The sequence below is a fragment of the Cupriavidus gilardii genome (assembly GCF_008801915.1).
GTDB classification, from domain to species: domain Bacteria; phylum Pseudomonadota; class Gammaproteobacteria; order Burkholderiales; family Burkholderiaceae; genus Cupriavidus; species Cupriavidus gilardii.
The window spans coordinates 1-50,485 of sequence record NZ_VZOV01000028.1 but is presented as its reverse complement, the minus strand read 5'-3'; the positions used below and the strand labels follow the sequence as shown (position 1 = coordinate 50,485).

Here is a 50,485-nt window from a genome sequence, read left to right as displayed (position 1 = left end):
GCCAGGCGGCCGCCGTAAGCCGGCGCCTCCGCATCGGGCGCCAGCGTGGCCGCGCCGTCGGCGGCAAACCCGCCCGCCATCGCACCGCCCAACCCGCCCCCGATGCCGCCGGACATGGCGGCGGCATCGACCGCCTCGACGCCGCCCTGCGCGTCGCGCTCGGCCGCGCGCGCGACGCCGTAGCCGGCCATGCCGGCCTGCCCGTCCGGTGCGCCGCCGCCGATCATCTCGCGCGGCAGGTCCTTGACTTCGATGGTCTGCGCCGGCGCCATCACGGTCAGCCAGTTGCACAGGTTCTCCAGCTGCCGCACGTTGCCGGGGAACGGCAGCGTGCTGACATAGGCCAGCGCCTCGTCCGACATCCGCTTCGGTTCGACACCCAGCTCCTTGGCGCTCTTCTGCAGGAAATGCCGCGCCAGCAGCGTGATGTCCTCCGGCCGTTCGCGCAGCGGCGGCAGCCGCAGCCGGATCACGTTCAGCCGGTGGAACAGGTCCTCGCGGAACAGCCCTTCCTTGACGCGGGTCTCGAGGTTCTGGTGGGTGGCGGCGATCACGCGCACGTTGGCGCGCAGCGGATTGTGGCCGCCGACCCGATAGAAGTTGCCGTCCGACAGCACGCGCAGCAGCCGCGTCTGCAGGTCGAACGGCATGTCGCCGATTTCGTCGAGGAACAGCGTGCCGCCCTCGGCCTGCTCGAAGCGGCCGCGCCGCATCGTCTGCGCGCCGGTGAAGGCGCCGCGCTCGTGGCCGAACAGTTCCGACTCGAGCAGGTCCTTCGGAATCGCCGCGGTATTGAGCGCGATGAAGGGGCCGTTGGCGCGCGGACTGTGCTTGTGCAGCGCGCGCGCGACCAGCTCCTTGCCGGTGCCGGACTCGCCGGTGATCAGCACCGTCACGTTCGACTGCGACAGCCGGCCGATCGCGCGGAACACGTCCTGCATCGCCGGCGCCTGGCCAAGGATCTCGGGCGCGTCGAGCAGGCGGTCGTCCAACTCCTCCTCGCGCAGGCTTTCCTCCAGCGCGCGGCGGATCAGCTCGACGGCCTTGTCGACGTCGAAGGGCTTGGCCAGGTATTCGAAGGCGCCGCCCTGGAAGGCCGCCACCGCGCTGTCGAGATCCGAGTAGGCGGTCATCACGATCACCGGCAGGCCCGGATGGCGGGCCTTGATCGCCTGCAGCAGATCGAGACCCGAACCGCCGGGCATGCGGATGTCCGAGATCAGGACCTGGGGCTCGTCTTCCTCGAGCGCCGACAGCACGTCGCGCACATTGGTAAAGCTGCGGGACAGCAGGCTCTCCCGGGCCAGGGCCTTTTCCAGGACCCAGCGAATAGATTGATCGTCGTCGACTATCCAGATCGGCTTCATGTGCGTCGCTTGTCTGCTCGGTGTTTCGGAGGTCCGCCTTCGCTGCGCCGTCCGCCCGCCGCCCGGCGTGGGAGGCATCGATCGTGAGCCGATCTCGGGCGATTCAGCGCAGCGGCAGCAGGATGCGGAAATCGGTACAGCCGGGCCGGCTCTCGCATTCGATCAATCCCTCGTGCTGCTGCACGAAGGTCTGCGCCAGTGTCAGACCGAGCCCACTGCCGCCATCCCTGCCCGACACCAGCGGGTAGAAGATGCGTTCGCGAATATCGTCGGGAATGCCCGGACCGTTGTCGATCACATGCAAGTCCAATGCCAGCTTGTACAGCCGCTTGGCGATCGTGACCTGGCGCGCGACCCGCGTGCGCAGCACGATCTGCGCATCGCCGTGCGCGATGCGCTCGGCCAGCGCCTGCGCCGCGTTATGGACGATGTTGAGCACGGCCTGGATCAGCTGCTCGATGTCGCCCGACAGCTCGGGCAGGCTGGCGTCGTAGTCGCGCACGATCTCGAGGCCGTTGGGGAATTCGGCCAGCACCACCGAGCGCACGCGTTCGAGCACCTCGTGGATATTGAGCTCGCGCACGATATGCGGATGCCGGTGCGGCTCTAGCAGCCGGTCGACCAGCGTCTGCAGGCGGTCCGACTCCTTGATGATGACCTGCGTGTATTCGCGCAGGCTGCGCTCGGGCAATTCGAATTCGAGCAGCTGGGCGGCGCCGCGGATGCCGCCCAGCGGGTTCTTGATCTCGTGGGCCAGATTGCGGATCAGCTCCTTGTTGGCCGAGGTCAGGTCGAGGATGCGTTCCTCTCTTTCGCTGCGGACCTTCTGCTCGTTGGGCAGCACCTCGACCAGCGCGGTGCCGGGGCTCGCGTCGATGCCGCCGATCACCACATGCGCGTGCATCGGCTCGCGCAGCGGCGGTTGCAGGACCACGTCCTGGCGCCGCGCATCGACCTGGCGCGCCAGCACCGAATCGATCATCGCGTCGAGCTCGTCGGCGCGCCCGAACAGCGCCGACAGCGACAGCTCGAGCATCGACTTGCGCGAGAGGCCGAAGCTCGCCTCGGCCGCCGGGTTCGCATAGACGATCCGCATGCCGGGCTGCGCGACCAGCAGCACGGGGTTGGGCATCATGTCGAGCCCGGCCGCAAGTCCGCTCAACGCGGCCAACGCGGGCGCCACCGGCGGCGCGGCCGTTGCCGGCGACACGGCGGCGTCGTCGGCCGGCGCGCGTTCGCCGCCGCCGACCTTGCGGGAAACGCTGCGAATCAGGCGGCGCATCGATCGATCCTCAGTCCTTCAGGTTGGCCAGCTCGCGCCGCAGCGCGGCCGCATTGGCCTCGCTGCGGGCGATGTCCTCGCGCAGCGCGGCGGTACGGTCCAGATAGCGCTGGTAGTTGCGCTCGTCGCCCTGCCGCTGCGGCTGGCCCTCGTTGAATTGCGCGCGCAGCGCGGCCAGCCTGGCCTGCTCGCTGCGCAGCTCCTCTTCCAGCACCGCACGTCGTTCGCCGTCGCGGCGGCGCTGCGTGGCGGCGTCGATGCGCGGAAAATTCGCCGCGGTCGCGCCTTCGAGCGGCGCCGCACCACCGCCACCACCGCCACCACCGCCACCACCGCCACCACCGCCGCCGCCGCGCGACGGCTGCCGCGTCACCGGCACGGTCAGCACCTCGGGCAGGTCCAGCCTTCTGCAGCCCTTGCCGCCGTTGCCGTTGCGGTATTCGGGCACGCCCTTCGGGCCGCTGCAGACGTAGATCTCCGAACCGCTCGGCGCGGACTGCGCCGCTGCGGGCAACGCTCCGAGCGGACCGAGCGCCGCCACCACCCCCGCCGCGATGCCCAGCCACAGGGCGGCCGATGCACCGGTCCGGGGTAGTGGCGCCGGTTCGGCACCGGGGCGGTGCGGCAAGCGGAACGAAGACAGGGTCGCGGTCATGGACGGGCGTCGCATCGGCAGGCATCGAGATCGGAGGAAGCCCAATTCTAGCGAGCCAAACAAAAAGGGACAGCCGAGGCCGCCCCTTCCTGGTGCAACAAGCACGGTGTGCTTACAGCGCGTGCTGGCAGCGAGCGCTTACAGCGAGTAATACATCTCGAACTCGAGCGGATGGGTGGTCATGCGGAAGCGGGTCACTTCCTCCATCTTCAGTTCGATGTAGGCGTCGATCATCGTGTTGCTGAACACGCCGCCACGGGTCAGGAACTCGCGGTCCTTGTCGAGGTACTCGAGCGCCTGATCCAGGCTCGCGCACACGGTCGGGATCTTCGCATCCTCTTCCGGCGGCAGGTCGTACAGGTTCTTGTCCGCGGCCTCGCCCGGGTGGATCTTGTTCTGCACGCCGTCCAGGCCGGCCATCATCAGCGCGGAGAAGCCCAGGTACGGGTTCATCAGCGGATCCGGGAAGCGGGTCTCGATGCGGCGGCCCTTCGGGTTCGCCACGTACGGGATGCGGATCGAGGCCGAGCGGTTGCGGGCCGAGTAGGCCAGCTTGACCGGCGCTTCGAAGCCCGGCACCAGACGCTTGTACGAGTTGGTACCCGGGTTGGTGATCGCGTTCAGCGCACGGGCGTGCTTGATGATGCCGCCGATGTAGTACAGCGCGAACTCCGACAGGCCGGCGTAGCCGTTGCCCGCGAACAGGTTCTGGCCGTCCTTCCAGATCGACTGGTGCACGTGCATGCCCGAGCCGTTGTCGCCGACCACCGGCTTCGGCATGAAGGTCGCGGTCTTGCCGTAGGTGTGGGCGACGTTCTGGATCACGTACTTCTGCAGTTGCGTCCAGTCGGCGCGCTGCACCAGCGTGCTGAACTTGGTGCCGATCTCGTTCTGGCCCTGGCCGGCCACTTCGTGGTGGTGGACTTCGACGGGGATGCCCAGCGACTCCAGGATCAGACACATTTCCGAACGCATGTCCTGGAAGGTGTCGATCGGGGCGACCGGGAAGTAGCCGCCCTTCTTGCCCGGACGGTGGCCGCTGTTGCCGTGTTCGAACTCGCGGCCCGACGACCACGGCGCTTCTTCCGAGTGGATCTTGACGAAGCAGCCCTGCATGTCGACGTTCCAGGTCACGCCGTCGAAGATGAAGAACTCGGGCTCCGGACCGAAGTAGGCGGTGTCGCCCAGGCCGGTGCTCTTCAGATAGGCTTCGGCGCGCTTGGCGATCGAACGCGGGTCGCGGTCGTAGCCCTTGCCGTCCGACGGCTCGACCACGTCGCAGGTCAGCACCAGCGTCGGCTCTTCGTAGAACGGGTCGATATGGGCGGTGTTCGGATCCGGCATCAGCAGCATGTCGGAGGCCTCGATACCCTTCCAGCCAGCGATGGACGAGCCGTCGAAAGCATGGCCGCTCTCGAACTTGTCGTCACCGAAGTGCGAGGTCGGCACGGACACGTGCTGCTCCTTGCCCTTGGTGTCGGTGAAACGGAAGTCGACGAACTTGACGTCGTTTTCCTTCACCAGCTTCATCACATCTGCAACGCTCTGCGCCATGCCTATCTCCTGGTAATTCGGCTGAGTTCAGTTGGAGCCATTCACGTGCCGGCCGCCGGGGGCGCATCGCTGCCGCCTGCCGGCGGCGACCGGCCATCAAAAGGACGAAGCATGTTAGCAGAAAGCATGCCAACGTCCGCACGGATTTGGCGCGGGGGTGGCGTTGCCGCCATGCCGTCCCCGCGCCGTTCCCGAAAGCTGTGCATCGGCGCGGGATGGCGCCATCGCACCGCGCTGGCGCAAGGACCGGGACGGATGCCGGACACGCCGCAACAGCGCTCCGCCGGCTCGGCCGCTGCGCCGTCCGACGGGCCGCGCACCCCAAACCGGTGCACCCTCGCCGCCGAATGCACCGCCATGGTGCCATCGGCACCATGCTGGCGCCAGCGCCCGATGTCGAGTCTGCCGCTGGCCTCGCACTGCGGCCGCGCCGCGCCGGCGGAGTAGAATAACGGTCTTTGCAGCAGGTGTGGCCGCGATCGGCGTCACGCCCCTTATCGATCCAAACCGTCCCTTGCAATGACCAACCGAGACGCGCTTCTGCAGGCCGCCAACGCGCGGCAACAACAGGACCAACTGCCCTACTACGGCGCCCTGACGCCGCAGCAGGCCTACGATCTGCTGATGGCCGATCCCGCCGCGGTGCTGGTCGACGTACGCACCCAGGCCGAGCTGGACTGGGTCGGCGGCCCCGATGTGCCGGAGCGCCAGTCGCTGCACGTGGAATGGTCCGGCTATCCGGGCGGCGCGCAGAATCCGCGCTTCGTCGAGGAATTGAAGGCCAAGGTGCCGCAGGACGCGCCGGTGCTGTTCCTGTGCCGCAGCGCGGCGCGCTCCAAGCACGCCGCCCGGGTGGCCACCGAAGCCGGTTACCGCTATGCGATCGACGTGCTGGAAGGCTTCGAAGGCGCGCGCGACGAGCACCATCACCGCAAGACCGTCGAGGGCTGGTGCGTGCGCGGATTGCCTTGGCACGGGGCTTGAGGACCGGACAGCTTCGTCCATCCGCTCGTTTTCTCCCCTCTCCCGCTCTGCGGGTGAGGGGTCGGGGAGAGGGTCCGAGGGAGAGAGAAAGGCGCTCGCCACGGCGACACGCTGGCGCATCACCGCCCCCTCCCCAGCCCCGCGGGAGACGGGAGCAAACCCGCCCCTTTGCGGCGCGATCGCGCAATGCCACCTTACCCCGCGCTGACGCCCGCTCCCGCGTTCTCCACCACCTCGAATCCCATCGCGCGCACGCCGTCGCGCAGCATCGCGTAGGCCGGCTCCACCAGCGCGGGCGCGCCCTTGACGCCCAGGTCGATATGCCGGCGCGCATAGAGCTCGCCGCGCTGCGCGTCGCCGACCGACGGCAGGCTGAACACGCGCACGCCCGCAAACGCCATCTCGACCTGCTCCATCAGCGGCGTCAGCGTCGATTCCGGCGCCTCGAACACCAGGAAGGCCCGCTCGACGTGCTGGACCTGATGGAACAGGTGCGAATACTCGTTGTCCAGCACCCACTCCATCATCGGCCACGCCATCACCGGGAAGCCGGGCATGAAATGGTGGTGGCCGATCGAGAAGCCCGGAATCCGGTTGTAGCTGTTCGGGATGATGCGGGCGCCGCGCGGGAACTCACCCATCTTGAAGCGGTGCTGGTTCTCCGGCAGCGACAGGTCGCCCTTGACCGGATCGCCGCCCGCCGTTTCCGCAATGCGCTGCGCGATCAGCTCCCGCGCCTCCGGATGCAGCTCGAGCGGCACGCCCAGCGCCGCCGCCGCGCACTGGCGCGTGTGGTCGTCCGGCGTGGCGCCGATGCCGCCGGTGCAGAACACCACGTCGGGTCCCGCCAGCGTGCGGCGCAGCGTCGCGGTGATCCGCTCGCGTTCGTCGCCGACATATTCGGCCCATTGCAGCGCCAGGCCGCGCTCGGCCAGCAGCGCGATCGCGCGCCGCATGTGCTTGTCCTCGCGTCGTCCCGACAGAATCTCGTCGCCGATCACGATCAGGCCGAAACCCATGATGCCCCTCTTTTTACGATGATTCGATGCGGCGCACGTCCGACGGCGCCAGTTCAATGACATCCGGCCCGGCCGGGGGCGGCGCCACCGATTGCCGCTCGGCGCGCAGCTGGCCGAGCGCATGCAGGCAGTAGTGGCCGAACCACAGTGCCGAGAAGATGAAGATCAGCGCGTAGAGCCACAGCGCGCCGGCCAGCACGAACGGAAACAGGAAGATGATCGCCGCCGAGGAGACCCACAGCAGCGTCGGCGCCGAGCCCAGCAGGCCGACCACCACGCCGATGATCAGCAGGGGCATCCGGTGGCGCCGCATGATGGCCTTGCGCTCGTCGGCGCTGGCATGGTCGGCCAGCGCGTCGTAGGTCATCACGCGATAGGTCAGCCAGCCCCACAGCAGCGGCGGCACCAGCGCGAAGAACGGCGGCACCAGCCACAGCGGCAGCGAGATCAGCACCAGCAGCAGGAACACGCCGGTGCTCGACAGCGAATGCCAGACGCTGCCCAGCACGCTGCCGCCCTTGCTCTTGGCCAGCTCCGGATAGCTGCGCTCGAGAAAGCGCACCGCCGCCGGCACCGACCACAGGCCGATGAACAGCAGCAGCGAGGCGACCGCCAGCGGAATCGTCAGCGCGACCACGAACAGCGGCGCCACCACCGCGCGCAGCGACGACAGGCCGAACCAGTCGAGCGCGCCGTAGATCCAGCTGGTGAAGATCGAGCTTTCGAGGAAGCCGCGCGCGGCGGTCATCACCGGATCCCAGGTGAAATACAGCAGGCCGCCCCAGAACACGGTGGCCAGCACGAAGGGAATCACGGTCAGCGCCAGCATGCGCGGATGCAGCTGGCTGATCAGCGCGCGGACGAAGGAGCGGACGAGGTCGTTCATGCAATGCGAAGGTCGAAACGGATCGGCGCGGGCGCGGACGGCGCGGGCAGCGCGGCGGCGCGGGGCCGGCCATCGGGGCCGATTCAGGTGGGACAGACTAGCACACGTGCCGGCAACGCATCGTGTCGGCACGGCAGGATCGCCGTGCGCGACGGCCTCAGGCGCGCCGGAACCAGCGCTTGATGCCGTACCACTGCTGCTGCAGCAGGCCGGCACCGTAGTCGCGGCCGCGCCCAGCCGGCGGCGGCAGCTGGTCGCGGATGCCGGTGGCGGGGTAGTCGTCGGCGAAGCGCGCGGTGCCGAACAGCATGTCCCACCAGGGGAACAGCACGCCGTAGTTGCAGCCGCCGAGCCGCGCCGGCTGCCCGTGCGCCTCGTGCCCGATGCCGATCGCATGATGGGTGCGGTGAAAGCGCGGCGATACCAGCAGGCGTTCGCCGACGCGGCCGAAATGCAGCCGCACGTTGGCGTGCTGCAGGCTCTGCATCAGCTGCGACAGCGCGACCAGCAGCAGGAACTGCGACGGTTCGACGCCGATGGCCAGCGCGGTCAGTGCGAACACCAGGCTGCGCAGCAGATCGTCGAGCAGATGGTTGCGGTTGTCGCTCCACAGCGTCATCTGCCGCTGGCTGTGATGGACCGCATGCAGGCACCACCACCAGCGCACCGTGTGGGACAGCCGGTGATACCAGTAGCCGAGCAGGTCGAACAGCAGCAGGTAGACGAGGAAGCTGACCAGCGGCTCGCTGGTGACGCCGGGCCACCAGTCCTCGACATTGATGCGCTGCCAGCCGGCCAGATGCAGCCGCCCTTCGATCGCGTCGACCGCCGGATCGAGCGGGAAGAACAGCACCAGCCGGAACAGGCCGAGCCGGTGGATCATCGTGTAGATCATGTCGGTGCGGATCGCGGCGCGATCGGTGACCGGCTCGACCGGACGCAGCCGCTCCAGCGGCCACAGCAGCGCGACCATCACGGTCAGCTGCAGCAGCCCGACCACCAGCCATTCGGTGCCGGCGAAGGCGTCCTCGGCATAGCCGCCCAGGCCCAGCGCATAGACCACGGGCAGCACCACGTGCTGGAACAGCGCGCCTTCGAGATCGCCGAGCCAGGCGTCCAAGGTCTGCAGCATCAGTTGGCCCCTCCCGTATGGCGTGCCGCGGCGCCGGCCGGTTTGGCCTGGCGGTAGTCCGGATGCTCGCGCAGCGTGGCGAAGCAGAAGCCCTTGCGGCGCAGGCCCTCGATCAGCGGCTCGAGCACGGCCGGCGCCCACGGATCGCGCCGCGACCAGATGCCCAGATGCGCCATCGCGATGTCGCCGTCGCGCAGGTCGCGCAGCGCCCGCGTCAGCAGCGCGGTGTTCGGATAGCGGTCCGAATCGAGTTCGTCACCGAGGAAGCCCGCCTGCGCCCAGCCGACATGGCGATAGCCGCATTGGCGCGCCCAGGCCAGCGTCTGCGGCGCGGTGCGGCCGCCCGGGGCCCGCCACAGCGGATCCATCTTCACCCCGGCGAGCCGCTGCAGCGCCGCGGCGCTGCGATCCAGTTCGGCGCAGAACGCGGCCTGGTCCATCGCGATGTCCTGGCCGGCCTTCGGGCCGAACTGCGGCCGCATCACGACCTTGCCGCCGCGCGTGCTGCGCAGGTACACGTGGTCGAAGGTATGCGAGCCGAATACGTGGCCGTCGGCCGCCAGCGCCTTCCAGTACGGCGCCCAGCCGGGATCGAGCGAATGGTCGCCGCGCACGGTCGGCTCGTTGGCCAGGAAGAAGGTCGCGCGCACGCGCTGGCGGCGCAGCACGTCGGCGATCAGCTGCGCTTGGCTCATGCTGCCGGTATCGAAGGTCAGGTACAGCGTGCCGGCGCGGCAGTCGTCGGGGGCGGCATCGGCGGCGGGCGACATGACGGGCGCCAGACCGAACAGCGCGGCCGCCCAGGCCCGCGCCAGCCACCCACGCCCGCGCGACCGCTTCCCCGCTCCCACCCCGCTCCCGCCGGGCCGGAGCGGGGAGAGAAACGCGAGCATCGATGCCGGCAGCAGGTTGCCAAGGCTCATACCACCCCCGTCAATACAGCGGCGCCCGCGTGCGGAAATAGATGCCGTGCGGCGAGCGTCCGACGCGGATCGTCTTGATCAGCTTGCGGCTCGGCACGTCGATCACGCCGACCGAGCGGGCCCAGCGGAAGGTCACCCACAGCGTCTTGCCGTCGGCAGCCAGTTCCATGTCGTCCGGGCCCGGCGGCAGGCCGGTGATGTCGCCGACCTTGGTCAGCGTCTGCTGGTCCAGGATGCTGATGGTGCCGGAAACGCGGTTGGTCAGCAGCAGATGCCGCTTGTCGCCGAGCGCGCGGAAGTTGTGCGCGCCCTTGCCGGTCTGGATCTGCTTGACCACCGCACGCGTGCGCCAGTCGATCACGGCGACATAATCGGCGCCGGTCATGCCGACCAGCAGGTAGCGCTGGTCCGGCGTCACCCAGATGCCGGCCGGCGCCGAGCCGGCCTCCATGCGCCACAGCAGCGTCTGCGTCGGCAGATCGATCGCGGCCACCTCGTTCGAGTCCTGCAGCGTCACGAAGGCGATGCGGCTGTCCGCGGTGAAGGCGATATGGCTGGGGGTGCGGCCCAGCGGCAACTGCCTGGCCGCCTTCAGCGCGCGGCCGTCCCAGCGGTACAGGTCGACGCGGTCGAGCCGGTTGCCGGTCACGACAAACCATTTCTGGTCCGGCGAAAAGCCGATGTGATACGGGTCGTCGATGTCCGGCACGCGCTGCTGGACCCGCCCGCTGACCGGGTCTAGAAAGACCAGGTCGTTGCCGACCGCGTTGGCGACGATCAGGGAGCGGTCGTCGGGCGTCGCGATCAGGTGGTGGGGCTCCTTGCCGACCGGGAAGGTCTCCAGCACCTTGTGGCTGTCGCGGTCGATCAGAGTAACGCTTGCGTCACCCGAATTGAGCACCACGACCACTTCGGCATGGGCCGACCGGGCTGGCAGGGCCGCCGCGCCAAGACAGGTCCAGGATAAACAGGCAGCAACGACACGGCGAAAGGCGGGCATAGACACGGCGAACGGAACGGTTGGCGGACCGTTCGGGACGGTCGGCGGCAGGGATCGAACAAGGAAACGGAACGGACGGAACGTGGAACCGGCGGCGGAACACGCAAGCGCCGGACCGTCCGTCCAGGCGGTCCAGGCGGCCGCAAACATGCGACCGCCAAGGCCCACGCATTCTAACGTCGAGCCCCCTCGTTTCGATGACCGGATGCGCCAAAATCGTGCGCCGGCCGCCCTACCGTTGCATCGACTCCCACACCTTCTGCAGGCGCTTGACAGACATCGGCACCGGGGTTCGCAATTCCTGCGCGAACAGCGCGATGCGCAGCTCCTCCAGCATCCAGCGGAATTCCTCCATCCGCGCGTCCTCGCCGCCCCTGGCCTGCCGCCGCTGCCTGTCGGCGCGCTGCCACTGCTGCAGCAGCGGCGCCATTTCCTGCTGCCGCTGCGCATCCCGGGCCGGATCGCCCTTGAGCTTGTCGATCCGCATCGCGATGCCCTTCAGATAGCGCGGGAAATGCACCAGCCTGTCGTACGGGGTCTCGGCCAGGAAATGCTTGCCCATCAACTGCGACAGCTGCGCCTGCATGTCGGCATGGGCGGCGGCGAAGGGCTTGGCCTGCAGCAGCTTGCGCGGCAGCGCCGCGTACTCGGCCAGGATGGTGCCGGCCAGCCGGGCGATCTCCTGCGCCAGCAGGCCGAGCCGCCCGCGGCCCTCCTCCTTGCGCGCGGCGAACTCGGCCTCGTTGCGCGGCAGCGGCGCCTGCATGCAGGCACGCTCCAGCGCCAGCGTCACGATCTGGTCGCGCAGCATGTCCTGCGTGCCCAGCGTCATGTACTGCATCGCCATCTGCGACAGCCCGGGGATGTTCTTCTGCACGAACTTGACCTGCTCGCGCAGCTGCAGCGCGAACAGCCGCCGCAGCCCGGCGTGGTGCAGGCGCTCGGCCTCCTGCGGGTCGTCGAACACCTCGACGTCGCAGTGGGTGTCGCGGTCGACCAGCGCCGGATAGCCGAACAGCGTGCGGTTGCCCTTGCGGATTTCCAGCAGCTCGGGCAGCTCGCCGAAGGTCCACCCGGTCAGCCCCTCATACTGCGCGGCCTCGGCCACCGGCGCCTCGCGCGCGACCAGGCTCTGGAACGACTGCTGCGCCTGCCCGCCCAGTTCCGCGCGCAGCTGCGCCAGGTTGCGGCCCATGTCGAGCTGGCGGCCGTGCTCGTCGACCACCTTGAAGTTCATGAAGTGGTGGGCCGGCAGCGTCTCCAGCTTGAAGTCCGCGCGCCGGATCATCGTGCCGGTCTGCTCGCGGATATCGGCGATCAGCACGTCGATCAGCTCGCCCTCGCCAAACGGCCGGCGCTCGACGAAGCCCGCCGCATAGTCGGGCAGCGGCACGCAATGGCGGCGCAGCTTCTGCGGCAGCGACTTGAGCAGCAGGTGCACCTTCTCCTTGATCATGCCGGGCACCAGCCAGTCGGCGCGCTCGGGCCGGACCTGGTTCAGCGCGTACAGCGGCACCGTCAGCGTGACGCCGTCGCGATGGCTGCCGGGCTCGAAGTGGTAGCTCAAACCCATGTCGACGCCGGCGACGTTCAGCGTCTTCGGGAACAGGTCGGTGGTGATGCCGGCCGCCTCGTGCCGCATCAGCTCTTCGCGGTTCAGGTACAGCAGCTTGCGGTCGCGCGCGCTCTCCTTCTGGTACCACTGCTCGAACTGGGTCTGCTGATGGATGTCGGCCGGGATATGGCGATCGTAGAAGGCGTAGATCAGCTCGTCGTCGACCAGCACGTCCTGCCGGCGCGCCTTGTGCTCGAGGTTCTCGATCTCGCGCACCAGCCGCTGGTTGTGCGCGTAGAACGGCAGCCGCGTATCGAATTCGCCTTCGACCAGCGCGCGGCGGATGAACAGCTCGCGCGCTTCCCGGGGGTTCATCGGGCCGTAGTGCACGCGCCGGTGCTGGTAGACCGTCAGGCCATACAGCGTGGCGCGCTCCATCGCCAGCACCTGGCCGGCCTTCTTCTCCCAGTGCGGATCGCTCCAGCTGACCTTCAGCAGATGGCGGCCGACCTGCTCGAGCCAGTCAGGCTCGATGCGCGCCAGCGTGCGGGCAAACAGCCGGCTGGTCTCGACCAGCTCGGCGGCCATCAGCCAGCGGCCCATCTTGCGCGCCACCAGCGAGCCGGGCCACAGATGGAACTTGATGCCGCGCGCGCCCAGGTACTCGCGGCCGCGGCCGTCGGCCTCGTCCAGCTTCTGGCCGATATTGCCGAGCAGACCGGTCAGCAGCGCCTTGTGGACCTGCTCGTAGGTCGGCTCGCTGTCATTGAGCTTCCAGCCCTGCTCGGCGACCGTGGTCAGCAGCTGCGAATGGACGTCGCGCCATTCGCGCAGCCGCAGATGCGACAGGAAGTTGGCGCGGCACTGGTCCTGCAGCTGGCGATTGCTCTTCTTGTGCGCGACCGCGTCCTCGAACCACTTCCACAGCTTGACCCAGCCGAGGAATTCCGAGCGTTCGTCCATGAACTTGCGGTGCGCCTGGTCGGCGGCCTCCTGCGCCTCCTGCGGACGGTCGCGCGGATCCTGCACGGACAGCGCGCTGGCGATGATCAGCACCTCGCGCAGGCAATGCTGGTCGCGCGCGGCCAGGATCATCCGGGCCACGCGCGGGTCCAGCGGCAGGCGCGCCAGCTGCTTGCCCAGCGGCGTCAGCGCATTGGCCTCGTCGACGGCGCCCAGCTCCTGCAGCAGCTGATAGCCGTCGGCGATCGCGCGGCCCAGCGGCGGCTCGATGAACGGGAAGGACTCGATCGCCCCGAGGCGCAGCGCCTTCATCCGCAGGATCACCGCGGCCAGCGACGAGCGCAGGATCTCGGGATCGGTGAAGCGCGGGCGCGCGGCGAAATCGGCCTCGTCGTACAGGCGGATGCAGACGCCGTCGGCGACGCGGCCGCAGCGGCCGGCGCGCTGGTTGGCGGCCGCCTGCGAGATCGGCTCGATCTGCAGCTGCTCGACCTTGTTGCGATACGAATAGCGCTTGACGCGCGCCAGGCCCGTGTCGACCACATAGCGGATGCCGGGCACCGTCAGCGAGGTCTCGGCGACGTTGGTGGCCAGCACGATGCGGCGCGCGTTCGACGGCTTGAACACGCGCTCCTGCTCCTGCACCGACAGCCGCGCGAACAGCGGCAGGATCTCGGTGTGCGGCGGATGGTGCTTGCGCAGCGCCTCGGCGGCCTCGCGAATCTCGCGCTCGCCGGGCAGGAACACCAGCACGTCGCCGGGGCCGAGCCGGCTCAGCTCGTCGACCGCGTCGACGATGCCGTCGTACAGGTCGCGCTCGCGCGCCTGCGCCGACTTCGCCGGGCTATCGCCGGCCCTGGCGCCCTTGTCGCTCTTGTCGGCCTTGTCGCCCCGCTGGTTCGCGCTGCCTTCGTCGGCGATCGGGCGATAGCGGATCTCGACCGGATACAGCCGCCCGCTGACCTCGATCACCGGCGCCGGCTTGCCGCCGCTGCCGAAATGTTCGGCGAAGCGCTGCGCGTCGATCGTCGCCGACGTGATGATCACCTTCAGGTCCGGGCGGCGCGGCAGGATCTCCTTCAGATAGCCCAGCAGGAAATCGATGTTCAGGCTGCGCTCGTGGGCCTCGTCGATGATGATCGTGTCGTAGGCGCGCAGCAGCGGATCGGTCTGCGTCTCGGCCAGCAGGATGCCGTCGGTCATCAGCTTGATCGACGCGCCGGGCGACATCGTGTCGTTGAAGCGCACCTGGTAGCCGACGTGCTCGCCCACCGGCGAGCCGAGCTCCTGCGCGATGCGCTTGGCGGTCGAGGTCGCGGCGATGCGGCGCGGCTGGGTATGGCCGATCAGGCCGCCGCGGCGCCGGGGCTGGCCGTCCTTGCCCTTGCCCTGGTCTTCGCCCTTCCCTTCGCCGTTCCCTTCGCCGTTCCCTTCGGCGCCGGCGGCATCGGCACGCGCCGGGCCGCGGCCGATCGACAGGCATATCTTGGGCAGCTGCGTGGTCTTGCCCGAGCCGGTCTCGCCCGAGACGATCACCACCTGGTGCTGCGCGATCGCGCGCGCGATCTCGTCGCGCCGTGCCGAGACGGGCAGCGCTTCGGGGAATGTAATCGGCGGCAGCGGATTGGCGAACACCGCGCGGCGCGCGGGCCGGCCTTCGGGCCGGCCTTCGGGGCGGCGTTCGGGCTTGCGTTCGGACTGGTCTTCGGTCGGGCCCTGGGGCGAACCTTCGGACTGGCTCTTCGATGGACCCTGGGACTGGCGTGCGGACTGCGGTCGGGGCGGCCTGCGGCGCAGGGCTGCGGGTGGGACGGGGCGTTGTTCGGACATTGGCGGGGATTATAATCCGCGCCATGAACGCCAGAACCGCCACGACCCCGACAGCCGGCGCGCACAACGACGCAGCCGGCGATCCCCTGCCCGACCCTGCCGCCGACGCCATCGATGCGCCGGCCGCGACCGTGGCCGTTCCTTCCACCACGCCGGATGTGCCCAGCCTGCCGAAGGCGCCCGCCACGCCGGAGCGCGCCGCGCCCGGACCGGACCGCCAGCAGTTCGTCGACTGGCTGCGCGCGGTCGCGCCGTATATCCATGCCTTCCGCGGCAAGACCTTCGTGATCGCCTTCGGCGGCGAGCTGGTCAAGGCCGGCATGCTGAACGCGCTGGTCAACGACGTCGCGCTGCTGCACGCGATGGGCATGCAGATCGTGCTGGTGCATGGCTCGCGTCCGCAGGTCGAGGAACAGCTGGCGCTGCGCCAGGTCGAGTCGCGCTTCGTCGACGGGCTGCGCATCACCGACAACGCGGCGCTCGAATGCGCGAAGGAAGCGTCGGGCGAACTGCGCCTCGATATCGAGGCCGCGTTCAGCCAGGGCCTGCCCAATACGCCGATGGCCGGGGCGCAGCTGTCGGTGGTATCCGGCAACTTCGTCACCGCGCGCCCGGTCGGCATCGTCGAGGGCACCGACTACCAGCACACCGGTCTCGTTCGCAAGATCGACGGCGATTCGGTGCGCATGTCGCTGCAGCACGGCAAGATCGTGCTGCTGTCGCCGCTGGGCTTCTCGCCCACTGGTCAGGCCTTCAACCTGTCGATGGAGGATGTCGCCAGCGCGACCGCCACCGCGCTGAAGGCCGACAAGCTGATCTTCATCACCGAGGTGCCGGGCGTGCTGGACCCGGTCGGCAAGCTGATGCCCGAGATGTCGCTGCGCACCGCGGTCGAGCGCCTGCAGAACAACCACCTGCCGCCCGACGTCGCCTACTACCTGCAGCATCTGGTCAAGGCGCTCAAGGGCGGCGTGCCGCGCGCGCATCTGATCCCGTTCGACATGGACGGCTCGGTGCTGCTGGAACTGTTCCTGCACGACGGCGTCGGCACGATGGTGTCGGACACCGATCTGGAGAGCCTGCGCGAGGCCACGCTCGACGACGTCGGCGCGATCGTGCAGCTGATCGCGCCGCTCGAGCAGGACGGCACGCTGGTGCCGCGCGGGCGCCATCTGATCGAGCGCGACATCGCCAACTTCTCGGTGATCGAGCACGACGGCGTGCTGTTCGGCTGCGCCGCGCTCTACCCCTACCCGCGCGAAGGCATGGCCGAGATGGCCTGCCTGACGGTCTCGCCCGAGGCCCAGGGCACCGGCGACGGCGAACGGCTGCTCAAGCGCATCGAGCGGCGGGCCCGCGCGCTCGGCCTGGAGCGGCTGTTCGTGCTGACGACCCGCACCGAGCACTGGTTCCTGAAGCGCGGCTTCGTGCGCGCCAGCGTCGACGACCTGCCCGAGGACAAGCGCAAGCTGTACAACTGGCAGCGCAAGTCGATGGTGCTGATGAAGAAACTGTAAGGACGGTAGGGGCGGCGCCCGGCCCGGAGGTCCGCTTCGCTACAATAGCCGCCGTACGAACGCCCCACGACATCGCGCCGCGATCACACGAACAGAAGGATAGAAGGAGTTCCCCATGGCCCGCATGGTCCATTGCGTCAAGCTGAACAAGGAGGCCGAGGGCCTCGATTTCCCGCCGCTGCCCGGCGAACTGGGCAAGAAGATCTGGCAGAACGTGTCGAAGGAGGCCTGGGCCGGCTGGCTCAAGCACCAGACCATGCTGATCAACGAAAACCGGCTGAACATGGCCGACGCCCGTGCGCGGCAGTATCTGCTGAAGCAGACCGAGAAGTACTTCTTCGGCGAGGGCGCGGACCAGGCGGCGGGGTATGTGCCGCCGCAGGCCTGAGCGGCACGCGGCAGGATTTTCTCGGCTGATGGTGTTCCCCTGTCCCGCAAGCGGGACAGGGGAAAACAAAAGGCGCCAGGTTTGCTGGCGCCTTTGTCGTTTGTGCAGGCTGACGAATCGGCTCAGAAGTCCGTGCGCCGCACGCCATCGGCCGTGCCCAGCAGCAGCACGTCGGCGCCGCGCAGCGCGAACAGCCCCACCGTCACCACGCCGGGCAGCTGGTTGATCGCCTGCTCCATGCCCTTCGGGTCGCCGATGGCCAGGCCGCCGACGTCCAGGATCACATTGCCGTTGTCGGTCTTGTAGATGCCGCCTTCCCTGGTCATGCGCAGGCGCGGCTGGCCGCCCAGCGCCGCCAGCTGGCGCGCCACCGCGGCGCGGGCCATCGGAATCACCTCGACCGGCAACGGGAACTGGCCCATCACGCCGACCAGCTTGCTGGCGTCGGCGATGCAGACGAAGGTGCGCGCCACCGAGGCGACGATCTTCTCGCGCGTCAGCGCGCCGCCGCCGCCCTTGATCATCGCGCCGCTGGCGTCGATCTCGTCGGCGCCGTCGACATAGACGGGGATCTCGTCGACCTCGTTCAGGTCCAGCACCTTGAAGCCGTGCTGCTGCAGGCGGCGGGTCGAGGCCTCGGAGCTCGACACCGCGCCGGCGAAGCGGTCCTTGAAGCGCGCCACCGCATCGATGAACAGGTTGGCGGTCGACCCGGTGCCGACACCGAGCACTGCCCCTTCGGGGACTTCCTTCTCGACATAGTCCGTGGCGGCCTGCGCCACCTGCGCCTTCAGTTCATCCTGGGTCATTGCCTGCTGCCTTCGGCTGCCCCGTGGACCGCGGTGCGGTACGTTGCGAGCCGCAAAAGTCGGTTGCGGAAACCGCGTAGTGTAACGGATTGCGCCCTGGCCGCCAGGGGTCCCACAATGGGCCGGTACAATGACCCGACGTGGCCCCAAGGCGGCATACCGATGCGGCATACCGATATGGCACTGCACTGATGCAGCCCCGCCGCGGCGACCCCGTTCCGATTCCCTTCCCGTCCGACGCAATCATCATGAACCAGCTAGCGCAACTGAAGCAGTTCACCACCGTGGTGGCCGATACCGGCGACTTCCAGGCGATGAAGCAGTACACGCCGCAGGACGCCACCACCAATCCGTCGCTGATCCTGAAGGCCGTGCAGAAGCCCGAATACCGGCCGCTGCTCGAGAAGGCCGTGCGCGATCATCACGACGCCGGCGTCGATGCCGTGATGGACGCGCTGCTGATCGCCTTCGGCGGCGAGATCCTGCAGATCGTGCCGGGCCGGGTGTCGACCGAGGTCGACGCGCGGCTGTCCTTCGATACCGCGGCGACCGTCGACAAGGCGCGCCACCTGATCGCGCTGTACGAGCGCGCCGGCGTGCCGCGCGAGCGCGTGCTGATCAAGATCGCGTCGACCTGGGAAGGCATCCGCGCGGCCGAGGTGCTGCAGCGCGAAGGCATCCGCTGCAACATGACGCTGCTGTTCTCGCTGGTGCAGGCGGTGGCCTGCGCCGAGGCCGGCGCGCAGCTGATCTCGCCGTTCGTCGGCCGCATCCTCGACTGGTACCGCAAGCAGGCCGGCGACAAGTGGAATCCCGATGCGAACAGCGGCGATGCCGATCCGGGCGTGCATTCGGTGCGGCAGATCTACGATTACTACAAGCGCTTCGGCTACAAGACCGAGGTGATGGGCGCGAGCTTTCGCAATACCGACCAGATCCTGTCGCTGGCCGGCTGCGATCTGCTGACGATCAGCCCCGAGCTGCTGGAACAGCTGGCGGCCAGCACCGCGCCGGTCGAGCGCAAGCTGTCGGTCGACGATGCCCAGGCCGGCCATATCGCCCGCGTGCATTGCGACGAGCCGGCCTTCCGCTGGCAGCTGAACGAGGACGCGATGGCCACCGAGAAGCTGGCCGAGGGCATCCGCGCCTTCGCTGCCGATGCGGTCAAGCTGGAACGGCTGATCGCCGAGACGTTCTCCTGAAGAGCGGTGGACGCGGCGCGGGCCTGCGTCAGTCGCCGGCCGCGTCCCACAGCATCGGCAGGCATTGCCCGGCCGGCGCGGACAGCACCAGGTCGGCGGTCGCGTCCAGCGCCGACGGCTGCGGATTGACGACGATCACGCCGGCCCCATGGTCCTTGGCCAGGCCCGGCAACCCCGCCGCCGGATAGACCATGCCCGAGGTACCGACCACCAGGCACAGATCGCAGGTCTGCGCCGCATGCTCGGCGCGGTAGCGCGCCACGCGCGGCAGGTCCTCGCCGAACCACACCACGCCGGGCCGCATCGGCGCGCCGCAATGGACGCAGCGCGGCGGGCTGCGGCCGTCGTCCGGCGCGGCCTCGCAGCGGCCGCAGCCGTCCAGCCATTTGTTGGCGAACAGATTGCCGTGCAGCTCGATCACGTCGGGGCTGCCCGCGCGCTGGTGCAGCCCGTCGACGTTCTGCGTGACCAGCGTCACGTTCTTCTGCGCGGCCAGCGCGACGATCGCACGATGGGCGGGATTGGGCTGCGCCGCCGCAACCAGTGCGCGGCGATGCTGATACCAGTCCCAGACCAGGCCGGGCTGGCGGCGGTAGGCGTCCTCGGTGGCCAGTTCCTCGGGATCGAAACGGGCCCACAGGCCCGTCAGCGCATCGCGGAAGGTCGGCACGCCGGACTCGGCCGAGATGCCGGCGCCGGTCAGCACCAGGATGTCGCTGGCGGCGGCGATGCGCCGCCGTGCGTCGGCCAGGTCGGCGGCATCGATCAGCATCGCGCCTCCTTCATTGCGCCAACTTCATTGCGCCAACTTCATTGCGCCCACTTGATCGGCCCGTCCGCTCAACGCGCCACCGCGCGGCGCTGCCGCACCGCTTCATAGAGGCAGACGCCGCTGGCGACCGACACGTTCAGGCTTTCGACGCCGCCGGCCATCGGGATCGACACCAGCTCGTCGCAGGTCTCGCGCGTCAGGCGGCGCATGCCCTCGCCTTCGGCGCCCATCACCAGCGCGGTCGGGCCCTTCAGGTCGATGTCATAGACGGTGCGCTCGGCGCCATCGGCGGTACCGACGACCCAGATGCCGCGCTCCTGCAGTTCGCGCAGCGTGCGGGCCAGATTGGTCACGGTGATATAGGGCACGGTCTCGGCCGCGCCGCTGGCCACCTTGGCGACGGTCGCGTTCAGGCCGACGCTGCGGTCCTTGGGCGCGATCACCGCATGCGCGCCGGCGCCGTCGGCCACGCGCAGGCAGGCGCCGAGATTGTGCGGATCGGTGACGCCATCGAGCACCAGCAGCAGCGGCGTGCCCTCGATGCCGTCGAGCAGTTCGTCGAGATTGAGCGCCAGCGACACGTCCTCGGCGCGGGCGACCACGCCCTGGTGGCGGTCGGTGCCCGCCATGCCGCGCAGGCGCTCGGCATCGACCGGATGGAGACGCACGCCGAGTCCCTCGGCGAGGCGGATGAAGTCCTGCATGCGGCGATCGCGCCGCGCGGACTCGATATAGACGTCGGAGACGCCGGCCGCGTCCTGGCGCAGGCGCGCGGTGACGGCGTGAAAGCCGATCAGAAGTTTTTGTTTGGCCATGGGCGGGATTGTACCCGCCCGGGCTCGCCCTCTCCCCCGCCGTCTCCGGGCTTGCAACAGCGGGAGGCAGGGCTGCATGCGGCGGCGCCATGCGAGGTTGCACCCGATGAAAGCCGCGGCATTCGCATCAGGCTCCCTCGCGGACGGCGCGCCCCCTTTGCTTCGCGCTCCCGCTCGCGGGAGCGGGACCGAGGAGAGGGCAGCAGCGCTCGGTCTGCCGCTGCCCGCCCTGGCTTACCGCGTCCGCGTGGCCTTCTTCGACGCGGTCTTGCGGGCCGTCTTGCCGGCGGCCTTGCCGGCCCGCTTGGCGGTCGACTTCGCCGCGGTCTTGCCGCCCGCCCTGCCGCCCGTCCTGGCTACCGCGCCGGCCGGCTTGGGCTTGGCGGCCCGCTTGGACGGCTTGCCGGTGGCGCCGGCCGCACCGCCCTCTGGCCGGATCTTGACCGGCGTGATCACCGCCTCGAACACGGGCTGCTCCTCGAACACGCGATCCAGCGTTTCGTCGAACGACTCCTCCGGCTTGGAGGTGCCGCCCAGCAGCGCAGCCAGCTGGCGGCCCTTCTTGCGCGCCGGCAGTGCATGCGCCGCGGGCACATGCGGCGCCGGCTCGGTGGTCGGGCGCGCGCGCAGGCTCTTGGCCGACGGCTCCTGCACCAGCCTGAAGTCGATCTTGCGGGCGTCGAGGTCGACGCGCGAGACCTGTACGCGCACGCGGTCGGTCAGCCGGTAGCGGATGCCGGTGCGCTGGCCGCGCAGCTCGTTGCGCGCCTCGTCGTACTCGAAGTAGTCGCTGCCCAGTTCGGTCACGTGGACCAGTCCTTCGACATACAGCTCGTCGAGCTGCACGAAGATGCCGAACGAGGTCACCGCGCTGACCGTGCCGGCGAACTCGTTGCCCAGCTTGTCGCGCATGAAGTAGCACTTGAGCCAGGCCTCGACATCGCGCGAGGCCTCGTCGGCGCGCCGCTCGTTGGCCGAGCAGTGCAGCCCGAGCTCGTCCCACACCGCTTCGTTGCGGCGGGCGCGGCCGGCCATCTTCTCGGCCCGCGCGGCCTCGTCCTTGGCCTGCATGCGGCGGGCCTTCGGCGAGATCGCGGTATTGAGCGCGGTGCCCGGGGCAAAGGCCGGCTGGTACTTGGTATGCGCCAGCACCGCCTTGATCGCCCGGTGCACCAGCAGGTCCGGATAGCGCCGGATCGGGCTGGTGAAGTGGGCGTAGGCCTCGTAGGCCAGCCCGAAGTGGCCGATGTTGTCCGGGCTGTAGACCGCCTGCTGCATCGAGCGCAGCAGCATGGTCTGCAGCATCGGCGCATCGGGACGCGCCTTGATCTTGTCCATGACCTCGGCGTAGTCGGACGCCTGCGGCTTGTCGCCGCCGCCCAGCGACAGGCCCGAGGTCCTCAGGAACTCGCGCAGCGCCTTGAGCTTTTCCTCGCTGGGGCCGGCATGGATCCGGTACAGCGCGGGATGCTTGAAGCGCTCGAGGAAGTCGGCCGCGCAGACGTTGGCGGTCAGCATGCATTCCTCGATCAGCCGGTGCGCGTCGTTGCGCGTGCGCGGCAGGATCTGTTCGATCTTGCCCTGCGCATTGCAGACGATATAGGTCTCGGTGGTGTCGAAGTCGATCGCCCCGCGCTCGCGGCGCGCCTTCAGCAGGACCTGGTACAGCTCGTACAGGTTCTGCAGATGCGGCACCAGCTCGGCGCGCTTGTGGGCCTCCGGACCCTTGGTGTTGGACAGCACCGCCCAGACCTCGTTGTAGGTCAGGCGCGCGGCCGAGTGCATCACGGCGGGATAGAACTGATAGGCCTTGAGCTCGCCCTTGGCGGTGATCACCGCGTCGCAGACCATGCACAGGCGGTCGACCAGCGGGTTCAGCGAGCACAGGCCGTTCGACAGCTTCTCCGGCAGCATCGGAATCACGCGGCGCGGGAAGTAGACCGAGGTCGCGCGGTCCAGCGCATCGGCGTCCAGCGGCGTGCCGGGGCGCACATAGTGCGAGACGTCGGCGATCGCGACGATCAGGCGCCAGCCCTTGGCGCGGCCGATCTTGACCGGCTCGCAATAGACCGCGTCGTCGAAGTCGCGCGCGTCCTCGCCATCGATCGTCACCAGCGGCACGTCGCGCAGGTCGATGCGGTGGTCCAGGTCGGCCTCCCGCACCTCGTCGGGCAGCGCCGCCGCCTCGCTCAGCGCGGCCGGCGAGAACGTATGCGGCACGCCGTACTTGCGCACCGCGATCTCGATCTCCATGCCGGGATCGTCGATCTCGCCCAGCACCTCGACCACGCGGCCGACCGGCTGCACATAGCGGTCCGGATATTCGACGATCTCGACGCTGACGACCTGGCCGACCTTGGCCTTGCCCTGCGCGCGCGGCGGGATCAGGATGTCCTGGCTGATGCGCTTGTCCTCGGGCGCCACCACCAGCACGCCGCCCTCGCTGAGCAGGCGGCCGATCACGAAACGGTTGGCGCGCTCGACGATCTCGACGATCTGCCCTTCGGGGCGGCCGCGGCGGTCGTAGCCGATCACGCGCACCTGCGCGCGATCGTTGTGCATCGCCTTCTGCAGCTCGCGCTCGGGCAGGAAGATATCGTCCTCGCCGTCGTCGCGGATCAGGAAGCCGAAGCCGTCACGGTGGCCTTGCACGCGGCCGACCACGAAATTGGGCTGGTGCGCGAGCTCGTAGCGGCCCTTGCGGTTCAGTTCGATCTGGCCGTCGCGTTCCATCGCGGCCAGCCGTTTCTGGAAGCCGTCATGCTCCTTGCGCGTGACGGCGAGGGCCTTGGCGATGTCGCCGGCCGACAGTGGCGAACCGGAGGTACGCAGGACGCCGAGGATTTCTTCCCGACTCGGGATCGGATAGTTGTTCTGATTCAATTTCTTCTAAAGAGGATTTGACAAATCGATTGTCGTCGCTATAATGAGCGCTTCGGTTGTTTCGACACCTGCCCAGGTGGCGGAATTGGTAGACGCACTAGGTTCAGGTCCTAGCGGTGGCAACACTGTGGAGGTTCGAGTCCTCTCCTGGGCACCAGATCAAAAAACCCGCATCGCTTTCCGGCGCTGCGGGTTTTTTCTTTCCCGCGTGCATCTGCGTTTCCATCCGGATCGCTTGCGCGTTCTGCTTTGATCGGGCCATTGGCGCTCCAGTTCGGCGCCGCGAGCGCCGGTTGCCCCGGATCCCCGGGATCGCGTCCCGACGAATTCCGACCATGTGCCGACCGTGCGCGGCCGACGACCATCTTTCACTGCTTGCGGCGCGCCTGCAATCGGTATCACCGATGCGCGGCTGCGCCGCCCCTTGCGTCAGGCACGACCGTCATCGCCGCGCCTCGGCATCAACGCGCAGTGTATCAGCTTCAGTGGCGCTTCCGGCATTCTGTCGAGTTCGTGTCTGCATCGCTTGCCGGCCGCTTGCCCGCCGATCGCCCTCCGATCGCCCGGCACCCTTCCCTCCATCGTTTTCCGCCGCGGTTGACAGTTTGGCTATATGTAACTACGATGGTTTCACTTATTCGTTTTCCGCCATGTCCACCAGCAGCCGATTCGCCGTTGCCGTTCATATCCTGACGCTGCTCGCCAGCGCCGACGAGCCGCTGCCTTCCTCGCTGATCGCCGGCAGCGTCGGCACCAATCCCGCGCTGATCCGCCGGCTGATCGGCGTGCTGGCGCAGGCGGGACTGGTCTGCACCGCGATGGGCGCCGCGGGCGGCGCCTCGCTGGCACGGGCCGCGAACACGATCACGCTGCGCGATGTGTTCCGCGCGGTGGAGTCGGACAGCGTGATCGGGCGGCATGCCGGCGCACCGAATCCGGCCTGCATGGTCGGGCGCGAGATCACCGGCGCGCTGATCCGCATCACCGACCGGGCGCAGGCCGCGATGGAGGAAAACCTGGCGCAGACGACAATCGCCGGCATGCTGGCCGAGGTCCAGCGATCGGCGCGCGCGCGGCGGCGCTGATTTTTTTTGTCCGCATATGTAACTACGGTAGTTTCATATGCGAAGCTCTCTTTGCTTCCTCGCGAAGCCAACCTGTGAAGGAGTTCCATCATGCAAATCGCCATCCTGGGTGCTACCGGACGTGTCGGCAGCCGCATCGCCGACGAAGCGCTGCGGCGCGGCCATACCGTGACCGCGATCGCTCGCCACGCCGGCACGCTGGCGGATCGTCCGGGCCTGAAACGGCTGGACGCGGATATCACCGATCTGGCCAATACCGCAAAGCTGGCGCCGGCCCTGGCCGGTCACGACGCCCTGGTCAGCGCGGTGCGCTTCGCGCAGGCGGGACCCGAGCCGCTGCTGCAACTGGCCCGCCAGGCCGGCGTCAAGCGCGTGGCGGTGGTCGGCGGTGCCGGCAGTCTGTATGTCGCACCCGGGGTGCAGCTGGTCGACACGCCCGAATTTCCGGCGGCCTACAAGGACGAGGCGCTGGCCGGCCGCGACTTCCTGAATGCACTGCGGGCGGAGAAGGAGCTGGACTGGGTCTTCCTGTCGCCGTCCGCGCTGCTGGAGCCGGGCCAGCGTACCGGCAGCTATCGCGTCGGGAAGGACGAGCTGCTGGCCGACGCCAACGGCAAGAGCTGGATCTCGATGGAGGACTTCGCCGTCGCGCTGGTCGACGAACTGGAGCGGCACGCGCATTCGCGCGAGCGGCTTACGGTGGGGTATTGAAGAGGGTATTGAAGGGAGCGGCGGGTGCGCCGCCCTCTCCCCCGGCCCTCTCCCGCAAGCGGAGAAGGCCGGGGTGACGGAAAAATCCGCGGGCCAATCAGCCCTGGCCGCCCTCGCCCTCCGCCCGCTTGCCGCGCTTGAGCCAGGCGGCCAGGTTATGCGGACGAAGCGTGTCGTATTCCTCGAACGGCTGATGGATCCAGGGATTGGTCGGCAGGAAGCTGACGTGATAGTCGGGCTTGACCTTCGAACAGGCCTTGTACCACAGCACCGCCGAACGGACCTCGGTCACCGCCGGATAGCGTTCCTGCAGATGGCGGCCGACGCGCTCCAGCGTCACGCCCGAGTCGACCAGATCGTCGACCAGCAGGATGCGGCCGCTGAGCTCGCCGCGCGTCATCGTGATGTACTGCGCGATATCGAGATCGCCCTGCACCGTGCCGGCCGCCTCCCGGTAGCTGCTGGTGGCGAGGATCGCCAGCGGCACGTCGAAGATTCGCGACATCTGGTCGCCGACGCGCAGGCCGCCGCGCGCCAGGCACAGGATCTTGTCGAAACGCCAGCCCGACTCGTGCACGTTCAGTGCCAGGCGGGCAATCAGCCGGTGGTATTCGTCCCACGAGATCCACAGGTTCTCGTCATCGTTCTGGGGCAGGGTCATCGCTTGCTCTTCGTCGCTGCTTTGTAATAGGGGTTTCCCGTGCGCGGGATACAGTAAGGCCCGCTTGCGCGGGCCGGATTTCCATCGAAGGCCGCGGTTTGCCCGCGGCTGGCGTCGAATCAGATCAGATACGGATGACGCAGCAGAATGGTTTCGTCGCGGTCCGGACCGGTCGAGATCATGTCGATCGGAATGCCGACCACTTCCTCGATGCGCTTCAGGTACTGGCGCGCGGCCTCGGGCAGCGCGTCCCAGCTCTTGATGCCGAAGGTCGATTCGTTCCAGCCGGCGAAGTCTTCGTAGATCGGTTCGCAGCGTGCCACGGCGTCCGAGCCGCGCGGCAGCATGTCGATCTGCTTGCCGTCCAGCGTATAGCCGACGCACAGGCGGATCGTGTCGAGGCCGTCGAGCACGTCCAGCTTGGTCATGCACAGGCCCGACACGCCGTTGATCTGCACCGAGCGCTTCAGCGCCGCGGCATCGAGCCAGCCGGTGCGGCGCGGCCGGCCGGTGACCGAGCCGAATTCCTTGCCGACATTGGCCAGACGCACGCCGATCGGATCCTGGCGGCGCGGATTGTCGTTGTCGTACAGCTCGCTGGGGAACGGGCCCGATCCGACGCGCGTGCAATAGGCCTTGGTGATGCCCAGGATGTAATGCAGACGGCCCGGGCCGACGCCGGCGCCGGCGGTGGCGGCGCCCGCCACGCAGTTGCTCGAGGTCACGAACGGATAGGTGCCGTGATCGACATCGAGCAGCGTGCCCTGCGCGCCTTCGAACATCAGGTTCTGGCCGGCGGCATTGACCGCGTACAGCTCGGCCGACACGTCCGCCACCATCGGCGCCAGGCGCGGCGCATAGGCCAGCGCCTCGTCCAGCGTCTGCTGGAAGTCCACCGCCTCGGCGCCCAGGTACTGGGTCAGCATGAAGTTGTGGAAGTCCAGGTTCTCGCGCAGGCGTTCGGCGAATTGCTGCGGATCGAACAGGTCCTGCACGCGCAGCGCGCGGCGGGCCACCTTGTCTTCGTAAGCCGGGCCGATGCCGCGGCCGGTGGTGCCGATCTTGCCGGCGCCACGGCGCAGCTCGCGCGCCTTGTCGATGGCCACGTGGTACGGCAGGATCAGCGTGGCCGCCTCGGAAATGCGCAGGCGGTTCTGCACCTGCAGGCCGGCCGCTTCCAGTTCCTCGATCTCGCGGAACAGCGCCTCGGGCGACAGCACCACGCCGTTGCCGATATAGCAGACGGTGCCTTCGCGCATGATCCCCGACGGGATCAGCCGCAGAATCGTTTTCTTGCCGCCGATGATCAGCGTGTGGCCGGCATTGTGGCCACCCTGGAACCGCACCACGCCCTTTGCATGATCGGTAAGCCAATCGACGATTTTCCCTTTGCCTTCGTCACCCCACTGGGTGCCGATCACGACGACGTTGCGTCCCTGGCTTACTGCTGAAGCGGACATGTTGAACTGGTCAGAAGGTTAAAAACGTATTCTACTCTTGTTGCGGGCCGATCCCCGATTTTGGCCGGAGAACCGCTCAGACCGGCGCCCGCGGCAAGACCGGCCGCTCAGCGCGGCACCACCACCCAGCGGCCGCCGTCGCGCACCAGCTGGCGGTCGCAATTGAACTCGTCGAGCTCGTGCGTGTGGCCCGGCAGCGACTGAATCACGATCTCGCCGCCCTCGCGCAGCGCCGCGATCGCGGTGCGCAGCGCGGGATCGGCGTCCCACGGCGCGAAGATCGCCAGCGCGCGCACCTCGACCGGCGACAGCGCCGCCACCTCGCGCAGGTCCAGCGAAAAGCCGGTGGCCGGGCGCGCGCGGCCGAAGGCCTCGCCTACCTTGTCGTAGCGGCCGCCGCGGGCGACGTGGTTGGGCAGGCCCGCCACGTAGGCCGCGAACATGACTCCACTGTGATAGTGGTAACCGCGCAGATCGGCAAGGTCGATATTGACCGTGGCGCCGCGCACCTCGCCGGCGAGGAACGCCAGCTCGTCCAGCGCGCGGCCGATGGCCGGACTGCTCGGCAGCACCGCGCGGGCCCGTTCGATCACCTCGGGGCCGCCATACAGCGTCGGCAGCGCCAGCAGCGCGTCGCGCTCGACCTGCGGGAAACCGGCGGTCAGCTCGCGCAGGCCCGGCACATCCTTGTTCTCGAGCGCATCGAACAGGGCCTGCTCGTTGCTGCGCGCCGGCGGCAGGCCGTCGAGCAGCGCCGCGACGATGCCGGCATGGCACAGGTCCAGCCGCACCTCGCCGAGCCCGGCCGACTGCAGCGCGGCCAGCATCAGATTCTGGATCTCGACGTCGGCCTCCAGGCCCGCATGGCCATAGATCTCGGCACCGACCTGGATCGGCTCGCGCGTCGCATGAAAGCCGGCCGGGCGCGCGTGCAGCACGTTGCCGGCGTAGCACAGCCGCGTCACGCCGGGACGATTCAGCAGGTGTGCGTCGATGCGGGCAACCTGCGGCGTGATATCGGCACGCAGGCCCATCGTGCGGCCCGACAGCTGGTCGACCAGCTTGAAGGTACGCAGGTCCAGATCGTGGCCGGTGCCGGTCAGCAGCGACTCGATGTATTCCAGCAGCGGCGGCATCACCAGCTCGTAGCCGTAGGTGCGGAACAGATCGAGCATGCGGCGGCGCAGCTCCTCGATCTTGCGGGCCTCCGACGGCAGCACGTCGGCGATGTTCTCGGGCAGGAGCCAGTGGTTGGACATGGTGCTTCTCTGATTCATGTGGGTCGCGGGCCGGGCGCGGGCGGCTCGCACAAAAGGGGCATCGGTCAGCGGACGGCGCCGATGGCGCACCGCCCTGCGGGCGAACAAAACCCCGGCAAGCCGGGGTTCGGGCACAGCGGACTACCGCACTGCCGCGCTACCGCGTTATCGCGCTATCGCACTGCGGAGGCCGGTACGCTCGCTAGCGACGGGTCGCCGTCTGCGCGCCGCCCGACGAGCGCATGTAGCGGAAGAACTCGGAGTCGGGTTCCAGCACCAGCACGTCGCGCTTGTCGCGGAAGGTGTTGCGATAGGCTTCCATGCTGCGCCAGAACTGCGCGAACTGCGGATCGCGGCCGAACGCATCGGCGTAGATCTGCGAGGCGCGGGCATCGCCCTCGCCCTTGATCTTCTGCGCCTCGCGATAGGCCTCGGCCAGCACCACCTCGCGCTGACGATCGGCGTCGGCGCGGATCTTCTCGCCCTCGGCCGCGCCGGTCGAGCGCAGCTCGTTGGCGACGCGCTTGCGCTCGGCTTCCATCCGGCGGTAGACCGATTCGCTGATCGCCGGCAGCAGGTCGACGCGCTTCAGGCGCACGTCGAGGATCTCGACGCCGACCGACTGGCCGTACTCGGTCATGCTGTTGCGGATGTTCTGCATGACCTTGTCGCGCTCGCCGGCGACCACCTCGGCAACGGTGCGGCGCCCGAACTCCTCGCGCGCCGCGGCATCGATCCGCTGCGTCATGCGGTCCTGCGCGCCGCGCAGGTTGCCGCCGAAGGCGACGAAAAACTTGCGCGGATCGGTGATTCGCCATTTGACGAACCAGTCCACCATCATGCTCTTCTTCTCGGCGGTCAGGAAACGCTCGCCGGCGGCCACGTCGATGGTCTGCAGGCGGCGGTCCATGAAGACCACGTTCTGCAGCGGCGGCGGCAGCTTGAAATGCAGGCCGGGGTCGCGCACCACCTGCTTGATCTCGCCGAAGGCGAACACCACGGCGTACTGCCGCTGGTCGACCACGAACACCATCGAGGAGGCAATCGCCAGCACGATGAAGAGGCCGATGGCATAGGAAATCAGTCGGTTCATCTCGGTTCTCTCCTCAACGGGAATCGCGATCGCGATTGCGCAGCGCTTCGCGCGAACGCGTGTCGGCGCTGGCGTCCGGCACCGGTGCCGGCGTGGCCGGCGGCGGCACCGCGCCGGCCATCCCGCGGGAATCGCCCTGCGACTGCGCCATCAGCTTGTCCAGCGGCAGGTAGAGGAGATTGTTGCCCTGTTTCGTATCGACCAGCACCTTGCTGGTATTGGCGTAGATCTGCTGCATCGTTTCCAGATAGATGCGGTCGCGCGTGACCTGCGGCGCCTTGGCGTACTCGTTCTGCACCTGGCGGAAGCGCGAGGCATCGCCCTCGGCCTGCGCGATCACGCGGGCCTTGTAAGCCTGCGCCTCCTCGGCCAGGCGCGCGGCGGTACCCTGGGCGCGCGGAATCACGTCGTTGGCGTAGGCCTGGCCTTCGCTGATCGCGCGCTCGCGGTCCTGGCTGGCCTTGTTGACGTCGTCGAACGCCGCCTGCACCTGCTCCGGCGGCTGCACGCTCTGCACGTTCACCGAAATCACGCGGATGCCGGTCTTGTAGGCCGACAGAATTGCCTGGATCGACTTGGCCAGGCCCTGGGCGATCTGTTCGCGGTTCTCGTACAGCACCGAATCCATCTTGTTGCGGCCGACGATCTCGCGCACCGAGGTCTCGGCGGCCTGCGTCACCAGTTCCTCGTCGCCGCCGCGGTCGGTCTTGTTGAAGAACAGGAATTCGGTTGCGTCCTGGATGTCGTACTGCACCGTGAAGCGGACGTCGATGATGTTCTCGTCCTGCGTCAGCATCGACGAGTCTTTCAGATTGCTGTCCTTGATCGAGGTCGAACGGCCAACCTCGACCGAGCGCACGGCCGACAGGTTGACGATCTCGGCCGACTGGATCGGCCACGGCATGCGCCAGTTGATACCCGGACCGGTGGTGTATTTGAACTTGCCGAACTGCAGCACCACCGCGGTCTGGCCTTCCTGCACCATGAAGAAGCCGCTGGCCAGCCAGATCGCGATCACCGCGACCGCGATCACGCCGGCGCCGATGCCGGAGCCCTTGCCCGGCGTGCGGGTGCCGCCGCCGAAGTTCTGGTTGTTGTTGCCGCCGCCGTTGTCCTTGCGGCCCAGCAGGCTGTTCAGGCGGCGGTTGAAATCGCGCCACAGCTCGTCGAGGTCCGGCGGACCGTCCTGCGGGCGCTGGTTCTGGCGGCCGTTGTCGCGTCCGCCGTCGCGCCCATCCTTGTCCTCGTCGTCCTTGTCGCCACGGCCCCAGCGAGGATCGTTCAGCGACAGGATCGCGCGCAGACGCTGCCAGCTGCTCGGCCGACGGGCGCCTCGGGCAAGGCTTGTATCAGAGGTCCGGGAGAACTGGGGCATGTAGGGCACGGTTCCGGGAAAGTTGTAACGAGGGGATTCTAGCAGCCATCGACGCCACTTTTGCTCATTTGATGCCGAAGGCGGCGCATGGCGCCGCCCGCGTCAGTCGGCGTCGCGATCGGGAAGTCGGCGATCGGCCCGCGCTCGGGGCTCCGAACCAGGGTCCGAACCGCGGTCGAAATCCGCGTCGGAACCGGAGTCCGAAGCGGAGTCCGAACCGGAGTCCGAAGCGGAGTCCGAACCGAAGTCCGAAGCGGAGTCCGAATCCGGATCGGCATCTTCCGCGTCGGACTGCGCATCGGCGCCGAGCTCGGCAAACGCGGCGCCATCCGCGCCGTCGCCCTCCGGCTGGCGGCGCTCGTGCAGATCCTGCAGCCGCGGGTCGGCCGGGTCCGGCGCGGCCGGCCGCTCGGCCAGCCAGCGGGCGACATCGACGATCGCATCGCGCAGGCCGTCCAGCCCGATGCCGTCGCGCGCGCTGATGAAGACCCGCACGGGCACACCGTCCTCGTTGCGTTCGATGCGCGGACCGTGTTCGAGCAGTTCAGGGGCCGCGTCGATCTTGTTCATCACGACGATCTGCGGAATGTCGGCCGCATCGATCTCCGCCAGCACGCGATTGACCTGTTCGATCTGCTCGTGTCGCACCGGACTGGCGGCGTCGACCACATGCAGCAGCAGATCGGCATGCACTGTCTCCTCCAGCGTGGCTCGGAACGCCGCCACCAGCTGGGTCGGCAGGTCGCGGATGAAGCCGACGGTATCGGACAGCACCACATTGCCCAGGCCATCCAGATAGAGCCGGCGCGAGGTCGTATCGAGCGTCGCGAACAACTGGTTGGCCGCATAGGCGCGCGCCTTGGTCAGCGCGTTGAACAGCGTCGACTTGCCGGCATTGGTATAGCCGACCAGCGAGATGCTCAGCGTCTCGTTGCGCGCGCGGGCACGGCGCTGCGTGCTGTGCTGGCGCTGCAGCCGCGACAGATCCGTCTTCAGCCGCTTGGCGCGGTCGTCCAGCATGCGGCGGTCCAGTTCGAGCTGGCGCTCGCCCGGGCCGCCGCGCATGCCGATACCGCCCTTCTGCCGCTCCAGGTGGCTCCAGGCGCGGACCAGCCGCGAGGCGCGGTATTGCACCTGGGCCAGTTCGACCTGCACCTTGCCGACATGGCTTTGCGCGCGCTGGCCGAAGATATCGAGGATCAGGCCCGTGCGGTCGATCACGTGCCGGTTCAGAAAGCGTTCGAGATTGCGCTGCTGCGCGGGACTCAGCGCGTGGTTGAACACCACCACGTCGGCATCGAGCGCGTCGGCCGCTTCCTTCAGCTCCTCGGCCTTGCCCGAGCCGATGAACAGCGCCGGATCCGGACGCGAACGCTTGCCGGTCAGGGTATGCACCGGCGTGGAGCCGGCGGTGGACGTCAGCAACGCCAGTTCGCTCAGGCTCTCTTCGAAATCGTGCTTGCCGAAATCGACGCCGACGAGAATGGCGCGGGTGGGTTCGGAGGGGGAAGTGGCTCTAGGTTGCAAGCTCGGGGCGCACAGCGGCGCGGGAAAAAACGGGGATCAGAAACAGGAAGGCGCGCTCCGCAAAACGCGACGCTACAAAGAACGATGCCGCGCCAGCACCGGATGGCGCTGGCGCGGCGTCGGAGCGTGATTGCCGCGCGTGCGCGCGGCGGGAAATGCGAGCGGCGTCGGAATCAGCCTTCCGCGGAGTCGTCGACGCGGAAATTGACCGCGCGCGCGGGAACGACAGTGGAAATCGCATGCTTGTAGACCATCTGCGTCACCGTGTTACGCAGCAGGACGACGTATTGGTCGAACGATTCGATATTACCTTGCAGCTTGATGCCATTGACGAGGTAGATGGAAACCGGCACGTGCTCCTTGCGCAGCGCGTTCAGGAACGGGTCTTGTAGCAATTGCCCTTTGTTGCTCATGGCACACTCCAAATTTATAGATTTAGTGATCAATGATGGGGATCGATATCCCCGGTTTCAAGTCGGACGACGCAAGATCGCGTCAAAAAAAGTCAAAACGGTACCAGGCCGGCATCAACCAGCGGGGGCTCCCGCTAGTGTGAATTTAGCCGCAGTTCCAAACGAACGCAAACGAAACTTCGGCGCCACAGACGGGGCTGCGGCGCCCCCATCTGACCGCCTTTTCCGACTCAATCCTTCGAGTCCGCGTACGGGTTTTTGTTCGTACGAAATTCGATTCGAAGCGGTGTTCCCTTCAAATTGAAGGCCGCGCGGAAGCGCCCTTCCAGAAAACGCCGATAGGTTTCCGGCACCGCGTTCAGCGAGTTGCCGTGCACGACGATGATCGGCGGATTGGAACCACCCTGGTGCGCGTAGCGCATCTTCGGGCGAGTCGCGCCGACGCGGCGCGGCTGCTGGAAGGCCACCGCGTCGTGCAGCACGCGGGTCAGCTTCGGCGTCGGCATCTTGAGCATCGCCGCGGCGTACGCGTCGTCGACCGAGCGCAGCAGCGGGCCGATGCCGGTGCGCTCGCGCGCCGAGATGAAATGGAAGTTGGCGAAATCGAGGAACTGCAGCTTGCGCTGCAGATCGTGCTTGATCCGGTCGCGGGTATGGCCGTCCAGCCCGTCCCACTTGTTGACGCCGACCACCAGCGCCCGTCCCGACTCGACGATGAAGCCGGCGATATGCGCGTCCTGCTCGGAGACGTCCTGCTGGGCATCGAGCAGCAGCACCACCACGTTCGCATCGGCGATCGACTGCAGCGTCTTGACCACCGAGAATTTCTCGATCGCCTCGAACACCTTGCCCCGCTTGCGCAGACCGGCCGTGTCGATCAGCGTGTACGGCTTGCCGCCCCGCTCGAACTCGACATAGATCGCATCGCGCGTGGTGCCCGGCATGTCGAACGCGATCACGCGCTCCTCGCCGATCAGCGTATTGACCAGCGTCGACTTGCCGACGTTGGGGCGGCCCACGATCGCGATCTTGGTGCCGCGCGTGTTCTGGTCCTCGGGCTCGGCCAGCTCGGGACGCTGCTCGACCGCGGCCTCCAGCGCTTCCTCGATCAGTTCGCGCACGCCGTCGCCGTGAGTGGCCGAAATCGCATAGGGATCGCCCATGCCGAGCTCGTAGAAGTCGGCCGCGACCGCGGTGTACTTCATGCCCTCGGCCTTGTTGACCGCCAGCATCACGCGGCGGCCGGTCTTGCGCAGATAGTCGGCGATGACCAGATCCTGCGGCGCCAGGCCCAGGCGGCCATCGACGATGAAGATCACGACGTCGGCCTCGACCACGGCCTGCCGGGTCTGCTTGGCCATCTCGGCGACGATGCCCTCCTTGGCCACCGGTTCGAAGCCGCCGGTATCGATGACGATATACGGACGGTCGGCGCCGCGCCCCTCGCCATAGTGGCGGTCGCGGGTCAGGCCCGGCAGGTCCGCGACCAGCGCGTCGCGCGAGCGGGTCAGGCGGTTGAATAACGTCGACTTGCCCACATTGGGGCGGCCGACGAGTGCGATCACTGGTTTCATGCAAATCGTGGAGGGCCACGCCGGGCGCGGTGCGCCGGGCATGCCTCCAAAGAATCAGGTTGGTCCGACAGCCTGGCGCAACGCGCCGGGCCGGCAATCCTGTCGGGTGTAATCAAGTCGCGGGCCAGGGCCCGCATGACGCATGTGGCCGACACCGCCATCGCGGCGGGTCGGCCATGCTGTCGGCTCCGGCGATCGCGCGCACCGACAGGTGAGCGCGCGGTCGCCGGCAGGACGCCCGCCGTGGCGGCCGTCCGCGTTCTGGTCAGCGCTTCATTCCGGAATATAGCCGTAGACGTCGCCCCCTCGGGTCTGCACCACCAGGGTCTGGCCGGCCACCACCGGTGCCGCGGTGATCGGGCTGCTGCCGGCGCGCACGCGCGCGACGAACTTGCCATCTTCGCGCGACAGGAAATGCAGGTAGCCCTCGAAATCGCCGAACACCACCGAGCGGCCCAGCGCCAGCGGCATGCCGAGCGGACGGTTGCGCAGCTGCTCGTTGCGCCAGCGCTCGTTGCCGTTCTGGCGGTCGAAGGCATAGACCACCGAATTCTCGTTGGCGGCAAACAAGGACACGTCATCCTGGGCCGGGCCCACCGGCGACGAGAAGTCCTTGCCCCATTGCGGCTGGCCGTTGCTCAGTTCCAGGCAGGCGATGCGGCCCTGGAAGGTCGTCGCACAGACCTGGCGGCCGTTGATCATCGGCAGGCCCGTCACGTCGTTGAGCCGCTCGATCTCGGACACGCCCTTCGGATACGAGACGGTGCTCTCCCAGCGCAGCACGCCATTGGACGGCGCCAGCACGCCCAGCTTGCCGCCGGGGAAGCCCATCACGATGCCGTCGCCGGCGAACACCATGCCCATCGCGGCGCGCAGGTTCAGCGGCGTCTGCGCACGCTGGTAGATCCAGCGGCGCTCGCCGGTCTGCGCATCGAGACCGAGCACGCGGGTATCGGTGGTGCGCACCACCACCAGGTCGTGGCCGACCAGCGGCGAGGACAGGATCTCGCCATTGATCTGCTTCTTCCACAGCTGCTTGCCGCTGGCATCGAAGGCGAACACCACGCCCTTCTCGCCCGCGACCGCCGTCACGTTGCCGTCGCTGCCCGGACCGGTGGTCAGGTCCACGTCGGTGTCGACCTTCCACAGCGTGCGGCCGCTGGTCGCGTCGAGCGCCATCACGTCGCCGCCGTGCGACGACACATAGACCTTGTCGCCGACCGCGACGGGCTGCAGCGAATACGGGCCGCTCTTGCCGACGCTGGCGCGCCAGGCTTCCTTGACTGTCAGCGTCTGCGTGACCGGTTGCAGCTGGGCCGGCGGATTCTTGTCGGCCTTGCCGAACAGCGAGCAGCCAGCCAAGGCGGTGGCACAGGCAACGACGAGCGCCTGGGTCAAGCGAACAGGGCGAGAGGTCCGGGCAGCGCCGTTGGGCATCGACATCATCTGGTTGCGTTCCTGAAAAAAGGTGGGAAGCGAAATGGGGAGCGTTCTGTCAGCAATCGAGCCGTGACCGATGCAGCGGTCAGGCCGGTGCATCGGTCACGGCTGCCCTGCTCAGGCCGTACCCAGGGCGTCCAGCTTGAACTGGATGATCTGGCGCATGCCGGCCTCGTCGACGCCGAGCTTGTCGAGCGCCTGGCGGTAGGCCGCGCGCGCCTCGTCGCGCTTGTCCTGCGCGGCCAGCAGATCGCCGCGGCGATCCGCATACAGCGCGACGAACGGGCTCGGCGGCTCGTTCTTCAGCAGCGCCAGTCCCTGATCGTAGGCCTTCTCGTCGAGCAGCACGCCGGCCAGCCGGACGCGCGCCAGGTGCTGGTACTCGCCATCACCATGATCGACAGCCCATTGCAGCTGGCTCTTGGCACCGGCCAGATCGCCGGCCTCGTACAACACCTTGGCGGCGACCAGCGCGGTCATCTGCCCGTAGGCGGTCTTGCCGTACTTGTCCTCGAGGTCGCCGGCCGCGCGCTTGGTGCGTTCGACATCGCGCGCCTCGGCGGCCTTCAGCACCTGCTCGTACAGCACCGCGGCCTCGCCGGCCTGCTTGCGCTGCCACCAGTTCCAGCCGTTCCAGGCCGCGAAGGCCAGCAGGCAGGCAATCAGCAGCCAGGTCAGGAAGTTGCCGTACTGGCGCCACCATGCCTTGATGTTTTCAAGCTGTTCCTGCTCTTCCAGATCGTAAGCCATCTCGTGGTTTCAACCGCGTTGGTTTGTTGTCAGGCAAGCGCGCGCGTCCGGCGCCGCGCCTGCGTCATTGAAGGTCTTCGCCGGCCTCGCCGCCCATGCCGGCGACCATCGATTCGACCAGATAGTCGACCAGGTCCTCGGCGGGCACCGTGGCCTGCTGGCCGTTGTTCTCGGTCTGGCCGTCGGCGGCGCGCAGCGCCTTGACCTGCACCACGCCGGCGGCCAGTTCGTCCTCGCCAATGATAACGGCATGCGACGCCCCGCTCGCGTCGGCGCGCTTCATCTGCGACTTGAAACTGCCGCTCCTGCCGTCCGCGGTGGCATGGACCACCACGTCGAAGCCGGCGTCGCGCATGCGCTCCGCTGCGATCATGGCCTGCTGCGCGGCGGCCTCGCCCTGGTGCACGACATAGACGTCGCAGGCGTCGGCCTGGCGCGCCAGCCCTTCCTCGCGCATCAGCTCGATGATCCGCTCGATCCCCATCGCCCAGCCGCAGGCCGGCGCCGGCTTGCCGCCCATCTGCGCGATCAGCGGATCGTAGCGGCCGCCGCCGGCGATGGTGCCCTGCGCGCCGAGCTTGTCGGTGATCCACTCGAACACGGTCAGGTTGTAGTAGTCCAGCCCGCGCACCAGCCGCGGATTGATCGTGAACGGAATATTGTTCGCCTTCAGCAGACGCTGCACGCCCTCGAAGTGGGCCAGCGAGGCCTCGCCGAGAAAGTCGATCAGCTTCGGCGCGTTCGCCGCCATCTCCTGCAGGGCCGGGTTCTTGGTGTCCAGCACGCGCAGCGGGTTGGTGTACAGGCGGCGCTTGCCGTCTTCGTCGAGAATGTCCTGGAAGCCTTCCAGATACTGGATCAGTTCCTGGCGATGGGCCGCGCGCTCGTCGGCCTGGCCCAGCGAATTGATCTCCAGCCGCACACCGGTCAGGCCGAGGTCGTCCCACAGCCGCTGGCACATCAGGATGATCTCGGCGTCGACATCGGGGCCGGCAAAGCCGAGCGCCTCGGCGCCGAGCTGATGGAACTGGCGATAGCGGCCGCGCTGCGGACGCTCGTGACGGAACATCGGGCCGGTGTACCACAGGCGCTTGGGGCCGTCGTACAGCAGGTTGTGCTCGATGGTCGCGCGCACCACCGCTGCCGTGCCTTCGGGACGCAGCGTCAGCTGCTCGCCGTTCAGCGAATCGGTGAAGGAATACATTTCCTTCTCGACGATGTCGGTGACCTCGCCGATGCCGCGCACGAACAGCTGGGTCGGCTCGACGATCGGCGTGCGGATCTGCTGGTAGCCGTAGGCGCGCAGCATCGCGCGGGCCGCCTGGTCGAACTGCTCCCACAACGGGGCGTCGGCGGGCAGCATGTCGTTCATGCCCTTGACGCCTTGCAGCGCGCGGGCCTTGCCCTGGTTCTGGGCGCCGCCGTTGGCCGGCGCCGGATTCTCGGATGCGTTCATGGTTGTCATTCTGTTGCTGGGGGCGGCGTGACCGATCACTGGCCGATCATTGGCCAATACCGGCGGCCGCGTTCCCCTTGCCGTAGTGCGTCCGCACGTATTCGTCGACCATCGCCTGGAATTCCTCGGCAATCCGCTCGCCGCGCAGCGTCTTCACCTTGACGCCGTCGACGAATACCGGCGCCGCCGGCGACTCGCCGGAGCCCGGCAACGAGATGCCGATATTGGCGTGCTTGCTCTCGCCCGGCCCGTTGACGATGCAGCCCATCACCGCCACATCCATCTGCTCGACGCCGGGATACTCGGTCTTCCATACCGGCATCTGCGCGCGCAGGTAAGACTGGATGCTGGCCGCCAGTTCCTGGAACACCGTGCTGGTGGTGCGCCCGCAGCCCGGGCATGCGATCACCATCGGCGTGAAATTGCGCAGGCCCATCGTCTGCAGGATTTCCTGCGCGACATGGACCTCCTTGTCGCGCGAGGCGCCGGGCTCCGGGGTCAGCGAGATGCGGATCGTGTCGCCGATGCCTTCCTGCAGCAGCACCGCCAGCGCCGCGGTCGACGCGACGATGCCCTTGCTGCCCATGCCGGCCTCGGTCAATCCCAGATGCAGCGGATACTCGCAGCGGCGCGCGAGCTCGCGGTAGACCGCGATCAGCTCCTGCACCTGCGACACCTTGCACGACAGGATGATCTGGTCGCCCGGCAGGCCGATTTCCTCGGCCCGGTGCGCGGACTCGATCGCCGACGTGATCAGCGCCTCGATCATCACGCTCTGCGCGGGCCACGGTTCGGCGCGCCGGCCGTTCTCGTCCATGATGCGCGCCAGCAGATCCTGATCCAGGCTGCCCCAGTTGACGCCGATGCGCACCGGCTTGCCGTGCCGGCAGGCCATCTCGATCATCTGCGCGAACTGCGTGTCGCGCTTGGCGCCCTGGCCGACATTGCCCGGATTGATGCGGTACTTCGACAGCGCCTGCGCGCAGGCCGGATGGTCCTGCAGCAGCTTGTGGCCGTTGTAGTGGAAGTCGCCGACCAGCGGCACGTCGACGCCCATGCGGTCGAGCTGGTCGCGGATCGCCGGCACGGCGGCAGCGGCTTCCGGCGTATTGACCGTGATGCGCACGATTTCCGAGCCGGCGCGCGCCAGCTCCTTGATCTGGATCGCGGTGCCCACCGCATCGACGGTGTCGGTATTGGTCATCGACTGCACGCGCACCGGCGCGTCGCCGCCGATCGTCACCACGTTGTCGCCCCAGACCACGCGCGCCTGCCGAGTGCGGCGGCGCGGCAGCGATCCGGGCAGTACGGGCAGACAGGCCTGTGCGTTCATGGGGTTACCTCGTTGCATTGGCGTGTGGTCGACGAACGGGAACGATCCCGGACCGACGGATCAATCAGGGCAGCGTCAGGCGCGCCACGTTGTTGCGGTTGGCGGCCTGCAGATCGACCGGCTCGCCGTTGCGGGTCATTGCCGCGACGCCCTTGACGTTGCCGATCACGACCTTGTACGGCGCCGTGCCGCCGCCGGCAACCTCGTCGCCGGCCTTGGCGGTGCCGCCCAGCACGACCTTGCCGCTGGCGTCGCGGACCTCATACCAGGTCGGCGCGCTGAAGCGCAGCTGCAGCTCGCCGGCGGCCGGCGTGGCGGCGGCGCCGGGCACCGCCGCTGCCGATGCCGCCGTGGCGGCCGATTCGTTCGCGGTGGCCGACGCAGCGGTCACCGGGGCCAGCGGCGTCGCCAGCGTGGCGGACGCATTGGCGGCACCGGTGCCGGTGGCGCCTTCCGTGCCGGCCGCCGCGCCCGGTGCCTCGCTCGCGGCGCCGCCCATCACATGCGGCAGCACCGCGGTCACGGTGCCCGATTCGGCCTCGACCGCGGTATCCGTGGCCGACTGCGTGAACTGCTGCTCGCGTGCATCGAGCCATTGCTTGACATGGTCGACGCCGAACAGCGCGCCGGCACAGACCACGGCCGCGACCAGCGCGAGCCAGACCCAGCGCCCGCCGCTACCCGAGGTCGAAGCGCCACTGCCGCGGAAGCGCCGTCGATCGTCGAAGCTCGCGTTCAGGCTGCCCTGGCGGCGAATCGCCACCTCGGGCGCCGGTGGCGCGGCCTGGGCATGGAACCGGGCCAGCAGCCCGTCGATATCGACCTGCAGCAGACGCGCGTAGGCGCGCATCAGCCCCTTGGCGAACGTCAGATCGGGCAAGGCGTCGACATTGCCGGACTCGATCGCATCGACCTTCTGTGCCGGCACCTTCAGCCGCGCACCGACGTCGTGTATCGACAGCCCCTGGGCCGCGCGCGCCTTCGCCAGGCTCGCGCCGATCTCCTGTGCGACCGCGTTGGCGCTGCCGCTCGCATTGGTCGAGACGGCCTGGCCCTCGGCGCGCTCGTGCTCATTCATCCCATGCTCCTTGTTGGTATGCGCTCGACTCCCGCGAGTCCGGGAAGCGCTTATGTAATTGCGTCAGCAATGCCTGCTGCGCGGCCGCGTCTCCCTCGCGGTGCGCGATGCGGGCGCCCAGCCACAGCGAGGCCGGACTGGCGTAGCGTCCCGCATTGACCTGCGCCGCCTCCGCACGGGCGCGCGGCAGATCGCCCTGCTTCCAATACAGCAGCCCGAGCTGGGTGTGCGCGGCGGCATGGGTCGCGGCATCGCTCCCGGCATCGCTCCCGGCATCGCTCGAATAGGCGCCCGCCATCGGGCCCGGCTGCGCGAGGGCCGCGGTCAGGCTGCGGTGCGCCGCCGCCAGATCGCCCTGACGCAACTGGCAGGCGCCAAGGCTGGTCAGCATCCTGGCTGTGCCGCCGGTCGAGGGCACGGTCACCGCGCGCTGCAGCTGGGCCAGCCCTTCGGCATAGCGCCCCTGGTCGCACAGCAGCCAACCATAGTTGTTCAACAAGTCGCCGTCGTCCTGGCGGCGCGACAGCGCGGCACGAAAGCTCTGCTCGGCCTCGGCGGGCCGCCGCAGCGCCATCTGCGCCAGCGCCTGGACGTGATAGGCGTCGGTCAGGTCCGGATCGAGCGCGATCGCCTGCCGGGCCTCATCGAGCGCGATCGCGCTCTGGCCGGCCTGAAGATAGCGCGAGGCCAGCTGCAGCCGCAGCGCGGCGCGTTGATGCGCATCGGCCGGTGCAGGATCGGCGTCCCGCGCCTGCGGCGCCTGCTGTCCCGGCGTGCCTTGCGTACCCGGTGTGCCGGTCGACTGGCACGCGGTCAGCAGCGCCAGCCCGGCCAGAACCACGGCGGGCAGACCGGCAGGCAGACGCCTCATGCAGATCGCGCCTCCCCGCCCGGCGCCGCCACCACCGGCGGAATCTTGCCGAAGCGGCCCCGCTCGGCAAGCCGGGTGCGATCCTGCACGCGCCCCTCGGCGGCGAGCTGGCCGCAGGCGGCGTCGATATCGTCGCCGCGCGTCTTGCGGATCGTCGTGACGATGCCGGCGTCGATCAGCACCTGGGCGAAGCGCCGGATCTGCTCGTTGTTCGAGCGCTTGAGTCCCGATTCGGGGAAGGGATTGAACGGGATCAGGTTGAACTTGCATGGCACGTCGGCCACCAGCTTCAACAATTCCCGGGCATGCTCGACGCCGTCGTTGACGCCGTCCAGCATGCAGTATTCGAAGGTGATGAAGTCGCGCGGGGCGAACTCCAGATAGCGGCGGCACGCCGCCATCAGCTCGGCCAGCGGGTACTTGCGGTTCAGCGGCACCAGTCCGTCGCGCAAGGCATCGTTCGATGCGTGCAGCGACACGGCGAGCGCGACAGGCAGGTCCCTGGCGAGACGGTCCATCATCGGCACCACGCCGGACGTGGACAGCGTGACACGGCGGCGTGACAGCCCGTAGGCGTTGTCGTCGAGCATCAACCGCATCGCCGGCACGACCTGGTCGTAGTTCAGCAGCGGCTCGCCCATGCCCATCATCACCACGTTGGAGATCACGCGATCGTCCTTCGGGCCGCGCCCCAGCTGGGCGCGCATCGCGAATTCGGCCATCCACAGCTGGCCGATGATCTCGCCGGTGGTCAGATTGCGCGAGAAACCCTGCTTGCCGGTCGAACAGAAGCGGCAATTGACGGCACAGCCGGCCTGCGAGGAAACGCACAGCGTGCCGCGCGTTTCCTCGGGGATATAGACCGTTTCGACCGCATTGCCGTTGCCCACGTCGAGCAGCCACTTGCGCGTGCCGTCCGCCGACACGTGGTCCGTGATTGCGGACGGCGCGCGGATCTCGGCGCGCGTGGCCAGCTTCTGGCGCAGCGACTTGGCCAGGTCCGACATCTCGTCGAACCGGCTGGCGCCGAACTGGTGGATCCAGCGCTGCAGCTGGCGGGCGCGAAACGGCTTCTCGCCGAGCTCGCCGCAGTACGTGGCGAGCCCGTCCGCATCCAGATCGAGCAGGTTGACGAGAGCGTTCATGACGGCAGCGGGGCTTCGGGTAGCAGTCTAGTGTCCGGGTTCAGGCCAGACAATCAGCGCGAGTAAACGTTCATGCCGGGGAAGAAGAACGCCACTTCGACGGCCGCGGTTTCCGGGGCGTCCGAGCCATGCACGGCATTGGCGTCGATGCTGTCGGCGAAATCGGCGCGGATCGTGCCCTTCTCGGCCTTCTTCGGGTCGGTGGCGCCCATCAGCTCACGGTTCTTCGCGATCGCGTTCTCGCCTTCGAGGACCTGGATCATCACCGGGCCCGACACCATGAAATCGACCAGATCCTTGAAGAACGGACGCTCCTTGTGGACCGCGTAGAACTGCTCGGCTTCGCCGCGCGACAGATGCGCCATCTTGGCGGCCACGATCTTCAGGCCGGCGGCCTCGAAACGGGCGTAGATCTGGCCGATGACGTTCTTGGCCACGGCATCCGGCTTGATGATCGACAGGGTGCGTTCGATTGCCATAAAAACTCCGAAAAATGAAGGGGTTACCAAATTGGGAAACACGAGATTCTAGCACGAGACCCCAATCGTTTCGAGAGCGGGCGGCGGCGAAACGAAAGGGGCTGCATCCCCTACATTATCGCGGCGCACCATTGCCGCGATATGGGACAAAGGGACGGGAACACCGGCGCCTCCCATCGATCCAAGGCAACGTAAGCGCCTCATCTGTTCCTCGACGGTTTCGCGATTTTTAGTGCTTCCTGAATCACTCTGCACTTGCAATCGTGCAAGGACGATGCCACATTGGCAAGGTGTCCGCCGGCGCTTCCGGCACCGCCCTTTGAATGAGGAGTCATCATGAACGACAAGCTGAATACCTATGGGTTCGGCAATGCCGGCGCGACGGCGGGAGCCGTCACCGTCCGCAATCGGGTCCTGCGCAATACCTACTGGCTGCTGGCCCTGTCGCTGGTGCCGACCGTGCTCGGCGCGTGGATCGGTGTGGCCACCGGCTTCAGCTTCATGGCGGCCAGCCCGGGCCTGTCGCTGATCCTGTTCCTCGCGATCGCCTTCGGCTTCTTCTTCGCGATCGAGAAGACCAAGAACAGCGCCATGGGGGTCGTGCTGCTGCTGGCCTTCACCTTCTTCATGGGCCTGATGCTGTCGCGGCTGATCGGCTCGGTGCTGCAGTTCTCGAACGGGCCCGCGCTGATCATGTATGCGTTCGGCGGCACCGCGGCAGTCTTTGCCGCGATGGCGACCATCGCCACGGTCAGCAAGCGCGATTTTTCCGGCCTGGGCAAGTTCCTGTTCGTCGGCGTGATCCTGCTGATCCTGGCCAGCGTCGCCAACATCTGGCTGCAGCTGCCCTCGCTGATGATCACCGTCTCGGTGATCGCGATCGGCATCTTCTCGGCCTACATGCTGTATGACGTGCAGCGCGTGGTGAACGGCGGCGAGACCAACTACATTACCGCGACGCTGGCGATCTATCTGGACATCTACAACGTCTTCGTCAACCTGCTGGCGCTGCTGGGCATCTTCGGCGGCAGCCGCGAATAAGCGATCGCTTCACCGCGATGACAAAGGGCCGGCAATGCCGGCCCTTTCTTTTTTCCCCACGTCCCTTGGCGTTCGCCGACTAGGCGCGCTCGAACACCGCGATCGATTCGACGTGCGAGGTATGCGGGAACATGTTGACCACGCCCGCGCCGCGCAGCCGATAGCCCGCTTCGTGCACCAGCAGGCCGGCATCACGTGCCAGCGTGGCCGGATTGCATGACACATAGACGATACGGTCGGGCAGCACGTCGCTGCCGGCCTGCGCCAGTTCGGCCAGCGCCTTGCTGACGGCCAGCGCGCCTTCGCGCGGCGGGTCGACCAGCCAGCGGTCAAACCGCCCGAGCGCTGCCATGTCCTCGGCGGTGACCTCGAACAGGTTGCGGCAGGCGAAAGCAACCTTGTGGGCGAGGCCGTTGTAGTCGGCATTGGCCAGCGCCCGCGCGGTCAGCGCCTCGCTGCCCTCGATCCCCATCACCTCGCGCCCCTGCGTCGCCAGCGGCAGCGTGAAGTTGCCGATGCCGCAGAACAGGTCCAGCAGCCGGTCGCCCGGCTGGGCATCGAGCAGACGCAGGGCGCGCTTGATCAGCACGCGGTTGATCTGATGGTTGACCTGGGTGAAATCGGTCGGCTTGAACGGCATGCGAATGCCGAATTCCGGCAACGTATAGGCCAGTTCGCGGTCGAGCGGATAGAACGGCACCACCGTGTCCGGGCCCTTGGGCTGCAGCCAGAACTGAACGTTGTGGCGGTCGGCGAAGGCGCGCAGCAGATCGCGATCGGCATCGTTCAGCGGCTCCAGGATCCGCAGCACCAGCGCGGTGACGTCCTGGCCGACCGCCAGTTCGATCTGCGGCATGCGGTCGCGAATCGACAATCCGGCCACCAGCTCGCGCAGCGGCACCAGCATCGCCGACACATGCGGCGGCAGCACCTCGCACGACTTCATGTCGGCGACATAGCTGCTCTTGCGCTCGTGAAAGCCGACCAGCACCCCGCCCTTCTTCGCCACGTGGCGCACCGTCAGCCGGGCGCGGTAGCGATAGCCCCAGTCGGGCCCGGCGATCGGCCGGAAGACCATCTCGGGCCGCACCTTGCCCAGATGCCACAGGTTGTCCTCGAGCACGCGCTGCTTGATCGCCAATTGGGCGCGCGCATCCAGGTGCTGCATCGAACAGCCGCCGCAGATGCCGAAATTGACGCAGCCCGGCTGCACCCGCATCACCGACGAAGCGCGGACCTCGACCAGATGCGCCTGCTCGAAGCTCGGCTTGCGGCGATAGCTCTGGTAGGCCACCGTCTCGCCGGGCAGCGCGCCCTCGACGAAGATCACCTTGCCGGGCGTGCCGTCCTCGTTCACCAGCCGTCCGACGCCGCGCGCCTCCATGTCGAGGCTGTCGATCTTCACGGTCGGATGGGCCTGAGCCTCGGTACCGGTGGCCGATGCGGCAGCCGATGGGGCAGCCGATGCGGCGGCGCCGCCACGCTTGCGGACAGGAGCGGGCGAGGCAGCCGGCTGTTGCACCGGCTCAGGGGCGGATTGCGGGGAAGACACGGCTTGAGACACCAGCGGGACCTGACGTATTGTTTTGCGAAAGCGCGATTGTAGACCAGTCGCCGCGATCCGAACGGGCCATGCGGCCGCCGCCCGGCAGAGGCAAGCGATGGAACTGATCAGCTGGAACATTCAATGGGGGCGCGGCTGCGACGGCCAGGTCGACCTCGCCCGCACGGTGGCGACGCTGCGCGCGCTGGCCGATTTCGACGTGCTGTGCCTGCAGGAAGTGACGCGCGGCTTCGGCGAGATGCCGGGCGGTCCGGGCGCGGACCAGGTCGCCGAACTGGCGGCCCTGCTGCCCGGCTTCCACCTGCTGTTCGCGCCGGGCGTCGACCGCTTCGGGTCCGATGGCATGCCGCGCCAGTTCGGCAATCTGATCGCGACGCGCCTGCCGGTTTGCGAAGTATTCCGCCATGCGCTGCCGTGGCCGGCCGATCCGACGGTCGCGTCGATGCCGCGCGTCGCGCTGGAAGCAACGGTGATGGCAGGCGGGGAGCGGCTGCGCGTCATTTGCACGCATCTGGAGTACTACTCGGCGCTGCAACGCGACGCACAGGCCGAAGCGTTGCGCGCCTGGCATGTCGAGGCTTGCCAGCACGCGGCACGGCCAGGGCCGGCGGAACAGCGCTTCGGCCCGTTCACGCCCGAGCCGCGTCCGCGCAGCGCCATCCTCTGCGGCGACTTCAACAGCAAACCGGACGACACGGCCTACCGGAGGCTGACTGCATCGTTCGACGACGGCACGCCGGCGTGGCGCGATGCCTGGCTGCATCTGCATCCAGGCCAGCCCCATGCGCCGACCTGCGCGCTCCATGACAGGGTGCAATGGAAGGAGCCGCCATTCGCCTGCGACTTCGTGCTGGTCACCGAGGATCTGCTGGAACGGGCGACCCGATGCGAGGTCGACGGCAGTACACAGGCATCGGACCATCAGCCGGTGCACCTGTCGCTGCGCGACTTCGATTGAGGGAAAAGGGAAACGTCAGGGGCAGCGGAAGCGCCAGACCGTTCAGTCGATCGGTTCGTCGTCCGCCACGCGGCTCGCCGGCTGCAGCTGGAAGGCCCGCAGATATTCCATCCATTGCGGGCCGGGCAGTTCCGCCAGCGATTCCTGGACCAGTTCGACTTCGGCATCGAACTCGCGCGGCGTCAGCCCGCCGCGCATCATCTGGAAGCGGCAGTACATCAGATAGGTGTTGACGACATCCGTCTCGCAATAGGCGCGGATCGCACCGATCTGCCCCTGCTGAAATGCCTCCCACACCTTGCTGCCGTCCATGCCCATCTTGCCGGGAAAGCCGCACAGCCTGGCGAGGTCGTCCAGCGGCGCGCTCGCACGCGGCTGGTACATCGCCAGCAGATCCATCAGATCCAGATGCCGCATGTGGTAGCGGCTGATGTAGTTGTTCCACTTGAAGTCGCGGCTGTCGTCGTCGCGGCCCTCGCCCATTTCCCAATAGCGGGGCGCACTGACGCCGTGGATCAGTCCGCGATAGTGCAGAACCGGCAGATCGAAGCCGCCGCCGTTCCATGACACCAGTTGCGGACTGTAGCGTGCGATCAGTTCGTAGAAGCGCTGGATCAGCGTCGCTTCGCCGTCGTCCTCGCTGCCGAGCGAGCCGACGTGGAACAGCGCGGTCCCGTCGCGTTGCGTGCGGCGCAGCACGCACGATATGGCGACCACGCGTTGCAGATGCAGGGGAAGAAAATCACTGCCGGTCTTTTCGCGGCGGGCGGCGAAGGCCAGTTCCGCGACCTCGGCATCGGACAGGCCGGGCGGATGGTCGTGCAGACGGCGCAGGCCGGCGACATCGGGAACCGTCTCGATGTCGAATACCAGCACAGGCGTCATAGAACCGCGTCCTTGCGCACCCCTTGCGAAGCGAAATGCCGCTTGAGCTTGACCAGCGCTTCCTGCTGGATCTGGCGCACGCGCTCGCGCGTCAGCCCCATCTCCTCGGCCAGCTCTTCCAGCGTGGCCGGCTCGATATGGTTCAGGCCGAACCGGCGCTCGACGACATAGCGGTGCTTCTCGGACAGGCGCGCCAGCCACAGCTTCATCAGATTCTCGAGCTCGCGGTGTGCGACCTCCTGGTCCGGCGCGGCATTGTGTTCGTCCGACAGGAAGTCGAGCAGGCTCGAACCCGGATCGAGATCGAACGGCGTATCGAGCGAGGTCGTGTGTTCATTCAGTGCGAGGACGTCCTGCACTTCGTCGGGGGTCTTGCCGAGCAGATGCGCGATGTCCTCGAGACTGGCATCGCGTCCGTCGGTGCCGCCCTTCTCCAGATGCCGCTTGGCGCGCAGCACCTGATTGAGTTCGCGGATCACGTGCACCGGCAGCCGAACGGTACGCGCCTGGTTCATGATCGCGCGCTCGATGCTCTGGCGGATCCACCAGGTGGCATAGGTCGAGAAGCGGAAGCCGCGCGACGGATCGAACTTCTCGATCGCATGCATCAGACCGAGGTTGCCCTCCTCGATCAGATCGAGCAGCGGCACGCCGCGATTCAGATAGCCCTTCGCGATGCTGACCACCAGGCGCAGGTTGCGCTCGATCATGACCTGACGCGCGGAGAAATCGCCGTCCTTGGCCAGCGTCGAGAAATGGAGTTCTTCGGGAGCCGACAGCAGCGGCTTGATGCTGATGCGGTTCAGATAGTGCTGAACGGTATCGGCAGCGAGTTCGGTATGCAGGGCGCTGCGGAATTCGTCCTGCTCGGTGGCGACCGCTTCGGTCGCGCCCTCTTCCTCGTCGCTCTCGCGCTCGCCTTCGTCATCGTCGCGCGCGACCGCGTCGCCGTCGTCGGCCATCAGGTCGGCCTCGCGCAAACCGACGGTGCCCGCACCGGGCGCGATCGGTTCGTCGGTCAGGGGAATCAGCTCGGCCGCCAGATCGTGATCGTAGCCATCGGCTTGCCCGTCACGATGTGCCACACCAGAACGTGTTTCCGGTTGCTTGGCGCGACGGGTGCGGCTGGCGGTTCCGGAGGAGACTGTTTTCTGGCGTGGCATGAACCCTCACTGTGGCGGCAAATACCGCATCGGATCGACCGGTTTCCCGTTCCTGCGAACCTCGAAATGCAGTTTCACGCGATCGGCATCGGTGTTGCCCATCTCTGCAATTTTCTGACCCCGGCGGACCGTTGCCTGTTCGGTCACGACGACCTTGTCGTTGTGGCCGTAGGCAGTAAGAAAAGTCTCGTTGTGTTTGATGATGACAAGATTCCCGTAGCCGCGCAAGGGGCCTACGTGAATCACCCGACCGTCGTCCGCGGCGAGCACCGCGTCGCCGCGCTGACCGCTGATATCGATGCCTTTGTTGCCCTTCTCGTCGAAGCGTCCGAGCAGCGAACCGCGCGCGGGCCATGCCAACTGGATCGTGCCGTCCGCGGCAGCGCCAGGGGCCGGCGCTGCGGCAGCGGGCGCCGACGCGGCAGAGGGCGCAGTCGCGCCCGGCGTGGTCGGCGGCAGCCCGGCCTGTTCGAGCGGCTGGCCCTGGACCGCGGCCGGCGCCACCGGCATGGTCGCGACGCCCGTCGCCGCATTGACGTCCGCGCCCGGCGGCACGATCCGCAGCAGTTGGCCGACCTCGATCTGATTGGCGTTGACGATATTGTTCCAGGCCGCGACATCGCGATACGACTGGCCGTTCTCGAGGGCGATGCGATACAGCGTATCGCCGCGCTTGACCCGATAGTACCCGGGGGGCGCGGGCTCGACCGGTGCGATCGTGGTCCCGGTGCCGCCGGCGGTGCGGTCGATCACGGGCGCGGGCATCGGCGAGGAAGCGCAGGCGGCCAGCAGGGCTGCCAGCAGCGAGGCGGTGGCGAGCTGGCCCGCGCGGATAAGACGTTGCGAAGTCACGGTGTTGTGCATAGTTCGACTCAGGTGGTGCCCGATTTTAATGGCACAAAGAAAACGGCTTCAAGCGCGGTGCGGTGAAAGCGATGCCGGCTCCGGCGTTCGATCAGCAGCAATTGCTGCGAGACGGCCTGCCCCTGCTTGTGGCCGTCGGTGCCGGCCGACGCGACCGCGACCGGCGCGATCAGCCTGCCGCCGACCTCCAGCTGTTCCAGCAGCGCCTCCGGCACTTCCATGCCGGCCGCGGCAAGGATGATCGCGGAGAACGGCGCGGCCTGCGGCAGCCCCAGCATGCCGTCGCCATAGTGCAGGCGCAGATTGGGCAGGCGCAGCGCACGCAAATTGGCCTTGGCCTGTTCGTGCAGCGGCCGGATCCGCTCGATCGAAAACACATCGCGTGCAACCAGGCTCAGCACCGCGGCCTGATAGCCGCAGCCGGTGCCGATCTCCAGCACGCGCTCGAGCGGCTGCGCGGGCGCGAGCCCATGGCGCAGCAATTCGATCATGCGGGCCACCACCGACGGCTTAGAAATGGTCTGCTGATGGCCGATCGGCAGCGCCGCATCCTCGTAGGCCTGCGAGGCCAGCCCCGGCTCGAGGAACAGATGGCGCGGCACGGTGGCAATCGCCTGCAGCACGCGCTCGTCGCGGATGCCGCCGCTGCGCAGCTTCGCGGCCAGCGCGGCGCGCGCCCGATCCGAGGCCATGCCGCCGCCGCCCACGCTGGCCGCAATGGTGCGGGCCTGCACCGCGCTGCCCGGCGGCGCGGGCGCGGGCAC

At 68.0% G+C, this 50,485-nt stretch carries 42 protein-coding genes, 1 tRNA gene and 1 pseudogene; 9 read left to right on the top strand and 35 right to left on the bottom strand.

Features of this window, described 5'->3' with window-relative positions; all coding sequences use genetic code 11:
• From ntrC to F7Q96_RS23065, 4 genes are all read right to left on the bottom strand, one after another.
• A partial coding sequence (gene ntrC, locus F7Q96_RS23080) for a nitrogen regulation protein NR(I) (RefSeq protein ID WP_249041710.1) occupies positions 1-1,367 on the bottom strand: 1,367 nt, incomplete at its 3' end.
• 103 nt (positions 1,368-1,470) lie between these two features.
• Entirely contained in the window at positions 1,471-2,649 is a 1,179-nt protein-coding gene (gene glnL / locus F7Q96_RS23075; protein WP_151023350.1) for a nitrogen regulation protein NR(II), read from the bottom strand.
• A gap of 10 nt (positions 2,650-2,659) precedes the next feature.
• Entirely contained in the window at positions 2,660-3,304 is a 645-nt protein-coding gene (locus F7Q96_RS23070; protein ID WP_249041709.1) for a DUF4124 domain-containing protein, read from the bottom strand.
• Positions 3,305-3,442: 138 nt separating this feature from the next.
• A complete protein-coding gene (locus F7Q96_RS23065) occupies positions 3,443-4,858 on the bottom strand; it encodes a 3-hydroxylaminophenol mutase (RefSeq protein WP_053822041.1) in 1,416 nt (471 codons plus the stop codon).
• Between the two features lie 519 nt (positions 4,859-5,377).
• Between F7Q96_RS23065 and F7Q96_RS23060 the strand changes: the two genes are divergently transcribed.
• Entirely contained in the window at positions 5,378-5,842 is a 465-nt protein-coding gene (locus F7Q96_RS23060) for a rhodanese-like domain-containing protein (RefSeq protein WP_053822043.1), read from the top strand.
• Positions 5,843-6,036: 194 nt separating this feature from the next.
• On the opposite strand, the gene F7Q96_RS23055 is transcribed toward F7Q96_RS23060, so the two are convergent.
• The 6 genes from F7Q96_RS23055 to hrpA form a co-directional block, all read right to left on the bottom strand.
• The gene (locus tag F7Q96_RS23055; protein ID WP_053822044.1) at positions 6,037-6,861 is read right to left on the bottom strand and encodes a competence/damage-inducible protein A; all 825 of its coding nucleotides are present in this window, start codon (positions 6,859-6,861) and stop codon (positions 6,037-6,039) included.
• A gap of 13 nt (positions 6,862-6,874) precedes the next feature.
• A complete protein-coding gene (locus F7Q96_RS23050; protein ID WP_151023348.1) occupies positions 6,875-7,747 on the bottom strand; it encodes an EI24 domain-containing protein in 873 nt (290 codons plus the stop codon).
• A gap of 157 nt (positions 7,748-7,904) precedes the next feature.
• Complete coding sequence (locus F7Q96_RS23045; protein ID WP_053822045.1) at positions 7,905-8,879, bottom strand: sterol desaturase family protein; 975 nt, start codon at positions 8,877-8,879, stop codon at positions 7,905-7,907.
• Positions 8,879-9,649 carry a polysaccharide deacetylase family protein gene (locus F7Q96_RS23040; protein ID WP_144425814.1) on the bottom strand — a complete coding sequence of 257 codons (771 nt, stop codon included), beginning with the start codon at positions 9,647-9,649 and terminating at the stop codon, positions 8,879-8,881. The genes F7Q96_RS23045 and F7Q96_RS23040 overlap by 1 nt, the downstream gene beginning before the upstream one ends.
• 163 nt (positions 9,650-9,812) lie before the next feature.
• Entirely contained in the window at positions 9,813-10,802 is a 990-nt protein-coding gene (locus tag F7Q96_RS23035; protein WP_053822046.1) for a YVTN family beta-propeller repeat protein, read from the bottom strand.
• A 232-nt stretch (positions 10,803-11,034) separates the two neighbouring features.
• Positions 11,035-15,150 carry an ATP-dependent RNA helicase HrpA gene (hrpA, locus tag F7Q96_RS23030; protein ID WP_151023346.1) on the bottom strand — a complete coding sequence of 1,372 codons (4,116 nt, stop codon included), beginning with the start codon at positions 15,148-15,150 and terminating at the stop codon, positions 11,035-11,037.
• A 167-nt stretch (positions 15,151-15,317) separates the two neighbouring features.
• Between hrpA and argA the strand changes: the two genes are divergently transcribed.
• On the top strand, positions 15,318-16,667 hold the full coding sequence (gene argA / locus F7Q96_RS23025; RefSeq protein WP_170265957.1) for an amino-acid N-acetyltransferase: 1,350 nt from the start codon (positions 15,318-15,320) through the stop codon (positions 16,665-16,667).
• 115 nt (positions 16,668-16,782) lie between these two features.
• Positions 16,783-17,055: an oxidative damage protection protein gene (locus tag F7Q96_RS23020; RefSeq protein ID WP_006577139.1), complete on the top strand. Its 273-nt coding sequence runs from the start codon at positions 16,783-16,785 to the stop codon at positions 17,053-17,055.
• A gap of 122 nt (positions 17,056-17,177) precedes the next feature.
• Here F7Q96_RS23020 and rpiA read toward each other — a convergent pair whose 3' ends face one another.
• Positions 17,178-17,864: a ribose-5-phosphate isomerase RpiA gene (gene rpiA / locus F7Q96_RS23015; protein ID WP_151023344.1), complete on the bottom strand. Its 687-nt coding sequence runs from the start codon at positions 17,862-17,864 to the stop codon at positions 17,178-17,180.
• 248 nt (positions 17,865-18,112) lie between these two features.
• Between rpiA and tal the strand changes: the two genes are divergently transcribed.
• Entirely contained in the window at positions 18,113-19,066 is a 954-nt protein-coding gene (gene tal / locus F7Q96_RS23010; RefSeq protein WP_053823127.1) for a transaldolase, read from the top strand.
• Positions 19,067-19,094: 28 nt separating this feature from the next.
• Here the strand turns inward: tal and F7Q96_RS23005 are convergent, their stop codons facing one another.
• From F7Q96_RS23005 to rnr, 3 genes are all read right to left on the bottom strand, one after another.
• Positions 19,095-19,838, bottom strand: coding sequence for an SIR2 family NAD-dependent protein deacylase (locus tag F7Q96_RS23005; protein ID WP_053822049.1), 744 nt, complete (start codon positions 19,836-19,838; stop codon positions 19,095-19,097).
• Between the two features lie 68 nt (positions 19,839-19,906).
• Positions 19,907-20,653, bottom strand: coding sequence for a 23S rRNA (guanosine(2251)-2'-O)-methyltransferase RlmB (rlmB, locus tag F7Q96_RS23000; protein ID WP_053822050.1), 747 nt, complete (start codon positions 20,651-20,653; stop codon positions 19,907-19,909).
• Positions 20,654-20,887: 234 nt separating this feature from the next.
• Positions 20,888-23,536, bottom strand: coding sequence for a ribonuclease R (gene rnr / locus F7Q96_RS22995; RefSeq protein WP_053822051.1), 2,649 nt, complete (start codon positions 23,534-23,536; stop codon positions 20,888-20,890).
• 70 nt (positions 23,537-23,606) lie between these two features.
• Between rnr and F7Q96_RS22990 the strand changes: the two genes are divergently transcribed.
• The 3 genes from F7Q96_RS22990 to F7Q96_RS22980 all read left to right on the top strand — a co-directional run bounded on the left by F7Q96_RS22990 (position 23,607) and on the right by F7Q96_RS22980 (position 25,332).
• Positions 23,607-23,693 (top strand) — tRNA-Leu (locus F7Q96_RS22990).
• Between the two features lie 493 nt (positions 23,694-24,186).
• Positions 24,187-24,621, top strand: a complete 435-nt coding sequence (locus tag F7Q96_RS22985) for an Rrf2 family transcriptional regulator (protein ID WP_053822052.1) — start codon at positions 24,187-24,189, stop codon at positions 24,619-24,621.
• Positions 24,622-24,711: 90 nt separating this feature from the next.
• Positions 24,712-25,332, top strand: a complete 621-nt coding sequence (locus F7Q96_RS22980) for an NAD(P)-dependent oxidoreductase (RefSeq protein ID WP_053822053.1) — start codon at positions 24,712-24,714, stop codon at positions 25,330-25,332.
• A gap of 97 nt (positions 25,333-25,429) precedes the next feature.
• Here the strand turns inward: F7Q96_RS22980 and F7Q96_RS22975 are convergent, their stop codons facing one another.
• The 16 genes and pseudogenes from F7Q96_RS22975 to ndk form a co-directional block, all read right to left on the bottom strand.
• On the bottom strand, positions 25,430-25,993 hold the full coding sequence (locus tag F7Q96_RS22975) for a phosphoribosyltransferase (protein ID WP_053822054.1): 564 nt from the start codon (positions 25,991-25,993) through the stop codon (positions 25,430-25,432).
• 119 nt (positions 25,994-26,112) lie between these two features.
• Positions 26,113-27,453, bottom strand: coding sequence for an adenylosuccinate synthase (locus tag F7Q96_RS22970; protein ID WP_053822055.1), 1,341 nt, complete (start codon positions 27,451-27,453; stop codon positions 26,113-26,115).
• 107 nt (positions 27,454-27,560) lie between these two features.
• The gene (locus F7Q96_RS22965) at positions 27,561-28,712 is read right to left on the bottom strand and encodes an ATP phosphoribosyltransferase regulatory subunit (protein ID WP_053822056.1); all 1,152 of its coding nucleotides are present in this window, start codon (positions 28,710-28,712) and stop codon (positions 27,561-27,563) included.
• Between the two features lie 202 nt (positions 28,713-28,914).
• Entirely contained in the window at positions 28,915-29,805 is an 891-nt protein-coding gene (hflC, locus tag F7Q96_RS22960) for a protease modulator HflC (RefSeq protein ID WP_006577129.1), read from the bottom strand.
• A 13-nt stretch (positions 29,806-29,818) separates the two neighbouring features.
• Complete coding sequence (gene hflK, locus F7Q96_RS22955) at positions 29,819-31,180, bottom strand: FtsH protease activity modulator HflK (RefSeq protein ID WP_006577128.1); 1,362 nt, start codon at positions 31,178-31,180, stop codon at positions 29,819-29,821.
• Positions 31,181-31,516: 336 nt separating this feature from the next.
• Positions 31,517-32,707: pseudogene (gene hflX / locus F7Q96_RS22950) on the bottom strand (GTPase HflX); the annotation flags it as partial.
• A gap of 173 nt (positions 32,708-32,880) precedes the next feature.
• Positions 32,881-33,120 (bottom strand): RNA chaperone Hfq, encoded by a 240-nt coding sequence (hfq, locus tag F7Q96_RS22945; RefSeq protein WP_006577126.1) that lies wholly within the window; start codon positions 33,118-33,120, stop codon positions 32,881-32,883.
• Between the two features lie 230 nt (positions 33,121-33,350).
• Entirely contained in the window at positions 33,351-34,694 is a 1,344-nt protein-coding gene (gene der, locus F7Q96_RS22940; RefSeq protein WP_053822057.1) for a ribosome biogenesis GTPase Der, read from the bottom strand.
• A 273-nt stretch (positions 34,695-34,967) separates the two neighbouring features.
• Positions 34,968-36,140: an outer membrane protein assembly factor BamB gene (gene bamB / locus F7Q96_RS22935; protein ID WP_053822058.1), complete on the bottom strand. Its 1,173-nt coding sequence runs from the start codon at positions 36,138-36,140 to the stop codon at positions 34,968-34,970.
• 111 nt (positions 36,141-36,251) lie between these two features.
• Entirely contained in the window at positions 36,252-36,884 is a 633-nt protein-coding gene (locus F7Q96_RS22930) for a YfgM family protein (RefSeq protein WP_006577123.1), read from the bottom strand.
• Positions 36,885-36,948: 64 nt separating this feature from the next.
• Positions 36,949-38,340: a histidine--tRNA ligase gene (gene hisS / locus F7Q96_RS22925; protein ID WP_053822059.1), complete on the bottom strand. Its 1,392-nt coding sequence runs from the start codon at positions 38,338-38,340 to the stop codon at positions 36,949-36,951.
• Positions 38,341-38,386: 46 nt separating this feature from the next.
• Positions 38,387-39,673 (bottom strand): flavodoxin-dependent (E)-4-hydroxy-3-methylbut-2-enyl-diphosphate synthase, encoded by a 1,287-nt coding sequence (ispG, locus tag F7Q96_RS22920; protein ID WP_053822060.1) that lies wholly within the window; start codon positions 39,671-39,673, stop codon positions 38,387-38,389.
• Positions 39,674-39,737: 64 nt separating this feature from the next.
• The gene (locus F7Q96_RS22915) at positions 39,738-40,751 is read right to left on the bottom strand and encodes a RodZ domain-containing protein (RefSeq protein WP_053822061.1); all 1,014 of its coding nucleotides are present in this window, start codon (positions 40,749-40,751) and stop codon (positions 39,738-39,740) included.
• Positions 40,744-41,622 (bottom strand): tetratricopeptide repeat protein, encoded by an 879-nt coding sequence (locus F7Q96_RS22910; RefSeq protein ID WP_053822062.1) that lies wholly within the window; start codon positions 41,620-41,622, stop codon positions 40,744-40,746. The genes F7Q96_RS22915 and F7Q96_RS22910 overlap by 8 nt, the downstream gene beginning before the upstream one ends.
• On the bottom strand, positions 41,619-42,767 hold the full coding sequence (gene rlmN / locus F7Q96_RS22905; RefSeq protein WP_151023342.1) for a 23S rRNA (adenine(2503)-C(2))-methyltransferase RlmN: 1,149 nt from the start codon (positions 42,765-42,767) through the stop codon (positions 41,619-41,621). The genes F7Q96_RS22910 and rlmN overlap by 4 nt, the downstream gene beginning before the upstream one ends.
• 53 nt (positions 42,768-42,820) lie before the next feature.
• A complete protein-coding gene (gene ndk, locus F7Q96_RS22900; RefSeq protein WP_053822063.1) occupies positions 42,821-43,246 on the bottom strand; it encodes a nucleoside-diphosphate kinase in 426 nt (141 codons plus the stop codon).
• 336 nt (positions 43,247-43,582) lie between these two features.
• Here ndk and F7Q96_RS22895 point away from each other — a divergent pair, with 336 nt between their 5' ends.
• A complete protein-coding gene (locus F7Q96_RS22895; protein WP_006577118.1) occupies positions 43,583-44,287 on the top strand; it encodes a Bax inhibitor-1/YccA family protein in 705 nt (234 codons plus the stop codon).
• A gap of 79 nt (positions 44,288-44,366) precedes the next feature.
• Here F7Q96_RS22895 and rlmD read toward each other — a convergent pair whose 3' ends face one another.
• Entirely contained in the window at positions 44,367-45,908 is a 1,542-nt protein-coding gene (rlmD, locus tag F7Q96_RS22890; RefSeq protein ID WP_390884850.1) for a 23S rRNA (uracil(1939)-C(5))-methyltransferase RlmD, read from the bottom strand.
• A gap of 40 nt (positions 45,909-45,948) precedes the next feature.
• On the opposite strand from rlmD, the gene F7Q96_RS22885 reads away from it, so the two are divergent.
• Entirely contained in the window at positions 45,949-46,809 is an 861-nt protein-coding gene (locus F7Q96_RS22885) for an endonuclease/exonuclease/phosphatase family protein (protein WP_053822064.1), read from the top strand.
• A gap of 42 nt (positions 46,810-46,851) precedes the next feature.
• Here F7Q96_RS22885 and F7Q96_RS22880 read toward each other — a convergent pair whose 3' ends face one another.
• The 4 genes from F7Q96_RS22880 to F7Q96_RS22865 form a co-directional block, all read right to left on the bottom strand.
• Entirely contained in the window at positions 46,852-47,694 is an 843-nt protein-coding gene (locus F7Q96_RS22880) for a 3'-5' exonuclease (protein WP_151023340.1), read from the bottom strand.
• Complete coding sequence (rpoS, locus tag F7Q96_RS22875; protein ID WP_053822065.1) at positions 47,691-48,857, bottom strand: RNA polymerase sigma factor RpoS; 1,167 nt, start codon at positions 48,855-48,857, stop codon at positions 47,691-47,693. The genes F7Q96_RS22880 and rpoS overlap by 4 nt, the downstream gene beginning before the upstream one ends.
• Positions 48,858-48,863: 6 nt before the next feature.
• Positions 48,864-49,721 (bottom strand): peptidoglycan DD-metalloendopeptidase family protein, encoded by an 858-nt coding sequence (locus F7Q96_RS22870; RefSeq protein WP_053822066.1) that lies wholly within the window; start codon positions 49,719-49,721, stop codon positions 48,864-48,866.
• Positions 49,722-49,729: 8 nt separating this feature from the next.
• Positions 49,730-50,485, bottom strand: a 756-nt coding sequence (locus tag F7Q96_RS22865) for a protein-L-isoaspartate(D-aspartate) O-methyltransferase (RefSeq protein WP_151023338.1), incomplete at its 5' end; no start/stop codon positions are given.

What these genes read in the sequence shown, in the direction of transcription:
- ispG (WP_053822060.1), bottom strand. Translation starts at nt 39,673, where the DNA reads ATGAACGCACAGGCCTGTCTGCCCGTACTGCCCGGATCGCTGCCGCGC.
- F7Q96_RS22980 (WP_053822053.1), top strand. Translation starts at nt 24,712, where the DNA reads ATGCAAATCGCCATCCTGGGTGCTACCGGACGTGTCGGCAGCCGCATC.
- F7Q96_RS22985 (WP_053822052.1), top strand. Translation starts at nt 24,187, where the DNA reads ATGTCCACCAGCAGCCGATTCGCCGTTGCCGTTCATATCCTGACGCTG.
- F7Q96_RS23040 (WP_144425814.1), bottom strand. Translation starts at nt 9,649, where the DNA reads ATGTCGCCCGCCGCCGATGCCGCCCCCGACGACTGCCGCGCCGGCACG.
- hisS (WP_053822059.1), bottom strand. Translation starts at nt 38,340, where the DNA reads ATGAACGCATCCGAGAATCCGGCGCCGGCCAACGGCGGCGCCCAGAAC.
- F7Q96_RS22880 (WP_151023340.1), bottom strand. Translation starts at nt 47,694, where the DNA reads ATGACGCCTGTGCTGGTATTCGACATCGAGACGGTTCCCGATGTCGCC.
- F7Q96_RS22895 (WP_006577118.1), top strand. Translation starts at nt 43,583, where the DNA reads ATGAACGACAAGCTGAATACCTATGGGTTCGGCAATGCCGGCGCGACG.
- F7Q96_RS22910 (WP_053822062.1), bottom strand. Translation starts at nt 41,622, where the DNA reads ATGAGGCGTCTGCCTGCCGGTCTGCCCGCCGTGGTTCTGGCCGGGCTG.
- glnL (WP_151023350.1), bottom strand. Translation starts at nt 2,649, where the DNA reads ATGCGCCGCCTGATTCGCAGCGTTTCCCGCAAGGTCGGCGGCGGCGAA.
- F7Q96_RS22970 (WP_053822055.1), bottom strand. Translation starts at nt 27,453, where the DNA reads ATGTCCGCTTCAGCAGTAAGCCAGGGACGCAACGTCGTCGTGATCGGC.
- ndk (WP_053822063.1), bottom strand. Translation starts at nt 43,246, where the DNA reads ATGGCAATCGAACGCACCCTGTCGATCATCAAGCCGGATGCCGTGGCC.
- rpoS (WP_053822065.1), bottom strand. Translation starts at nt 48,857, where the DNA reads ATGCCACGCCAGAAAACAGTCTCCTCCGGAACCGCCAGCCGCACCCGT.
- F7Q96_RS23020 (WP_006577139.1), top strand. Translation starts at nt 16,783, where the DNA reads ATGGCCCGCATGGTCCATTGCGTCAAGCTGAACAAGGAGGCCGAGGGC.
- F7Q96_RS22915 (WP_053822061.1), bottom strand. Translation starts at nt 40,751, where the DNA reads ATGAATGAGCACGAGCGCGCCGAGGGCCAGGCCGTCTCGACCAATGCG.
- F7Q96_RS22975 (WP_053822054.1), bottom strand. Translation starts at nt 25,993, where the DNA reads ATGACCCTGCCCCAGAACGATGACGAGAACCTGTGGATCTCGTGGGAC.
- F7Q96_RS23005 (WP_053822049.1), bottom strand. Translation starts at nt 19,838, where the DNA reads ATGCTGATCGATGCCGCCGACCTGGCCGACGCACGGCGGCGCATCGCC.
- hrpA (WP_151023346.1), bottom strand. Translation starts at nt 15,150, where the DNA reads ATGTCCGAACAACGCCCCGTCCCACCCGCAGCCCTGCGCCGCAGGCCG.
- F7Q96_RS23055 (WP_053822044.1), bottom strand. Translation starts at nt 6,861, where the DNA reads ATGGGTTTCGGCCTGATCGTGATCGGCGACGAGATTCTGTCGGGACGA.
- der (WP_053822057.1), bottom strand. Translation starts at nt 34,694, where the DNA reads ATGAAACCAGTGATCGCACTCGTCGGCCGCCCCAATGTGGGCAAGTCG.
- F7Q96_RS23050 (WP_151023348.1), bottom strand. Translation starts at nt 7,747, where the DNA reads ATGAACGACCTCGTCCGCTCCTTCGTCCGCGCGCTGATCAGCCAGCTG.
- F7Q96_RS22870 (WP_053822066.1), bottom strand. Translation starts at nt 49,721, where the DNA reads ATGCACAACACCGTGACTTCGCAACGTCTTATCCGCGCGGGCCAGCTC.
- hflC (WP_006577129.1), bottom strand. Translation starts at nt 29,805, where the DNA reads ATGAACCGACTGATTTCCTATGCCATCGGCCTCTTCATCGTGCTGGCG.
- F7Q96_RS23060 (WP_053822043.1), top strand. Translation starts at nt 5,378, where the DNA reads ATGACCAACCGAGACGCGCTTCTGCAGGCCGCCAACGCGCGGCAACAA.
- rpiA (WP_151023344.1), bottom strand. Translation starts at nt 17,864, where the DNA reads ATGACCCAGGATGAACTGAAGGCGCAGGTGGCGCAGGCCGCCACGGAC.
- bamB (WP_053822058.1), bottom strand. Translation starts at nt 36,140, where the DNA reads ATGATGTCGATGCCCAACGGCGCTGCCCGGACCTCTCGCCCTGTTCGC.
- F7Q96_RS23065 (WP_053822041.1), bottom strand. Translation starts at nt 4,858, where the DNA reads ATGGCGCAGAGCGTTGCAGATGTGATGAAGCTGGTGAAGGAAAACGAC.
- F7Q96_RS23070 (WP_249041709.1), bottom strand. Translation starts at nt 3,304, where the DNA reads ATGACCGCGACCCTGTCTTCGTTCCGCTTGCCGCACCGCCCCGGTGCC.
- F7Q96_RS22885 (WP_053822064.1), top strand. Translation starts at nt 45,949, where the DNA reads ATGGAACTGATCAGCTGGAACATTCAATGGGGGCGCGGCTGCGACGGC.
- F7Q96_RS23045 (WP_053822045.1), bottom strand. Translation starts at nt 8,879, where the DNA reads ATGCTGCAGACCTTGGACGCCTGGCTCGGCGATCTCGAAGGCGCGCTG.
- rlmN (WP_151023342.1), bottom strand. Translation starts at nt 42,767, where the DNA reads ATGAACGCTCTCGTCAACCTGCTCGATCTGGATGCGGACGGGCTCGCC.
- rlmB (WP_053822050.1), bottom strand. Translation starts at nt 20,653, where the DNA reads ATGGCCAAACAAAAACTTCTGATCGGCTTTCACGCCGTCACCGCGCGC.
- F7Q96_RS22965 (WP_053822056.1), bottom strand. Translation starts at nt 28,712, where the DNA reads ATGTCCAACCACTGGCTCCTGCCCGAGAACATCGCCGACGTGCTGCCG.
- tal (WP_053823127.1), top strand. Translation starts at nt 18,113, where the DNA reads ATGAACCAGCTAGCGCAACTGAAGCAGTTCACCACCGTGGTGGCCGAT.
- F7Q96_RS23035 (WP_053822046.1), bottom strand. Translation starts at nt 10,802, where the DNA reads ATGCCCGCCTTTCGCCGTGTCGTTGCTGCCTGTTTATCCTGGACCTGT.
- F7Q96_RS22930 (WP_006577123.1), bottom strand. Translation starts at nt 36,884, where the DNA reads ATGGCTTACGATCTGGAAGAGCAGGAACAGCTTGAAAACATCAAGGCA.
- hflK (WP_006577128.1), bottom strand. Translation starts at nt 31,180, where the DNA reads ATGCCCCAGTTCTCCCGGACCTCTGATACAAGCCTTGCCCGAGGCGCC.
- hfq (WP_006577126.1), bottom strand. Translation starts at nt 33,120, where the DNA reads ATGAGCAACAAAGGGCAATTGCTACAAGACCCGTTCCTGAACGCGCTG.